Raw genomic sequence first — 57,671 nt, forward strand, 5'->3', positions numbered from 1 at the left:
TCCCTCCACCGCACCCAGGGCAGGCGGACAGCCCTCCCCTCCCATCTGGGGTGTGGCCGGAAAATGGGGTGCCGGGTCCGCGCGGAGCGCTTGCCCTCCTGGTTGCCCACCAGCCGATGGGAGGAATTGCGCGCCCGCCTTCCTGTGCAGAGCGTTGGAGGGTGAAGACCTCCGACACGCAGAGGCGGCTGCGCCGCTACCGGACGAAGCGCGACTTCCACCTGACGCCCGAACCGCCGCCGGACGTGAAGGCCCCGAAGTCGGGCGCGCCTGTCTTCGTCATCCACAAGCACGACGCGACGCGCCTTCACTACGACCTGCGGCTGGAGATTGGCGGCGTGCTGGTGAGCTGGGCCATCCCAAAGGGCCCCAGCCACGACCCCGCCGTGAAGCGGCTCGCGGTGCAGACGGAGGACCACCCCCTCTCCTACGGGGACTTCGAGGGCCACATCCCGGATGACCAGTACGGCGGCGGGGATTCGCTGCTCTGGGAGTCCGGCACCTTCGAGACCACCGGTTCAGGAGACGCGGAGGCGCAGCTGAAGCGCGGGCACCTGGAGGTCGTGCTGCACGGCGCGAAGCTCAAGGGGCGCTGGCACCTCATCCGCACGCGGCCGCGCGGCGGCAAGGCGCAGTGGCTCTTCTTCAAGGCGAAGGACGCGTACGCCAAGGCCGGCTACGACGTCACCGTGGAGCGCCCCGAGTCCGTGAAGAGCGGGCAGGTGGAGACCCAGGGGCCCCGCAAGCCGGGCGTGCTGCGGAACAAGAAGCCTCCAGAGCCCGTGCGCAAGGCCCCCGTGCGCAAGGCCGCGAAGAGGAAGCTGGCCCGGGTTCCCGCCAGACCCGAGAAGCTGCTGGAGCGCGTGTGGCCGCCCATGCTGGCGCGGCTGGCGGTGTCCGACGAGGTGCACGACGAGACGCACGCCTACGAGGTGAAATACGACGGCTTCCGCGCCGTGTGCGCCCTCACGAACGGGAAGCTCGCCTTCCAGAGCCGCCGGGGCAACGACCTGTCCAGCCGCTTCGCCCGGCTCGCCGCCGCGCTGCGAGAGCTGCCCGCGAAGGACGTCGTCGTGGATGGGGAGATTGTCGCGCTCGACGCGAAGGGCCGCTCGCGCTTCCAGATTCTGCAGAACACGGAAGAGGGCGCGGAGCAGCGCTTCGTCGTCTTCGACCTCTTGTGGCTGGATGGCGAGGACCTGCGCGAGCTGCCCTATGAAGAGCGCCGCGCGCGGCTGGAGAAGCTGATGGCGAAGGCGCAGCAGCCCCTGCAGCTCTCCGAGAAGGTGGACCTGCCGCTGTCGCGCGCGCTGCTGGAGGCGCGGCGCAAGGGGTGGGAGGGGCTCATCGCCAAGCGCAAGGACTCGCCCTACACGGGCGCGCGCTCCGGGGACTGGTTGAAGCTGAAGGTCGTCGCGGGCCAGGAGGTCGTCATCCTGGGCTACCTGCCCATCAAGAACGAGCGGGCGAAGTCCGAGATTGGAGCGCTGCGCGTGGGCGTGCGCGGCAAGGACGGCTTCCACGACGTGGGCAAGGTGGGCACGGGCTACACGTCCAAGGACCGCCGCGAGCTGCGCTGGCTCCTGGACGCCACGCGCGTGAAGAAGCCCGCCGCCGTGGACGCGCCCTCGAGCTCCGACACCGTCTGGGTGAAGCCGAAGTACGTGGCCCAGGTGAACTTCACCGAGTGGACGAAGGACGGCCGGCTGCGCCACCCCGTGTTCCAGGGCCTGCGCAGCGACAAGGTGCCGCAGGAGGTCGTGCGCGAGCGCCCCGCCCCCATCGAGGGCGCCGCGCGCCGGGGCTCACGCCGCGCGCCGGTGCAGGCCGCCGCGCGCACCGCGAAGGCGCCCTCGGTGAAGACGGCCCGCGGGAAGTCCTCGCGCGCGCCGGAGGTGACCCTCACGCACGGCGACCGCGTGCTGTTCCCCGAGGACGGCCTGACGAAGGCGGACGTGTTCGCGTACTACGAGCAGGTGGCGCCGCTGCTCCTGCCCGTGCTCGCGGACCGGCCCCTGGCCCACCAGCAGTGGCCCGCGGGCATCCAGGCCCCGGGCTTCTTCCGGCACGAGCTGTCCGGCATCCCGTCATGGATGCCCACCCTGCGCGTGCGCCACGAGGACAAGACGCTGCGCCACGTGAACGTGAAGGACACGCCCGCGCTGCTGTGGCTGGCCAACCAGTCCGCGCTCACGGTGCACATGTGGCTGTCGCACGCGCCAAGGCTGGCGCAGCCGGACTTCGTGGTGTTCGACCTGGACCCCGGCGAGGGCGGCTGGAAGGACGTGGTGAGGGTGGCCACCCTGCTGCACGCGCGCCTGGATGAGCTGGGGCTCAAGTCCTTCCCGAAGACGTCCGGCAAGCGCGGCCTGCACGTGCTGGTGCCCCTGGCGCCGGGCCACACGTACGCGCGCACCCAGGCGTTCGCGGACGCGCGGGCGCGCGAGCTGGAGGAGGAGCTGGGGGACATCGCCACCACGGAGCGCTCCATCCGCGAGCGCGGCGGGCGGCTCTACATCGACGCGGGACAGAACGCGCGCGGCAAGACGGTGGTGGCGCCCTACTCCCTGCGCGCCGTGGAGGGCGCGCCCTTCTCCGCGCCGCTCGAGTGGAGCGAGGTGAACGGCCGCCTGGACCCGCACCGCTTCCGCCTGAAGACGCTGAAGAAGCGCCTGGATGCCGTGGGGGACCTGTTCGCCCCCGTGCTCCGGGTGAAGCAGGTGTTGCCGGACGAGTGAGCAGGCGGCTGACGCGCCGCACCCTGAAGGGAGGTCTCCCCGAAGGGGGCGGCGCGTGCTAGTGCCCGCGCGCCATGTCGTCCGTGACCGTCGTGACCCCGGCCGTGCAGCCCGCGCCGCGGTGGAAGGTGTCCCTGGCCTACGCCACCTGCTTCCTCCTGTGGGGCTCCACGTGGGCCGCCGTGAAGGTGGGGCTGGAGGACCTGCCGCCCCTGCGCTTCGTGGGCACGCGCATGCTCGTGGCCGGGGTGGCGCTGTTGCCCTTCGCGCGCTCGCGAGGCACGGCGCTGGGCGGTGGCACCGGGTGGCGCATCGCGGGGCTGGGCGTGCTCCAGCTGGCGGTGCCCTTCGGGCTGCTCTTCGTGGCGCAGCAGTGGATCCCCTCCAGTTGGTCCGCGCTCCTCTTCTCCACCTTCCCCGTGTGGCTGCTCCTGGTGGGGAGAATCGTCTTTCCGGATCAGCCGCTCACCGGGCGCAAGCTCTTCGCCGCGGCGCTGGGCCTGACGGGCGTGGTGGCGCTCCAGCACCAGGAGCTGGTGTCGCTCAGCTTCTCCGGACAGGTGGTGCTGGGCTGCATGATGACGCTGTTCGCGGCGTCGGTGGTGGCGGTGGCCAACGTGCTGGTGCGCCGGCACATGACGCACGTGCCGCCGCACCTGCTCACGCTGGTGCAGACCCTGAGCAGCGCCGCGTTGCTGCTGTCCGCGTCCGCGCTGCTGGAGTGGGACCAGCCGGCGCACTGGACGCCGAAGGCGATTGGCGCGCTGTTGTACCTGGCGTTCGGCGGGACGGTGCTCACCTACCAGTGCCTGTACTGGCTGCTGCCGCGCATCTCGCTGGCGGCGCTGGGGGCCATGGCGCTGCTGGACACGCTGGTGGCGGTGACGCTGGGCGTGGCGCTGCTGGGTGAGCCGCTCACGCCGTCCCTGCTCGCGGGCGGCGCGCTCATCCTCACGGCGGCGGCGCTCGCCAACCGCGACGAGGCCCCGGAGGCGAAGGCGCCTCCGGAAGCCCCGAGCGCGGGGTGAATCAGAACGGCAGGGGCAGCGCGTACGCCGTGCCGTTCTGCGTGCCGGTGCGGTAGCTCCTCGGCGCGCCGATGATGGCCGTGGGCGGCGAGCCTCCGGAGCCGGGGACGACGGAGAGGGACTGGCCCAGGAAGGAGCGCTCGGCGCCGTCGCCCACCACCAGGAGGAAGGGCGCCAGCGGGCCGGTGGACTTCGCGCCACCGGCGAAGAGGAACGCCGCGCCGTCGCCATCCGAGGCCACCGACGCGTTGGGCGCGCCCACCCACAGGTCCGGCACGCCGTCGCCGGTGAGGTCCCTGCCGCCCGACAGCGACGTGCCGAAGCTCACGGCGCGGGTGCGGTAGGTGAGGTTCAGCGGGGCCAGGTCGGCGACGTCCAGCAGCGTCTCACCGGTGGCGGGCGGGGTGAGCTTGCTGGTCTGGATGAGCAGCACCGCCTGCTGGCTCACGCCCTCCACCAGGTAGTTGTTGGCGCTCACCGCCAGGTAGTCCGCGCCGGAGGCTCCCAGGAACTTCCCCGCGCGCGTGGTGGCCACGCCCAGGTTCATCAGCGCGCGCCCCACCTCCGTGTCCGCGGCGATGCGCACGGTGGCGCCCACCGTGCGGCCCCCACACTTCGAGCCGCCCTTGTCGAAGCCGTAGGCAATCACGATGCCCGAGTGCGTGTTGTCCGAGTAGCGCCACGCCACCTCGTCGCAGCCGTCCCCGTTGAGGTCGCCCACCGAGGCGATGGCGGAGGTCGCCGGCATCACGGTGTCTCCCCAGTGCGGCGCGGGCATGGGGGCGCTGGGCCACGAATACGCCGCGTCGCAGGCCAGCGTCATCTTCGCGAAGGACGCGTCCTCCGGCGCGCGGCCCAGGAACACATCCATGCCGCGGTCGCGCAGCACGGCCACGTCCTCCTTGCCGTCGTTGTTGAAGTCGAAGCCGCCCACCACGCCCCGGCCCATGTTGGTGCGCTTGCAGCGGGTGTTCGCCGCGTCATGGCAACCGTCGACCACGGACGGCGCGAACACGCGGTAGGCCGGCTTGAAGGTGCCGTCCGCCTGGCCCACCGACACCAGCAGTCCGCCCAGTGACTGCGTGGCCGTCGTCATGCAGGCGTTCTGCACGTAGGGGTCGCGCTCCGTCGCGGCGGAGTTCGTGGCCGGGATGACCAGCCCCGTGGCACCGGCCACCAGGTCCGGCCGCCCGTCGCCGTTGAAGTCCGTGAACGCCACGTCCACGCCCACGTTGCGGCCGCCATACCAAGGCGAGCTCGCGCCCTCGCCGGACACGATGGCCTTGCCCGGCGCCTCGGTGTCGAAGGTGTACGCGCGGCCCACGGTCAGGTCCGCGCCGTCGTTGTTGGGGCCCGGGCCGGAGAAGCCCGGCGAGCCCACCAGGGCCATCACCTTGCCGTTGAGGCGCGACACCGCCACGGTCTCACCGAAGCGCTCCACGCTGGCCTTCGCCGTCACGTCCATGCCGCTGCGCGCCCAGTCCGCCACCGACGCGCCGGCCCGGGTGAAGACATCCACGCGGCCGGTGAACGCCCCCGACGCGGAGGACGCGCGGCCGGAGAAGCCCGCCAGCACCGGGCCGGACGGCAGCTTCCACGCCGCGAGGCCCGCGCCCAGCACCTCCGACTTCGCCGAGCCACCCAGCGCCGCGAGCGGCTTGTTCATCACCGTGTTCTTGGACAGGCCCGTGAGCGGATACACCAGCACCTTGCCCGCGTTGCCCAGCGTCGCCGTGCCCGCCGTCACCGACGCATACGGCGCGCCCAGCAGCAGCTCCGGCCCCTGCGTGCCGTCCACGTCCATCACCGCCCAGCTCCGGGTGGCGTTGATGCTCCGCGCGTCGCCGTAGAAGCGCGCGAACGCGCTCGAAAGCGCCACCGTCGGAGGGTTCACCGCCGCCGGATCCGCCGCCAGCTTCGCGCCCCGCAGGTCGAAGAGGTACGCGCCGCCCGCGTCCTGCTGTGACGCCCCGCCGCCCGACGCGCTCAGGTTCGGCGAGTCCGCCCGGTCCGCCATCACCAGGAGGAACGGGGGACGGCTGCCCTCGCCGGGAATCGTCCCCAGGCGGAAGGTGCCCTCGTTGGCCATGGACTCCACGGCGGTGTTGGACACCAGCACGTAGAGGTCCGCGGCGGAGCGGTAGCGCGGCGCCGTGTCGCGCGCGAAGTACACCGCCACGGCCATCTGCTGCCCGTTGGTGGTGCCATCCGCGTTGAAGCGCGTCAGCCGGTGCAGCGCCGCCAGGTCCGGGCGGCCGTCGTCGTTGAGGTCCGCCACCGCGAGCGCGCGGCCCAGCTCCGTGGTGCTCTTCAGCGTGAACTTCCCGTCCTTGTCCAGGTCCTGGCCGCCCAGGCGCACCGCCGGCAGGTCCGGGAGGGCCTGTCCCTTGTTGAGGATGAAGATGTCGACGACGCCGCGCCGGCTGATGCCGGAGAGCGTGGACAGGTCTCCGCCGGGCGAGCCGACGAACAGATCCATGTCCCCGTCGCCATCCGCGTCCGCGATGGCCATGCCCGTGCCGAACCCGCCCCGGCCCAGGCCGGTGAGCGCGGGCCGCAGCAGCGCGGGCCCCTGCCCCGGCTTGAACGAATAGAGATACACCGCGCCCGAGTCACCGATGGTGACGTCCGCGCCCGGCGAGGACACCGCCAGGTCGGAGATGCCGTCGCCGTCCAGGTCGCCCACCGCCAGCATGTCGCCGAAGAGCGCGCCCTCCGTCTCACCCGTCAGCACCCAGGTGGGCTTCGCGGGCAGGCCGGAGGAAGCGCCCTTGTAGACGAACACCGCGCCGCCCGTGGGGCGCGAAAGCTCGCTCTCGCGCTGGCCCACCGCCAGGTCCTGGATGCCGTCGCCGTCGAAGTCCGCGGTCACCAGCGTGGCCACGTCCGACAGCTTGCCGTGCGCCAGGAGGGGCCGCGTCAGCTCATCCAGCACGCGCACCGACACCGGGGCCACGTCGCCGGTGAAGGCGTCCTTCGCCTCCAGCACGACCGTGCCCGTCGCGCCGGCCTCCACCACGATGCGGCCGTTCACCACGGAGCCCGGGCCGGACTTCTTCGTCCACGTCACGCGGTCGGTGCCGCCCGCCGCGGCCAGCGGCGCGGAGGAACCCGACGGCACGCCCAGGTACTGCGGGTCCCCCACCAGCTTCGCCGCCTTGCTCACGGTGTACTGGAGCGCCACGGTGTCGCCGGACTTCGTGTCGCGCACCGTGATGACGTCCTGCGCCTCCACCTGCCCCGCCGTGTAGACGCCCGTGTCGCTGAGCGTGGCGCCGGAGCCGTTGGTGGTGAGCGTGAAGACCGCCGTGCCCACCAGGCCCTCGATGAGGATCTGGAAGGACGTGCCCGGCCGCAGCATCGCGCGCGCGGGCGAGACGCCGAAGCCGGCGATCACCTTCACCCGCACGCTGGTGGCGCCGCCGCACTGGTCGTCCACGACCGTCAGCGTGTCCTCGCCGGGCGTGGCGCCCGCGACGAAGCGGTTGCCTCGCATGTCGCCGGAGGATCCGCCCGCCTCCACGCGGTAGGAGTAGTGGCCGCTGCCGCCGCCGGCCGTCAGCGTGGCCACGCTGCCGGAGCGCACCGTGGTGGGCTCCGCCGACAGCGTCAGCGGGGCCAGGCCCTCACAGGGGCCCACGTAGGGGAGCTGATCCGCGGGCTTCAGCTCGCCGTCACAGCCCAGGGTCAGCAGCGCGGCGAGGGGGGTCGCGCGAAGAAGACGTTTCATGGAGGGTGCCTCGGAAGCAGTCGTGACGCGGGGATTTCAGGGCAGCGCGCCGGAGGACACCCAGCGCTGGATGAGGGCGAGGCCCTGCTGATCCAACGGCCCGTCCGCGGGCATGCGCAGGTCGCGCACCGCCGCGTTGATGAGCTGGGCGTTGGACTTCCACAGCTCATAGGTGTTCAGCGGCCGGCCCGGGCTGGTGGTGTGGCACTTGGCGCAGCGGGCCTCGTGGATGGGCCGGATGTCGCGCGCCCAGCTGGGGACGGTGGCGAGCGGCTGGTACACGAAGGGCAGCTGCCGGCGCGCCTCCTTGCCGTCCTCGAAGCGGGACACGACGCTCAGCGTGTGCCCGCCCGGGGTCAGGGAGGAGAAGGAGAACGCCTTGAGCGTCTCACCGTCCGCCTCCAGGCCGCCCATGCTGAACGCGGGCCCGGTGGCTTCGACCTCCTTGCCCTCCAGCTGGAAGAGGACGCTCCTGGGCGCGGTCCCCGGGGGCAGGCGGGCCTGGACCACCAGCCCGTCCTCCACCACCAGCATGCCCTGGTGCATGCCCGTCACGCGCGGCACCGGCATCTGGCTGATGGCCAGGGCCTGCTCGCCCACGCGGATCCACGCACAGCCGCTCTCGTCCGCGGCCAGCAGCGTCACGCTCCCGGAGGGCAGCCCCTCCGCGGAGCCCCACACCTTCGCGTCCGCGTCGTAGGTGAAGAGCCGGTTGCCGGCGCGGGCCCAGAGGAAGCGCCCCGCGCCCAGGAGCTGCTCGGGCAGCGCCGGCAGGTCCACCGGGCTCCAGCCCTCCGCGTTGCGGCGCAGGAGGCGGGTGCTGGTGAGCACCCAGACCTCGCCCGCCACGCCCGTGCCCGCGCTCAGCCCCGCGAGCGCCCGCACCGTCTCACCGCCGGCGAGCGGCGCGTCCGAGCCGCGCACCTGGTAGACGCCCGGCGCGGAGGCCACTACGACGTTGAGGCGGCCCTCGCGCGTGAACCACAGGCCCGCGAGGCCGTCCTCCGCGGGCGCGGCCGTCATGGCGGTGATGTTGTTGAGCGGCTGCCCGGACAGCTTCAGCGACGCGAGCACGCCGCCCTGGATTTGAAACAGGCCGGTGGGGTGGGCAATCCACGCCGCGCCGTCCGCCGTCTGCGCGGTGGCGACGATGCCGGTGCCCAGCACCTCCTGCCACAGCGGCTCGATGAGCCAGCCCTGGTCCGCGAGGAACAGGCCGCGGTCCGTCTCCACCAGGGCGCTGTGCGGCCCCAGGCGGAAGGTGGCGCGCACGGAGCCCAGCACCGCGGTGTTCTGCGGGTGGGCGGCGAGCGCTGCCCGGGTGCCGTCCAGGCGCAGGCGCACGGCCTCGCCGCCAGCGGTGGCGAAGATGCCGCCGCCGGACTGGTCCGCGAAGCCGGGCACCGCGGCCAGCGACTGCGCCGTGGTGACCTGGGTGGCCGTGAAGGCCGCGGGCTTCGCCGGGTCGCTGCCCGGGGGTGCGTCCTCGCCGCACGCGGAAGCCAGCGCCGCGGACATCAGCAGGAGCGAGGTGGACAGGAAGCGCGCCACGGCGGGGGAACCGTGGCGCGGATGGGGACGCAGGAGGGGAGTGCTCATCAAGGTTCAGGCAAGGATGAACCGCAGCGGGTCCACCCGGGTGATGCTGTAGTCCAGCTTCGCCGAGGCCAGCACCGTCGCGATGATGTGCTCGGGGAAGATGTTGGAGCCGTTCGGGTCGTTGGCGCCCGTGCGCAGGTCCACCAGGCCCGGCGACATGCCGATGTCACCGCTGCGGCCCACCACCCGGTTGTGCTTGATGCCCGCGCCCATCAGCAGGCAGCTGTTGGACAGGTGGTGGTCGCGCCCGCCCGTGGCGTTGATGGTGGGCGTGCGAGCGAACTCGCTGAACACCAGGATGGTGGTGTGGTCCATGAAGTTGCCGCCGCCGGGGTGCGCCGTCTGGCGCAGGTCATTCACCAGCAGGTTCAGCGCGTCGAAGCCCGCCCGCTGGTTGGTCGCGTGCGTCTGCTGCGTGCCGAAGTGGGTGTCCAGGCCGCCGGCCAGGTTGATGGACACGCACTGGCTGATGCCCTTCTTCAGGGCGGTGGCCACCATGGCGGCGCGGCCCGCGGCGCTGTTGTACGGGTAGGACTGGTTGTTGAGCCCGTAGAAGTCGCGCACGGACTGGTTGGCCGCCAGCTGGAAGCGGAACGAGTCCGACAGCTTGTTCTCCATCACCGTCTGCATCTGGCCGCGGCTGCTCTCATAGGCCGTGCCCACGCCCCGGGCGGTGAGCGCCTGCTCCTCGCAGGTGATGGGCTGGCCGTTGAGGTCGATGAGGCTCTTCTCGATTTCGCTGTCCAGCTGGCGCGACGCCACGGGCGGGTCCAGCGTGAGCACCAGGTCCGCCAGGCCGCTGACGCGCAGCGCGTTGGCGTAGCCGCCGTAGCGGTCGTTGTAGGACTCGACACCTTGAGCGATGGAGGGGATGGGCACCGCGGGCTTCATCTGGCCCACGATCTCCGTGGCGGTGGAGGAGCCGCGCGCCGCGCTGCCAATGGGCATCTTCCCGGTGAGGAAGTAGCGGTAGCCCACCTCGTGGGTGAGCGTGCTCATGTTGATGCCGCGCACCACCGTCATCAGGTCGTAGTGGTCCGACAGCGCGCCCACCGCGGGCCCGAAGGTCATGGCCGCGGGGCCGGCGCCCGCGCGCTCCTTGGGGACGATGGGCACCTGCTGGAAGCGCGAGTCGGTGAGCAGGCTGTAGCCCGGCATGATGCGCGTCTCGCTGACGCGGTCGGCGGTGAACACCGCCGGGTCACGCGGGTCCAGCGCGAGCAGCTGGTCCCACCCGCCGCTGAAATACACGAAGACGAAGCAGCGGTCCGGCGGGGCCAGGTTCGTCGCCTGGGCCACGGCCTTGAAGGGGATGCCTCCCAGCAGGAGCGAGCCCATGAAGCCGGCTCCGGCCTTGAGGAAGGTGCGGCGCTCGGGGCAGCAGGTGTCGTCTTGGCGCGTCTTCTTCATCGCGGGCACCGTCAAGGTCAGTAGGTGATGAAGCGCGAGTCCGTCAGCATGGCGATGCACACCACCGCCAGCGCCTGGTCGCGCTTCTTGAGGGTTTCGGCCCGGGCGGCGGCCTTGCGGAAGAACGTCGCGTAGCGCGTCAGCTCCTCACCGGACAGGGGCGCGCCCCAGAACCGCGTGGAGAGGTACACGAGCGTTTCGTTCACCTGCGCGTCCGTGAGCTTCGTCAAATCGCTCATGGGCGAGGGCAGCGTGCGCCCCAGGGTGCGCAAGCTCACGTCCGCCTGCGCGATGTCCTTCTGCGCCTGGGCGATGCAGACCTTGCGCGCGCCGTCGTCCAGGAAGCGGGCGAAGACGAGGTTGGGCTCCGTGTTCTCCGAGGTAATCAGCGCGTAGTCCGCGCGGCCCAGCGACTGGGCGCGCGACTCCAGCTCATCCCACTCCATGCCCACGGCGACGCGGATGGACTCCTTGAGCTGCGCGACGGTGAGGCGGCGGGGCGCGCGGCCCACGCTGCCCCCCTGGGCCTCCGGGTCCGGCAGCGGATCAATCTGATCCGTGTTGCCGTGCGGGTTGGGCACCGGGTCCAGCTGTGCGTCCAGCGGGACGGGCTTGGCGGGGACGTCCACGGAGCCCTGGGTGCAGCCCGTGGCGAGCGCGAGCAGCGCGGTCAGCAGAAGGCGGCGCATCAGTCGATCCTCCGGTACGCGTCGGACATCACCACCTGCTCGATGAGGCCCTTGAGGCTGTGGTTGTTCTTGGCGAAGTCCTGCGACAGCTGCTGGAGGTAGAGGCGCTGCTCCTCGGCCGTCATGGCGCGGCCCAGGAACTCGTTCCAGACGCGCTTGACGGTGCAGCGCTCCAGGTCGCCCGTCTCCATCATGCGCTTGACCAGCGCCTGCGGACCGCCCTCGATGTTCTTCTCCTCGTCCGCGGTGCGGTAGAGGTAGGTCTTCAGGAGGCCCAGCGAGTTGGCGCCGTCGCCGTCGAAGGCCTGCATCACGTACTGGCTGCACTCGCCGCCGCAGCTGGTGTCACCGGCGATGGCGCAGTCGCGGCACTTCACGTCCAGGCGGGGGAACTGGTCCGGGGACAGGAACTGCGCGGAGCGCTCCGCGTAGCGGCCCCAGTGCGCGCCCGTGGGCTCGATGGTGGCGTGGCAGTAGTTGCAGCCGCAGCGCCTGGCCAGGTTGTTCTCGCGGTTGCAGGCGTCATCCGGGGGCGGCAGGTTCGCGTCCGCGGCCGGGGCGAAGTGCTTGCAGAGGAACGCCTCGTAGAACTCGTTCACGCGGGCGCGCTGCGTGGGGAAGCGGTAGAGGAACGCGGGCGTGGTGAGCACGCCGGAGTGGGTGCTGTCGCGGACGTACTCGTTCCACTGGGTGGTGCTGGCGTACGTCACGGTGGGCAGCACGGCGTTGTCCGCCGGGGCCTTGATGCTGAAGACGCCCACGCCCTGGCGCTGCTTGTAGAACTCCGACAGCGGGCCGTTCACGAAGGAGCGGCGGGTGGTGAGGATGTTGAAGTAGGGCTCGTCGTTGCGCACCACGGAGTCCGTGATGAAGAGCGGCTCCTCGTTGAAGGCGGCGACGCGGGCGTTGTGCACGTCGCTGATTTCGCAGCGGCGCATCTTGTCGCCGCAGCCGCAGGTGCGGTCGCCGTTGAAGCGGCCCGTCTCACAGGACTGGCCGTTGTACGGGTTCGTCGCGCGGTTCTGCGCCTCGATGGCGCACACCTTCACCGGCTCCGTGGTGGTGGACCAGTAGGGCTGCACCGTGGTGGTGACGTAGCCCTCGCGGTGCACGCAGCCCTGCTTCGGCGTCCAGGGGGTGTTGGCGTCCGTCGCGTCGAACTTGCAGCGGTTCAGCTTCAGCGAGCCCGTCCCGCCCGCCGGCTGCACCCAGGCGGTGATGACGCCCGTGGCCGGCTCCGGCACCAGCACGTTGGTGGTGTTCTTGTTCGGGTCCGGCAGACAGAGGTAGCCCACGGATTTGCCCGCGGAGGCCAGGTAGCGGTTGTCGCAGAAGTTCACGTACCTGCCGTACGTCGGGCTGGCCTTCAGCGCGTTGCAGTCCGCGAACTTCAGCTCCGGCTCCGTGGCGTTCACGTCCAGCTGGCGGCACTGGTAGAAGTTCGTGTCGTAGTCGTAGCTGACCGGCATGGGCACGCCCTGCGCGTCGCGGCAGACGGAGGGCGTGGAGCTGTCCTGGTGCGGGTCCTGCGGGCTCGCCTTGCAGCTGTCCTGGGCAATCTCCCCGTCACAGCGCTGGCTCTGGCCGCCGCGCAGGCTGTTGGAGTTGTTGCCCGCGAAGCTCAGCGGCGTGCCGGACACGCGGTAGTCGCCGTTGCCCTGCACGCTGCCGCTGATGTTCGAGCGAAGCAGCGCGCGGTGGTAGTCGCGCATCCGCGCGTAGAAGGACTCGTCCTTCATCATCGCGCGGACGTCCTCCGCCGTGACGGAGCCCTTCGCCTGGAACGCCTTGTACTCCTCCATGGTCGGAGGACGTCCCAGCAAGTCGAGAGAAAGCTGTCTTAGGTGCCGCTCCAAGGGAACCTTCGCCACGGGCGCGCACACCGCTTCTTCAGCGGCTGCGGGCAGGGCGAGCAGGAGGGCGGCGCTCGCCAGGGGGGCAAGGCAACGCACGCTGAACACGGGGAACCTCCGAGAGGGGGGGTCGGGGGTGACGCAGTGGTCCGAAGTATGAAGGAATTTCCGGTTTGATATCCAGTTGACCTAACCGATTCCATTCGACCGACATGTAGGCCTTCGCGGGATTCTGCTTGAGCGGCCTGTTGCAAGCGGCCCGGGCGCGGTCCAGAAGAAGGCATGTCCAACGCCGCTTCCGGGCTGACGCCCTCTCCCGCGTCCACGAATGACCGCTCCTTCTTCGTCGCGATCGGCGTGGTGTCCGCCGGCGCGCTGGCGCTCTTGGCGTGGCTGCTGCTCATCCGGCGCGGAGGCGCGGGGATGGGCGTGGACCTGCGCTTCATGCCGGCGGTGAACGCGGGGCTCAACGCGACGGCGGCGGCGCTGCTGCTGTCCGGGTGGGTGGCCATCAAGCGGGGCGCGCGCAAGGCGCACCAGAACCTGATGGTGAGCGCGTTCGCCGCGTCCGCGCTGTTCCTGGTGGGCTACCTCGCGTACCACTACGTGCACGGGGACACGCGCTACGTGGGCGGCTTCCGCGGGCTGTACCTGACGCTCTTGGCCAGCCACGTCATCCTGTCCATGCCGGTGCTGCCCATGGCGCTGGTGGCCTTCTACTTCTCCTGGCGGCAGCAGTTTGGCCGGCACCGCAAGGTGACGCGGTGGCTGGCGCCCATGTGGCTCTACGTGAGCGTGACGGGCGTGGTGGTGTTCTTCATGCTGCGCGGCAGCGTGCCCGCGGTGCCCTGAGGTTCCGGACGCCGCGCCCCGGCTCCGGCACCTACGGCGCCAGCTGTTCAGGCGTGGAGCGCACGGACTCCGTGGGCAGCGCGATGCCCCGGGGCAGGCGCACGGTGAAGGTGGAGCCCTGACCCTCCACGCTGCGCACGGCGAGCGAGCCGCCGTGCAGCTCCACCATGCGGCGCGCGCTGGCCAGGCCCACGCCGCTGCCGGACACGTCCCGGGACACGTTGCGGCCGCGGTGGAAGCGCTCGAAGACGAAGGGCAGGTCCGCGGCCGGGATGCCAATGCCCTGGTCCGTCACGGCGAGCAGCACGAACTGCTGCGCGTCACCGTCCTCCACCGTCAGGCGCACGGTGACGGTGGAGCCCGCGGCGCTGTACTTCACCGCGTTGCCCATCAGGTTCTCCAGCACGCGCTCCAGGGCGTGCGCGTCCCACTCGCCGGTGAAGTCGCGCCCCTCCGGCACCTCCAGGACGAAGTGGTGGCGGGAGGCGTTGGCCTCCAGCTCGCGCACCTTGCCGCGCACCATGGCCAACAGGTCCAGGGGCTCGCGCTTGAGGGGGCGCTCCTGGCCGCGCGTCACCTCCAGGAAGTGGTCGATGAGTTCCCCCATGCGGTGCGCCGCGCGCACGATGTGGCCCAGGCGCGTCTCCAGCGCGGGCGTCATCGCGGCGGTGGGAATCTGCCGGCGCAGCACCTGGGCGTTGAGCGTCATGATTTGAAGCGGGCCCTTGAGGTCGTGCGTCGCCAGCGAGAAGAGCTCGTCGCGCACGGCCAGCGCCTCGCGGGCGGCGGTCTCGGCGCGCTCGGCGCGAAGGCGGCGGTCCTCCAGCTCGCGCGTCATGAGCACCGTGTCCACCGCGGTGCGCAGGCTGATGCGCAGGCGCTCCGGGCTGAAGGTCTCCTTCACCAGGTAGTCCTGGGCGCCGGCCTTCATGGCCTCCACCGCCACGCGCTCGTTGCCGCTGCCGGTGAGCACCACCACGGCGGGCACGCGGGGCAGGCCCAGCTCCGTGACCTTCTGGAGCAGGGTGACGCCGTTCATGCCGGGCAGGTGGTAGTCCAGCAGCATCGCGTCCACGGCGTTGCCCTCCAGGTATGCCAGCGCGTCCTCCGCGTTGGACATGGGCACCACTTCCCACTGCATGTCCGGGTCCTTCGCCAGCGCGCGGCTGACCGCGAGGCGGTCCGCCATGCCGTCGTCCACCAGCAGCACGCGCAGGCTCATGCCTCCGGCTCCTGGGGCTCGGGCAGGCGCGCCGCCTTGAACCAGAAGGCGTGGAGCGCCTCCGCGGTGGCCTGCAGCTGGGGGCCAATCTCCGGCTTGAAGAGGTAGCTGTTGGCGCCGTCCGCGTACGCCCCCTGCACGTCGCCCACATCCAGCGAGGAGGAGAAGATGATGACGGGGATGCTGCGCAGGTCCGGATCCGCCTTCAGCGTGGCCAGCACGTCGCGCCCGCTGATGCCGGGCATGTGCATGTCCAGCAGGATGAGCGTGGGGCGCTCCGCGTCCTCGTGGGCTCCACGGCGGTAGAGGTAGTCCAGCGCGTTCTCGCCGTCGCGCACGCGCACCACGGGCACGGGCAGGGGCAGCCGCTTCGCGATGCGCATCAGCGCCTCCGCGTCCGGATCACTGTCCTCCACCAGCAGCAGCGGGTTCATGACCTCGGCTCCTCGCCCAGCGTGAAATAGAAGGTGGAGCCCTGCCCCGGCGCGGAGTCCAGCCAGAGCGCACCGCCATGCAGTGACACCAGCCGGCGCGCGATGGCCAGCCCCGCCCCCGAGCCGCCACCATAGGCCTGCGAGGGATGCAGGCGGCGGAACAATTCGAAGACGGCCTCATGGAACTGGGGCGCGATGCCGATGCCGGGGTCTTTCACGTAGAAAATGTAGGGTGCTTTCACGTGACGCGCCGCCGCGGGGCGGGATTCCCCGGGCCCGAGGAAGCCCACCTCCACCCAGCGCGGCTCGGCCGTCTGGTACTTGGCCGCGTTGCTGATGAGGTTGGCCCACACCTGCCGGATGCGGACGGCGTCACAGGCCACGGTGGGCAGGCGGCGGGGCAGGCGGACCTCCACCCTGCCCCCCTCCAGCCGCGCGCCCAGCGTCCGGAGCACGTCCTCCACCAACGCCTGATGATCCGTCTCCTCCCACGCCAGCTCCAGCCGGCCCAGGCGGCTGAACTCGAAGAGGTCGTCGATGAGGGAGTGCGTGCGCTTCGCCAGCCACGCCAGGGACTCCAGCTGCTGGCGTCCCTCCGCTCCCAGCGTGGCGCCGAAGTCCTCCTGGAGGAAGGAGCTGTACTGGAGGATGCCGCGCAGCGGCTCCTTGAGGTCGTGCGCCACGGAGCCGCCGAACGCGTCCAGCTCCGCGTTGGAGCGGGCCAGCTCCCGCGACAGCCGGGCCAGCTCCTCCGCGTGCCGCAGCACCACGCCCACCAGCGCGCCCTTGAGCGCGCGCGCGGCCTCCAGGTCCTGCGTGGACCATGGCGTGGAGGCGCCGCGCATCTCCTCGCGCCACACGTCGAAGGACGCGCGGGGACGCAGCCGCGCATGGCCCGGCTCCGGGCGCACGGGCTTGTTCGGGTTGCCGGCCCACGCCACGGTGCGCGCCACCTCCGGGCGGAACCACAGCGCATAGTGCGGCACGGACGGATCCAGCCGCACCGCCAGCAGGCCCGCGGCCACGTCCGCGCGCGAGGCCAGCGGCGGATACACGTCCCCCAGCCGATCCACGTGGAAGACCTCGCCCGGCAGCTCGCCCATCGAAAGCCACGCCACCAGGGCGTGCACCTCCTCCGCGGATGGCGTGGTGCCAAGGAGCAGCGGCGAGGACTCCGGGCCCGCGCTCGCGCCCAGCACCAGCGCCACGCCGTGAGCGCCCGTGAGCTCCATCAGGAGCGGGGCCTGGGTCTCCAGCGCCTTCGCGGGGCTGCGGTCGCCCAGGTTCGGCAGGACGAGCATGTTGAGCAGCGACGCGCGGCGCGCCTGGGCGGCGGCCTCCTGGCTGCGCTCCTCCGCGGACAGCTGGAGCGACAAGAGCCGCGCCAGCACCTCGCACGCCTGGCGCCGCGCGGCGGACACCATGCGGGGCGACAGGTGGTGGCAGGCCATCAGCCCCCACAGCTGTCCGTCCTTCAAGAGCGACACGCTGAAGGACGCGCCCACGCCCATGTTGCGCAGGTACTCCAGGTGGATCTCCGACACGCTGCGGAGCGCGGAGCCGGACAAATCCAGCGGACGCTGGGTGCCGGGCAGCACCGGCGGCACCAGCGCCACGGCCTTCGCGTCCACGTCCGCGATGAGCCGCACGGGGTTCCGCGTGTAGAGGGCGCGCGCCTGCACGGGGATGTCGCTCGCCGGGTAGTGCAGGCCCAGGAAGGAGTCCACGCCCTCGCGCACGCTCTCCGCCACGACCTCGCCATGGAAGTCCGCGTGGAAGCGGTAGACCATCACCCGGTCGTAGCCGATGAGCGCCCGCACCGCGTCCGCGGCCTCGTTGAGCAGCGCGACCGTCCCCTTCGCGTACGCCAGCGGCGACACCAGCCGCTGCACCGCGGAGAGCGCCGTCTCCTCCGCGCCCACGTCCCCGTCCCCGTCGATGACCGGCTCCAGCTCCAGCACGCGCAGGCCGTCGCTCTCATGCAGCAGCGCGAAGCAGCGCTGTCCGGACACCTCCACGGTGACGGGCCCCGGCCCCACGCCCGCCTCCACGCGCGCGAGCAGCCCGTGCGGCAGCACGCCGGAGACAGGCTTGCCCAGGAGCGCGTCCGGCCCGGCGCCCAGCAGCGCGGCCGCGTTGGCGCTCACGACCGCGACGGACTCCGAACCCGGGTGGAAGGCGACGAGCACGCCCCGGGGTTGGATGCCGCCCAGCAGGTGGATGGGTTCGCGATCGCAGACGCTGAGGTCTGCATCAGAGACGGACGGGGACATCGTGCTCTCGCATCAACCAGGCGGCGAAGGTGTCGAAGGTCTCGCGGGCGCCCTGCACCACGGCCGCGTCGAAGGTCTCGGAGGCCGCCCGTTCGGACGCCTGGGTCAGGGCCGCGCCGAAGGCCCGCCACATGGGGCCCACCCGGTCGCCATAGGCCCTGAAGAAGGCGAAGTTCCCCACGCGCGCGTCCGGACCGAAGCGGCGCGTCAGGTGGCGCAGGATGAGCTGGCCGCCCAGCGTGGAGCCCTCCAGCACGTACGCGCCGCCCAGCGCCTCCGCCAGCCCCGTCAACGACGGCAGGGCAGTGGCGCGCGGCAGCCGCGCGAGCGAGGCCGTGTCATGCCCCATGGCGCGCAGGTCCTCTTCCAGGAGCGCCGTCTTCCAGCGCGACTCCAGCTCCAACGCCGGCTCCAGCGCCGCCAGGGGCCCGGCGAGCCGTGCCTCCACCGGCAGGTAGAAGCCATGGAAGGCTTCCAGCTGGCGCCGGTAGCCCTCGGGCGTCAGGTCCGCGTCCATCAGGCGCACCACGCCCTCCGTCCGCTCATGGTGGGGACGCGTCTCCGCCTTCAGTCGCCGCAGCAGGTCCAAGGTCCAGGGAGGATCGGGATCGACGCGGCGCGTGGAAAGAACCAATCGCGCTGAATGTTGGCCGTTCATCGCAGGCGACTGTTGACCAGTCACAGGTGCCCGTACCCGAGGGCGCACGCGGCGTGAGGCTTCACGGTGGGCCTGTTTCCCCGGCACCACTCCACGCGGTGACTCGACCCCCTGAGTCACCCTGTCTTTACGGCCCGCGACACGCCGCGTTAGCCTGAGTGCTCAACAGCTTGGCTTCCCGCGTCATGCGGGAAAGGGGTCCCGACGATGCCGCTCACCCTCCCTCCGCGCTACGGGCTGTATGAGCCGGAGACCGAGCACGACGCCTGCGGCGTGGGGTTCGTGGCCCACATCCGGGGTCAGCGCTCGCGGGGCATCGTGGAGGACGCGCTGGAGCTGCTCAACCGGCTGAGCCACCGCGCCGCGGCAGGGCGCGACCCGGAGACGGGCGACGGCGCGGGCATCCTGGTGCAGCTGCCGCACCGCTTCTTCAACCACGAGGCGCCGAGGCTGGGCTTCGAGCTGCCGCCGCGCCGCCAGTACGGCGTCGCGCAGGTGTTCCTGCCGCAGGAGCCGGAGGCGCGGCGCGCGTGCGAGGCGCTGTTCGAGGACGTGGTGGAGGAGGAGGGGCAGCGGCTGCTCGGCTGGCGTGACGTGCCGGTGGCGCCCCAGGAGCTGGGGCCGCTCGCGCGCGAGGCCGCGCCGGTCATCCGGCAGCTCTTCATCGCGCGCCGCCGCGTGGTGCCCAGCGCCTTCGAGCGCAAGCTCTACCGCATCCGCAAGCTGGTGGAGAACCGCGTGCAGGCGCGCGGCGTGGACCCCCAGGGGCGCTTCCACGTGGCCAGCTGTTCGTCGGAGACGCTCATCTACAAGGGGCTCTTGTTGCCCCGGCAGCTGCCGCGCTTCTACGCGGACCTGCGGCACCCGGAGTTCGTCAGCGCGCTGGCGCTGGTGCACTCGCGCTTCTCCACCAACACCTTCCCCACGTGGGAGCTGGCGCAGCCGTTCCGCTTCATCGCGCACAACGGCGAAATCAATACATTGCGTGGCAACCGCAACTGGATGACGGCGCGGCGCGGGCTGCTCCAGACGGCGAAGCTGGGCGGGAGCCTGGAGCCGCTGTGGCCCATCATCGTCCCGGGCAAGAGCGACTCCGCGCAGTTCGACAACATGGTGGAGCTGCTCTACCTGGGCGGCCGCACCCTGCCCCACGCGATGATGATGACCATCCCGGAGGCGTGGGAAGGCAACAAGGAGATGGGCGACGAGCGCCGCGCCTTCTACGAGTACTCCGCGTCCCTGCTGGAGCCGTGGGACGGCCCCGCCGCCATCGCGTTCACGGACGGACAGCTCATTGGCGCGACGCTGGACCGCAACGGCCTGCGCCCCGCGCGCTACCTGGTGACGGAGGACGACCGCATCATCCTGGCGTCGGAGGCGGGCGTCATCGACGTGCCCCCGTCGCAGGTGCGCCGCAAGGGCCGGCTGACGCCGGGCCGCATGCTGCTGGTGGACACCACGGAGGGGCGCATTCTGGAGGACGAGGAGGTGAAGCGCGAAATCACCTCGCGCTGGCCCTACCGCCGCTGGCTCCAGCGCAACGTCTTCACCTTCGACGACCTGCCCCAGGTCCCCGCCCCCGCGCGCGTGAAGGGCGAGGCGCTGTGGAGGCTGCAGCGCGCGTTCGGCTACACGGACGAGGACGTCCGCACCACGCTCATCCCCATGGCGGAGACGGGCAAGGAGCCCACGGGCTCCATGGGCACGGACACGCCGCTGGCGGTGCTGAGCGACCAGGCCCCCACCCTCTTCAACTACTTCCACCAGCTCTTCGCGCAGGTCACCAACCCGCCCATCGACCCGCTGCGCGAGGCGCTGGTGATGACGCTGGCCACCGCGCTGGGCCCGGAGGGCAACACCTTCGAGGAGACGCCGGAGCAGTGCCACCGGCTGTCCCTGCCCGGCCCCATCCTCACCAACGGGCAGCTGGCGCGCCTGGCGAACCTGCGCGGCGACACGGGCCTGTTCGAGCCGCGTCCCTTGAGCCTGCTGTACCCGCACGCGGGCGGCGCGGCCACGGCGCTGGAGGTCGCGGTGGAGCGGCTGTGCACGGCGGCGGTGGACGCCGTGGACGCGGGCGCGAGCATCCTCGTGCTGAGCGACCGGGGCGTGGACGCGGCGCACGCGGCCATCCCCGCGCTGCTGGCCGTGTCCGCGGTGCACCAGCGCCTGGTGCGCGACGGCACGCGCATGTACACGGGCATCGTGCTGGAGACGGCGGAGGCGCGCGAGGTGCACCACTTCGCGTGCCTGTTCGCCTACGGCGTGTCCGCGGTGAACCCGTACCTGGCGCTGGACACGCTGCGCGCGCTGGCGGACGCGGGTGAGCTGAAGGCGGACGCGGACAAGGCGCAGGCGCAGTACCTCCACGGCCTGGAGGAGGGGCTGCTCAAGGTGATGTCCAAGATGGGCATCTCCACGCTCCAGTCCTACCGAGGCTCGCAGCTCTTTGAAGCCGTGGGCCTGCAGCGAAGCCTCATCGAGAAGCACTTCACCGGCACGTCGTCGCGCGTGGAGGGCGTGGGCCTGCCGGAGCTGGGCCGCGAGGTGGCGGAGCGGCACGCGCGCGGCTTCGGCCCGGGCGCGGACGGCGAGGAGCACCTCTTGCCGGTGGGCGGGCAGTTCCGCTGGCGCCGGCAGGGCGAGCGGCACAAGTGGAACCCGGCCACCGTGGCGAAGCTCCAGGCGGCGGTGCGCGCGAACGACCCGGTGCAGTTCCAGGAGTACTCGAAGCTGGCGGACGACGAGACGCGCGAGCACAGCAACCTGCGCGGCCTCTTGGACGTGGTGACGGACGGCTGCACGCCGGTGCCCTTGGATGAGGTGGAGCCCGCGCTGGAGCTGGCGCGGCGCTTCGTCACCGGCGCCATGTCCTTCGGCTCCATCAGCGCGGAGGCGCACGAGACGCTGGCCATCGCGATGAACCGGCTGGGAGGCAAGTCCAACAGCGGCGAGGGCGGCGAGGAGTCCCGCCGCTACACGAAGGACGCCAACGGCGACTCGCGCCGCAGCGCCATCAAGCAGGTGGCCAGCGCGCGCTTCGGCGTCACCGCCGAGTACCTGGTCAACGCGGACGAGCTTCAAATCAAGATGGCCCAGGGCGCCAAGCCCGGCGAGGGCGGCCAGCTGCCGGGCCACAAGGTGGACGAGCGGATTGCGCGCGTGCGCTGGAGCACGCCGGGCGTGACGCTGATTTCGCCGCCGCCGCACCACGACATCTACTCCATCGAGGACCTGGCGCAGCTCATCTACGACCTCCAGTCCGTGAACGCGAAGGCGCGCGTGAGCGTGAAGCTGGTGAGCGAGGTGGGCGTGGGTACCATCGCCGCGGGCGTGGCCAAGGCGGGCGCGGGCTGCGTGGTGGTGGCGGGCTACGAGGGCGGCACGGGCGCCTCTCCCCTCTCCAGCCTCCAGCACGCGGGCCTGCCGTGGGAGCTGGGGCTGGCGGAGACGCAGCAGGTGCTGGTGCACAACGGCCTGCGCTCGCGCATCCGCGTGCAGGTGGACGGCGGCCTGCGCACCGCGCGCGACGTGCTGGTGGCGGCGCTGCTGGGCGCGGAGGAGTTCGGCCTGGCCACCGCGAGCCTCGTGTCCGTGGGCTGCATCATGCTGCGCAAGTGCCACCTCAACACCTGCTCGGCGGGCATCGCCACGCAGGACCCGGCCCTGCGCGAGCGCTACCAGGGCACGCCGGAGAACGTCGTCAGCTTCTTCCTCCTGCTGGCGGAGGACCTGCGCCGGCACATGGCGGGCCTGGGCGTGCGCAAGCTGGAGGAGCTGGTGGGCCGGGTGGACCTCTTGCGCCAGCGCGCGGCGGTGGACCACTGGAAGGCGCGCAAGCTGGACCTGTCCGCGCTGCTCACCGCGCCGGCCGCGCCGGCCACCGAGCCGCGCCACTGCCAGGCGCCGCACCGCAAGGACGTGTCGGACCACCTGGACCATGAGCTGCTGTCCAAGGCGCAGTCCGTGCTCGCGGGCGGGCCGCCGCTGATGCTGTCGCTGCCGGTGGCGAACACGCACCGCGCGGTGGGCGCCATGCTGTCCGGCGAGATTGCCCGCCGTCACGGCGCGCAGGGGCTGCCGGACGGCAAGCTGCGGGTGAAGCTGAAGGGCTCCGCGGGCCAGAGCTTCGGCGCGTTCCTCGCGTCCGGCGTGACGCTGGAGCTGGAGGGCGACACCAACGACTACCTGGGCAAGGGGCTGTCCGGCGGACGCATCATCGTCTACCCGCCGGAGGGCAGCCGCTTCACGCCCGAGGAGAACGTGCTCGTGGGCAACACGGTGCTCTACGGCGCCACGGCCGGCGAGGTGTACCTGCGGGGCCTGGCCGGTGAGCGCTTCGCGGTGCGCAACAGCGGCGCGCAGGCGGTGGTGGAGGGCGTGGGCGACCACGGCTGCGAGTACATGACGGGTGGCGTGGTGGTGGTGCTGGGCCAGACGGGCCGCAACTTCGCGGCCGGCATGAGCGGCGGCACCGCGTACGTGCTGGACCGCGAGCGCTCCTTCCGCGAGCGCTGCAACCTGGAGATGGTGGAGCTGGAGTCGCTGGTGGACGAGTCCGAAATCTGGCTCGTGCACGGGATGATTGAGCGCCACCTGCACCACACCGGCAGCGCGCTGGCGCGGCGGGTCCTGGACAACTGGGAGCTGATGGTGCCGCAGTTCATGAAGGTGATGCCGTCCGACTACAAGCGCGTGCTCCAGGCGCGGAGGGCGGCGCGAAGGCCGCCACCCGCCACGAGCGTCCAGCAGCTCCACGTCGTCGGCGGGGGGACCTGAGCCATGGGCAAGCCCACGGGTTTCATGGAGTGGCAGCGCGTGCCCGCGCCCAAGCGGGACAAGGTGGAGCGCCTGGAGGACTGGCGCGAATTGCACCTGCCGCTGGCGGCGGACGAGGCGAAGCGGCAGGCGGGGCGCTGCATGGACTGCGGCATCCCCTTCTGCCACCAGGGCTGTCCCCTGGGGAACCTCATCCCGGACTTCAACGACGCGGTGTACCGGGGCCAGTGGAAGGAGGCGTACCAGGTGCTCAGCCGCACCAACACCTTCCCGGAGTTCACCGGACGGCTGTGCCCCGCGCCGTGCGAGGCCGCGTGCGTGCTGGCCATCGACCGGGACGCGGTCACCATCGAGCAGATGGAGAAGGAGATCTCCGAACGCGCCTTCGCGGAGGGCTGGGTGAAGGCGAGGCCTCCGGCGCGCCGCACGGGCAAGCGCGTGGCGGTGGTGGGCTCCGGGCCCGCGGGCCTGGCGGCGGCGGCGCAGCTCAACGCCGCGGGACACAGCGTGACGGTGTACGAGAAGGACGCTCGCGCCGGAGGCCTGCTGCGCTACGGCATCCCGGACTTCAAGCTGGAGAAGGCGGTGCTGGACCGCCGGCTCGCGCTGATGGAGGCGGAGGGCATCGTCTTCCGCACGGGCGAGGACGCGTCCGTGACGCCGGGCTGGCGCGCGCTGCGCGAGCAGTACGACGGCGTGGTGCTGGCCCTGGGCGCGCGCAAGGCCCGCGAGCTGGACGTGCCGGGCCGCGAGCTGTCCGGCGTGCTGCAGGCCATGGACTACCTGGAGCACCAGAACCGCGTGGTGACGGCGGGCGCGGCGCCGGACGCGCGGCTGGAGGCGCGGGGCAAGCGGGTCATCATCCTGGGCGGCGGCGACACGGGCTCGGACTGCCTGGGCACGGCGCTGCGTCAGGGCGCCGCGAGCGTGATGCAGGTGGAGCTGCTCCCCGCGCCGCCGCAGGTGCGCGCGAAGGAGAACCCGTGGCCGCGCTGGCCGCTGGTGTTCCGTACGTCCACCAGCCAGGAGGAGGGCGGCGAGCGCGCCTTCGCGATGATGACGAAGCGGCTGGAGGGCGAGGACGGCCAGCTCCAGCGCCTGCACGCCGTCCGCGTGGAGGTGCAGCGCGAGCCGGGCGGCGCCGTGAAGCTGGTGGAGGTGCCGGGCTCCGAGCAGGTCTTCGAGGTGGACCTGCTGGTGCTGGCCATGGGCTTCACCGGCCCGAACACGGACCGGCTGGCGGAGGAGCTGGGCGTGGCGCTGTCGCCGCGCGGCACGGTGCGCGTGGACGCGAAGTTCGCCACCACCGCGGCGGGCGTGTACTGCGCGGGCGACGCCAGCCGGGGCGCGAGCCTCATCGTCTGGGCGCTCGCGGACGGCCGTGAGGCGGCGCGCGCGCTGGACTCCTGGCTGTCCGGCACCGCCTCCGCGCTGCCCACGCGCGGACAGGACTGCGCCTTCTGACCCAGGCGCGTCGAGCTCCCGACACGGCCCTCTTCCTGGAGGGCCGATGGGGAGACACTCGACGGGCTACATCGTCCATTCCCACTGCGCGCCGTCAGTGGACGAGGGCCGCGGGCGGCTGGAGGAAGTCGAGCGGCAGCTCCCGCGACTGCGCCTTGAAACCGCCGCGCGCCTCCAGCAACTGCTTCACCACGCCCACGTCGCGGATGGGGCCCACCGTGAGCCCCGGCTCGGGGGAGCCGGGCGGCAGGTCCAGGGGCACGCTCCCGGACAGCGTCTCCATCCGGGACAGGTAGCCCGCATCCAGGCCGATGAACCAGCCGCACGTGGTGCAGCTGGCCAGCTCCTGGAGCCGCTGGTGCCGGCGCAGCAGGTCCGCGAACGGCCATGACGTCAACTGCGCCCCGAACTGCGCGTCCGGCACGACGTACATGAAGCCGCTGCCGCCACCCGTGAGGAACTTGGACAGCCGCGCCGGGATGCCCGACGTGGGACTGACGTGGGTGAAGGCCAGGTTGTCCGTGCCGGAGACGTCATTCGTCCCCGTGTCCTTGAAGTGACAGCCATTGCAGGTGTTCACGGAGAACTCCTTCCGCGCGCAGACCTCCGTGGCATCCGTGGGTGTCACGCTGAAGCCCTCCCAGTGGGTGGGAGGCCCCACCAGCGAGTTGGCGCCCACGAACGGTCTGCCATTGACGGCGCGAGGCATCGCGAAGCGCGCGGTGCACCGGGTGGAGACGGTCACCGGCTGCTCGACGCCGTTCTTGACGTGCGTGCGCACGAAGGCGTCGATGTCCGGGTCCGTCTGGGAGTCGTGGTTCGCGTCATCGGGGGTCCGCGCCATCGTGTGGACGCGCAGGAGTCCGTTGGAGGGTTTGTCCTTGCCGCTGACGGGGTTCTCGTCCGCCAGCCGGAACTCCCGCAGCTCCCACGGAAACCCCAGGGCGCTCTCGTTGGTGCGCAGCTGGTTGAGCGCGTTTCCATTGCCCTTCCCCGGAGCCCTTCCCCGCAGGACGACGCTCTGGGTCATCTGCTGGAGCTGCGCCTTGTAGGCCACGTTGAAGGAGCCGTACGTCCCCAGCACCGCCCACTGCCGGGCCCAGGCGATGACCGGCGCGCACCCATCCCCTGGCACGCCGTACTCGAAGATGACGGTGAAGGGCTTGAGGTTGCACGTCGCCTCCGTGCCACCGCCCCACGGCGAGGGGCGCGTCAGCCCGAAGAGGAACCGCAGCTCCCCTGGGTCGCTCGGCTTGCCGTCGGAGTCCCGGATGCCCGCCAGGTCGATGCGGTTGACGATGGCCAGCAGACGGAAGGGCGCGAGGTCCAGGTCCAGCGGCTTGCTCAGCGCCACCTCCCAGCGGCCCGTCGTGGGGTTCTGCTGGAGGGTGGACGTCGCGCCGCTCGCGGTGGCCCAGGGGGCAATCACTTCGTCATACATCTTGCGGCGCGCGGGCACCGTGTCGCCGTTGGCCTGGAAGTCATTGAGCCACAGCGACAACCAGCTCAGCACGAAGGCCTCTGGCCGCGCGCCGGAGCCCTGGGCCATCTCCCGCATCAGGTGCGCGAAGGTCCACACCCCGCCTTTGGTTCCCGCGCCGGTGCACGGGTCCCACGTGCGCGCCGGGTCCAGCACCACGGCCGGGTCGCGGATCATCAGCGTCCGCTCCCACGAGGACTGGGTGGAGGCCGGCAGCAGGGGGCAGCTCGTGACCGGCACCTTGGAACCCCACCCGAAGGACTCCGCGTCCATGGGGAGCCCCTGGTAGCGGGCGACCGGGTGGCGGCCGTTGAAGAGGACCGTCTCCCGGGTGGTCGCGCCGAGCTCGCCCGAAGCCAGCCGGCGCTCATTCTCCTGACGGCGCTCCAGCTCCGAATCCGGGAGCCGCGCGAAGAGCGTGAAGAAGTCCGGGCCGGGGCTGGAGGGAATCGCGCCCAGCCGGGCCAGCGTGTCGGAGTGGAACAGGACCGTGGGCCGCGCCGGGTCTCCCTCCACGCGCACGAGGCTGTCCGAAAGCAGCGGATTCACCGGGGGCGGCAGCTTCACGTGCACCGCCGTCGTCTCTCCCAGGGCGGTGGGCCGCGCCAGCTTCTGGGCGAAGGTGCTGGCGACGGACGCACCGTCCACGAAGGGCAGCGCGTCCAGGCTCGTGGTGTCCCCCCGGGACGCCTCCGCGGCGTCCTGACGCCCGGGCTCCTGTACCGGCTCCTTCGCGCAACCGCTCACCGCCAGCACGGCTCCCAGGACGGCGATTCTCAACTCCTCGCACTTCCGAAACATACATTTCCCCCGGCAATGCCAGCCTTTGCATGGACTGGCTGGCATTGACTCAACGTCGCGGGGATGAAGGGCGCGCACGGACGTCCAATCCCAGACGGGCCGCAGTCCGGCCCCGGACAGGGCGCTGCCCACTCGAATGATCCGCGAGGTCCGCGCCCATTCCCTTCCCGACAGGCTCACGGCCTCGCGGGGTCCACACACTTGGAGGCCCAACGCATCACGAGGCCCGTCAGTGGACGCGGGCCGCGGGCGGTTCAATGAAGTCGAGCGGCAGCTCCCGAGGCTTCATCCTGAAGTCGGGGCGCAGCTCCAACAGCTGCTTCACCACGCCCACATCGCGGATGGGGCCCACCCTGAGCGACGTCGCGGGCGAGCCGGGCGGCAGGTCCAGGGGCACGTTCCCTGCGATGGCCTCCATCCGGTTGAGGTAGCCCGCGTCCAGGTCGATGAACCAGCCGCAGGGGGAGCAATGGGCCAGCTCCTGGAGCCGCTGGTGGCGGCGCAGCAGGTCCGCGAACGGCCACGACGTCACCTGCGCTCCAAACTGGGCGTCCGGCACGACGTACATGAAGCCCTCGCCCCCACCCGTGAGGAATTTGGACTGCCGGGCCGGGATGCCGGACGTGGGGCTGACGTGCGTGAAGGCCAGGTTGTCCACGCCCGTGAAGTCGTTGGTGCCCGTGTCCTTGAAGTGACAGCCATTGCAGGTGTTGCTGGAGAACTCCTTCCGCGCGCAGACCTCCGTGGCGCTGGTGGAGACCGCGGTGACAGCCTCCCAGTGGGTGGGCGGCACCACCAGCGAGTTGGCGCCCAGGAAGGGCCTGCCATCCATCTCACGAGGCACCGTGAAGCGGGCGGTGCAGTGGGTGGGGACGGCGACCGGCTGCTCGACGCCGTTCTTGACGAGCGTGCGCACGAAGAAGTCCACGTCGGGGTCCGTCCGGAAGTCGTGGGTCGCGTCATCCGGGGTCAGCGCCAGCGTGTGGACGCGCAGCAGCCCGTTGGAGGGGAGGTTCCTGCCGGTGCCGGGGTCCTCGTCCGCCAGGTGGAACTCCCGCAGCTCCCATGGGAATGCCAGCGCCACCTCGTTGGTGCGGATCTGATTGAGCGCGTTGCCGTTTCCCTTGCCCGGCGCCCGTCCCCGCCGGACGCCCCCCTCCGTCATCTGCTGGAGCCGCGACCGGTAGGCTTCATCGAAGGTGGAGGACAGGCCCAACCCCACCCACTGCCGCGCCCAGCGGGTGAGGGCCTTGCACCCCTGGCCCGGCACGCCGTACTCGAAGATGACGGTGAAGGGCTTGAGGTTGCACGTCGCCTCCGTGCCACCACCCCACGGCGAGGGGCGCGTCAGCCCGAAGACGAACCGCAGCTCGCCGGGGGTGGAGGACCGGCCTCCGTATTCCGGGCTGCCCGCCAGGTCGATGCGGTTGACGATGGCCAGCAGACGGAAGGGCGCGAGGTCCAGGTCCAGCGGCCTGCTCAGCGCCACCTCCCAGCGGCCCGTCGTGGGGTTCTGCTGGAGGGTGGACGTCGCGCCGCTCGCGGTGGCCCAGGGGGCAATCACTTCGTCATACATCTTGCGGCGCGCGGGCACCGTGTCGCCGTTGGCCTGGAAGTCATTGAGCCACAGCGACAGCCAGCTCAGCACGAAGGCTTCCGGGAGTGCGCCAGAGCCCTGGGCCATCTCCCGCATCAGGTGCGCGAAGGTCCACATCCCGCCCTTCGTCCCCGCGCCAGTGCACGGGTCCCACGTGCGCGCAGGGTCCAGCACCACGGCCGGGTCGCGGATCATCAGCGTCCGCTCCCACCAGGCCTGGGTGGAGACCGGCACCCATGGGCACGTCGTCTGGGGCACGAGCGCGCCGTGCGCGAAGGCGTCCGCGTCCATGGGGAGCCCTTCGTAACGGGCAGCCGGGTGGCGGCCGTTGAACAGGACGGTCTCCCGGCCAGGCATCCCGAACTCGCCCGAGGCCAGCCGTCGCTCGTTCTCCTCGCGGCGCTCCAGCTCCGAGTCCGGGAGCCGCGCGAAGAGCGTGAAGAAGTCCGGGCCAGGGCTGGAGCGGACCGCGCCCAGCCGCTCCAGGGTGTCGGAGTGGAACAGGACCGTGGGCCGTGCGGGGTCTCCCACCACGCGCACGAGGCTGTTGGTGAGCCCCCGGTTGGCGGGCGGCGGCAGCTTCACGTGCACCGCCGTCGTCTCCCCCAGCGCCGTGGGCCTTTTCAGCGTCTGGGCGAAGACGTCCACGACGGACGCGCCCGGTACGGCGGGCAGCTCCGCCAGGCGGGCGGTGCGTCCTGGACCGGACTGCATGCCCGCCGGCGCCTCCTGCACTGGCGGCGGCGGCGCGGACGCGGGCTCCTTCGAGCAGCCCCCCACCGCGAGCACGATTCCCAGGACACCGATTCTCAATTCATTGCATTTTTGAGACATGCGCTCCCCCCACGCGAAGCGACAGCCCCGTCATCCGATGACGGTCCTTGTCTCAACGCCGAGGGCGCGCATGCATGACCGGAGGCCCACCGCACGGCAGGTCGCAGTCAGGCCCCGGACAGGGCGATGCCCGCGTGAATGATCAGCGGGCACCGCGCGCATCCCCTTCCCGACAGGTTCCCCGCCTCGCGGGGTCCGCACGCCTGGGCCCCGGCTTTACGCGGGCACGGGCGCCACGGGCTCCGGCGAAGCGGCGTGCTCCGGGACGGAGGGCGCGGGCGGCGTGGGCACGGCGAGCGCGGCGGTGGGGACCTCGCCCACGGTCTCGCCGTGCTGGCTCAGGTCCAGGCCCAGTTCCTCCTGCTCACGGGTGACGCGCAGCGGGACGATGCGGTCCACGAGCTTGTAGAGCAGGTACGAGCCCACGAAGGAGAAGACGGAGACGACGGCCAGCGCCAGCATGTGCATGAGGAAGGTGCGCGTGGTGCCGTGGATGAGGCCCACGTCCTTGGCGAGCACGCCGGTGAGAATCATCCCGACGATGCCGCCCAGGCCGTGGCAGGGGAACACGTCCAGCGTGTCGTCCAGGGCGGTGCGGCTCTTGAAGTGCACGGCGGCGTTGCTGACGAAGCTGGCGACCAGGCCCACCACGATGCTCTGCCCCACGGTGATGAAGCCCGCGGCGGGCGTGACGGCGACCAGGCCCACCACCGCGCCCACGCAGGCGCCCATGGCGCTGGGCTTGCGGCCGCGCAGCCAGTCAAAGGCGATCCACCCGAGCATCGCGGCGGCGGAGGCGGTGTTGGTGGTGGCGAAGGCCAGCGTGGCCAGGGACGACGCGGACAGGGCGGAGCCCGCGTTGAAGCCGAACCAGCCGAACCACAGCATGCCCGTGCCGAGCATCACGAAGGGCACGTTGGCGGGAGCGTGCGTGGCGTGCGTCAGGTGCACCTGGCGGCGGCCGAGCACGATGGCGCCCGCGAGCGCGGCGAGGCCCGCGGACATGTGCACCACGGTGCCGCCGGCGAAGTCGAGCACGCCCCACTGGCGCAGGAAGCCCTCGGGGTGCCACGTCCAGTGGGCGAGCGGCGCGTAGATGAAGAGGCTGAAGAGCACCATGAAGAGCAGGTACGCCTTGAAGCGCACGCGCTCCGCGAACGCGCCGGTGATGAGCGCCGGGGTGATGATGGCGAACTTGAGCTGGAAGAGCGCGAAGAGCAGCAGCGGCACGGTGGGCGCCAGGTCCGGGTGCGTCTCACCGCCCACGCCGCTGAACATGAAGAAGGTGCGCGGGTCGCCGATGAAGCCGTGGAAGCTGTCGCCGAAGCACAGGCTGAAGCCCACCACGACCCAGAGCACGCTGATGACGGCCATGGCGATGAAGCTCTGCATCAGCGTGGAGACGACGTTCTTCAGCCGCACCATGCCGCCGTAGAAGAACGACAGGCCGGGCGTCATCAGCAGCACCAGCGCTGTGGCGGTGAGCAGCCACGCGGTGTCCGCCGGGTTGATGGGACCGCCCTGCTTCACCTGCGCCGCCGGGGTCACCAGCAGGCCCGCCACCCCCACCGCCACCAGCAGGACCATCGCCATCCACTTCTGCATCGCCGCACCTCTCCAGAGAGCTGACGCAATGCAGTGTAGGCCTGGGAGGAGCTAACTTCAATTGGTCCTAGGATAAATTCGCATGAAATAAGCATAAAGTCTTCGATTCTGAACCTAAAACCCACCACTGATATTTTAGGCAGCAACCATCAAGGCAGGCCCCTGGCGGCTACCTCCTGTCCAGGATGCGTCCCTGTCCATCGATCGCATAGACGGCGCCACCCTCCAGGATGGGCTCGCTCAAGCCGCAGCGTGAGGGCCGCGGGGAGAACCACACAAAGAACAGGTCGGACCCCGATTGGAGCACATGGGTGTCGTAGGTGCTCCGCCTGGAGAGACACTGCGCCATGCGCTTGTCGGGATCCTCGGTCTGGACCTCCGAGCCCGGGGGCAAGAACTCGTTCATCGCGACCTCGAGGGCGGCCATCACGGGCCCCTCCAGGTGGATGCCCTCCTTGAACGAGTTCGGAAACACCACGGCAGCGGCCTCTTCGGGAGGCGCCCACGAAGCCTTCTTCACCTTGTGATACCCGAGCAGCGAACACCCGGTCAGTGGAAGGCAGAGCAGGGTCATCCCCGTGAGCATCTTCATCGCGAAACCTCCCCGCGAACGGCTACGGCAACCATGACTGCCCCTCGAAAAGGTCAAAGCTGAAGTCCCCTGCTGTTCCGGACGCCTTCCCGATGGGGATCCACCTCCCAGCTCGCAGTGCCGACACGACCCGGGATGAATAGTTGTAATCGTACGCAAGGCATCCGCCATTCCTGGGGCCATGGAAGAGGAGCAGTTCGTGCTCCCAGATCCTCCCGGACTTGTCCACGAAGCGAGCGGAGCCCCACGGCGACCAATCCGGCGCGTGGTTCGCCCCCATGTCCTCGCGGGAGAACTCCCAGTTGTGGGGATGCGGATGTGCAGGGCCCAGGATGACCGGGTCTCGGGTGCTGACATCGCGGAGCGCCAGCGGCACCTTGCAGTACTTCCTGCCTCCGGGCCCGTCTCCGCCCAGGTCCGAGAAGTAGCTGAGAAAGTAGGCCTCCGCTTGGGGGGAGTAGTACCAGAGCGCGCAGTACTCCTTGCCTTGCCGGCCATGCAGTGTCGACGCACCGGGCATCCGGGTCATCCGCTCACAGGCCGCTTGCGCCAGTTCCTCCCGCGTCTGGAAGGGACCCGCCAGGGGCCCCTCAACCTCGTACATGCCATTGGCGAGCTGGCGGACACGGATGTCCGGATGCGGCGCTGAGCACCCCAACGCCACGAACAACACCATCCAGTAGAGGTTCGTTGGCATCCACGGTTCCAAGGCAAGGTGACCGTGGATGCCTATCAAACCGCGTGCGCCCAACTCCAGCTTGGGGTCAGTTCACCTGCGCGAGCGGTCCATCGACTTCCGCGTCCTCGTTCTCCGGCGCGTCCTCCACTGCGTCCACGCCCTGCGGAATACCGTCCACGTAGGTGACGACGTTGTTCGGCAGCGCGGCCACTCGCGGGCCCGGTGTCACCACGCCCGTGAGGTTCAGCGGATCCACTCCGGACAGCTGGATGCGCACGCCGGACGGAGGCGCGCGCCGCACCGCTCGCGCCATGTCCACCGCTTCTGGCAGCGCGAACTGCTCACCCACGAAGCCCGATACGAAGCGGCCCCCTCGCAGCTCGCCTCGCGCTTCCATGCGCCGGTAGACGAACAGCAACTCGCGCCACGTGGGCGCCAACGACTCGCGCATCACCAGGTCGCGCCAGACGATGCCGTAGCGCTGGAGGAACAGCTTCGCCAGCGACTCCGTCACCTCCTCCTGCGACTTCGGCTCCGACGGCGCCAGCAGGGTCCAGCGGCCCGGGCCGCCCCGGTTGAGCAGCTTCTGGCGCTTGCGGTGCGCCGGGCTCTGCAGGATGCGCAGGTTCTGCACCGCGTCCGCCGTCACGAGCCCCTTCGCCACCAACTCCCACAGCGCGTCCTCCACCTCCGCTGGCAGCCTGCGCGCCCGCGTCACCAGGTCCTGGAAGAAACACGCGCCCCGCCGCTCCAGCACGCCCACCACGTCCTTCGCCGCCGCGCTCAGGTCCGGCGGCGTCCACACGCCCCCGTCCGCCAGCACCGCGTGCGGACGCGCCGCCGCGAGCATCCACTCCAGGTCCTCGCGCACCGTGAACGTCAGCGGCGCGTTGCGCGTGGGCGACGAACGCTTCACCACCACCGGCTCCGGCGCCTCCACCGGCGCGCCCCGGCGCGGGCCCGCGGGCTTTGGCGGATCCTTCAGCGTCACCCTGCCCCACGCCACCTCGCCCGCGTAGCACGCGCGCTCCATCAGGTCCGGCGTGTAGCCGCGCATGCGCGCGGGCAACAGGAAGCGCTCCCACGCGGAGGCCGGCGCCTCGTAGCCCTGCAACAAGCGCACGGCCTTCAGCAGCCCCGTGGAGCCTCGCAGCGCGTCCACGTCCTCCAGGTGGTGCCACCGGAAGAGGAAGCGCATGAAGTCCTGCGGGCTCAGCGGCTCAATCTCGCGGCGCAGCCGCCCCACCGTCAGCCGGTGGATGCGCTGGAGCAGCCGCCGGTCGCACCACTCCAGCACCGGGCTTCCGTCCGCGTCTTGCGCGACCGGCACGTCCTCCCGCGCGCGGAACTGGCCTCGCAGCACGCTGCCCTGGCTCTCCAGGTTGTGCAGCGCCAGGTTGATGTCGTCCGCGTCCAAGAGCGTCAGCCGCGCCAGCTCCGTCACCGTGGTGGGCCCCACCAGCTCCATCCGCCCGCGCACCACCTGGAGCACCGCCGCGTCGCGCTCCACCGGCCGGTCGTACTCCAGCACCGGCAACACCGGCTGCGTCCGCGCGTCCGGGAACAGCGCTCGCACCGCGTTACCCCGCTCCGCAGACACCAGGAACCGCGCGCCCTGCCGCTCCAGCCAGGCCACGCGCCCCTGCTTGAAGAGCCCCGTCTCCAGGCCCTTCGGCACCTCCGACGCCCGCACCAGCACCAGCTGCAAGAGCGCGTCGTGCAGCTCGTCCTCGTCGCGCATCGGCTGCGCGGCGTCCTCCACCACCTGCCGGATGGCGTTCGCGTCCAGTGCTCCGAACGCCGCCGCGTCCTCCGCGGGCATCGCGCGGCGCAGGGCCACGTTGCGCACGCGGCGCTCCTCGGCCGGCGCGTCGTCCAGGAAGGTGTAGGGCTGGCTGTTGATGAGCGCGTGCGCGAAGACGCTCGGCTCCGGGACGTCCCGGGCGACCAGCTGGATGCGCCCGTCCTTCATGCGCCGCAGCACCTCGCGCAGCCCGTCGATGTCCATCGCCTCGCGCAGACAGTCGTCCATCGTCTGCTTCACCAGCGGATGGTCCGGCAGCTCCACGTCCCCGCCGCCGTGGTTGTCCTGGCAGCCCACCTGCGCGGGGAACACCGCCGCCAGCAGGTCCTCGCTGCGCGCGCGCTGGAGGTTCGGCGCCACGCGCTTGCCGCCCATCATCCGGTGCAGCGTCAGCGCCCGCGACGCCACCCACCGGAAGCGCGTGCCGAAGATGGGCGCCTGGAGGATGGCCTGCACCAGCACCTCCTCCACGTTGTCCGGGTGCAGGAAGTCGAAGATGTCCGCCAGCGGGAACGAGTGCTGTTCCCCCAGGCTCAAGAGGATGCCGTCCTCCGTGGCCGCCGCCTGCAGCTCGAAGTCGAACGAGCGGCAGAAGCGCTTGCGCAGCGCCATGCCCCACGCGCGGTTGATGCGGCTGCCGAACGGCGCGTGGATGATGAGCTGCATGCCGCCCGCTTCGTCGAAGAAGCGCTCGGCGACGATCTGGGTGTGGCTGGGCACCACGTCGCCCAGCATCTTCTTCCCCAGCCGCAGGTAGCCCAGGAGCGCGTCCACCGCGGGCGGCGGCACGCGCAGGAGCTTCTCCAGGAAGCCCGCGGGGTCCTCGTGGCGCAGCAGCTCCTCACGCAGCCGGCCCACCTGGAGGCTCAACTCATCCGTGCGGCCCGGCGCCTCGCCGCGCCAGAAGGGCACGTTGGGCGGAGCGCCCCTCGCGTCCTCCACCATCACCGTGCTGCCCACGACGCGCTGGATGCGCCACGCGGTGCTGCCCAAGAGGAAGATGTCCCCCGGCGAGGACTCCACCGCGAAGTCTTCATCCAGCGTGCCCACCACCTTGCCTTCCGGCTGCGCGGTGACGCTGAAGTTGAACGTGTCCGGGATGGCGCCGCCGTTGGTGAGCGCGGTGATGCGCACGCCCCGGCGCCCCTTGAGCCGCTGGTTCACCCGGTCCCGGTGCAGGTGGATGCTGCCCCGGCCGCGGCGCTCGGAGACGCCTTCCGACAGCATCTCCAGCACCTGCTGGTACTCCTCCCAGGTGAGGTCCTGGTACGGGTACGCGCGCTGGAAGATGCTGAAGAGGGCGCGCTCGTCCCACTCCTCGCACGCGCACGCGGCGACGATCTGCTGGGCCAGCACGTCCAGCGGCTTCTTGGGGATGCGGACCGCGTCCAGGTCGCCCTCGCGTACGGCGTTGAGGAGCGCGACGCACTCCACCAATTCATCGCGCGTCATCGCGAAGAGGATGCCCTTGGAGATGCCCGCCTTGTGGTGGCCCGCGCGGCCCACGCGCTGGAGCAGCACGGAGATGGCCTTGGTGGTGCCCAGCTGGACGACGAGGTCCACGTTGCCCACGTCGATGCCCAGCTCCAGCGACGCGGTGGCCACCATCACGCGCAGCTGGCCGGCCTTGAGGCGCTCCTCCGCGGACAGGCGCATCTCACGGGACATGCTGCCGTGGTGCGCGGCCACCCACTGCTGGCCCAGGCGTTCACCGAGGTCGTGCGCCACGCGCTCGGACATCTTGCGCGTGTTGACGAAGATGAGCGTGGTGCGGTGCTCGCTGGAGAGTTGGATGAGCCGGTCATAGACCTGCCCCCACATCTCGTGGCTCGCGATGGAGGACAGCTCCGCGTCGGGGATCTCGACCTTGAGGTCCCACGGGCGCTGGTGGCCCACCTCCACGCGCTTGCACTCGGTGAGGGACGCGCCGGTGAGGAAGCCGGAGATGGCGTCCAGCGGCTTCTGCGTGGCGGACAGGCCGAGCAGCTGGGGGCGCACGTCGGTGAGGGCCTTGAGGCGCTCCATGGACAGCGCGAAGTGGCTGCCGCGCTTGTCGCGGGCGAGCGCGTGGATTTCGTCCACGATGACCGTGCGCACGTGGCGCAGGGTGGCGCGGGCGCGCTCGGCGGTGAGGTAGAGGTAGAGGGACTCCGGCGTGGTGATGAGGATGTGCGGCGGGCGGCGCACCATCTGGGCGCGCTCGCCGGCGGGCGTGTCGCCGGTGCGCACCTGGACGCGCAGGGCTTGCGGTTCGTAGCCCTCCTCGCGCGCCAGGGTCATCAGCTCCTCCAGCGGCTGGAGGAGGTTCTTCTGCACGTCGTTGCCCAGGGCCTTGAGGGGCGACACGTAGAGGACCTGGGTGCGGTCGGTGAGCGTGCCGTCGAGCGCCAGGCGGAACAGCGAGTCCAGCGCGGCGAGGAACGCGGTGAGCGTCTTGCCGCTGCCGGTGGGCGCGGCGATGAGGACGTCATGGCCCGCGTGGATGAGGGGCCAGCCTTCAATCTGCGGACGGGTGGGTTCGCCCAGGCGGGAAGCGAACCAGCGCCGCACCACCGGGTGGAAGGCGGCGAGCGCCGGGTGGGCCGCGGACTCCGACGAGAAGGCGAGGGCGATTTGAGGGGACATGGCGGGCTCCCAGAGGGCCAGCCTGAACACAGGTACAGCGCGCCGTCAACGGACGGCGGGTGCCGCCGTTGGACGTCAGGTCAGGGGATGTCGGAGGCCCTGGGTGTTCCTCCCCAGCAGGACGCAGAGCCATCAGGCGGGCAGGCTTTACATCGTAGTGGGAGGCCTCATCCAGCGCGCAAGAAGGCCCGCTGACATCCCGGTGCCGAGTCCCGGAGCTGAAATGCGGTGCGATAGCATCGCTCCGTGACCACGCTCTTCTACGATGACCTCCGCGAGACATCGCCCAGCGGGCGGTTCGTGCTCACGGCCTATTCGCCCGACAACGCGACGGCTTCTCACCAGGCGGGACGGCCTCCGTCCGCCAAGAAGTTGCCCTTCGGGCGTCCCGCCTTTCAGGGCTCGTTCCAGTACCGGTTGCTCGAACATGTTCCAGGCAGCGTCGAGCCACGCGTCGTCTGGGAGCGGCAACAGACGCGTCGAGAGAACTCGCCAAGTGAAGTGATTGTCTCGGATGGGGGCTGGTCCGTGCTTCGGACCCACGGGTTCGCTCCGGAGGTGATTGCCATCTCACCTTCTGGCCAGGAGGTGCTCCGAGTGCGAATCCTGGGACCGACCGCGGAGGCCCAAGGAGCTGGCCTCATCTGGCGGCCACAGTTCCTCATCTGGACGACTGCGGGAGTCTTCTGGTCCGGCGCCTCATGGCCCTACTTCTTCCACGATGAGGGCACGGACTTCTTCGTCTGGCGGACGCGTTGGGGGCAGCGGCTGGTGCTCGACCTGACCCATGCGGCCCTCCTCCCGGAGCAGGAGGCGCCTGTTCACGCCATGGATGCCACCGAGAAGCAGGAGGTATCCGTCCTGCTGTCAGAGCTGACGGAGCACCTGGACGAGGTCCGGGAGTTCTTCACGGCCTCCGGTGCAACACGGCACCGCCTCCTGTCAAAGGCCCGCCGCGCAATCGCCGCCATCCATCTGGTCGGTGTGCACCGGATCCAGGCGTGCTTGCCACTGCTCCAGCAATGGGAGTCAGTGGACCTGCTTGGGTTCGCCATGTCGAGCGCTGCTTTTCCGGGGGCGATCTTGGAGGCTCAGCGCTTTCGCCCCATCGTCCAGCACTCGATGCGGCTGCTTGGGGCGGAGCCTCGGGGTCTCGCGCCTTACCGGTTCCTCGGCGCCCGCTGCTCCGTGCCCGAGTCCGTTCCGGACCGGCGTGAGCGGGCCCGTGCGCTGAAGCAGAACATGCGGGCCCAGGACGTCCTCCTGCAGATGGGAAATCCAGACTCCGTCATCAAGCAATCACGAACGGTCGACGGAGATACCCTTTGGACCGAAACCTGGGAGTACGACTTCCTGGTCGAAGGACAATGGAAGACGCTGCAGCTGGTCTGGGAAGAGCGGCAGTCCCGAAGCCGCATCACCCACATGGAGGAAATACCCGCGCCCTGGCTCCTGTCAGATGCTCGCGTGCGGGAGTTCCTGGACCTCAGCTAACGTCTGACGGCCAAGGCCAGTCCGTCCGGCCAATCACCGACGTCGATGTGGCCGGTGACCACCATCCACATGAAGGGCTGCCCCATGCGCACAGGGTTCCTGTTTCTGGTTGCCTGGCTCGCGGGTTGCGCCTCGTCCCATGTCCCGGTGACGGAATGGAGTGCGGCGGAAGAAGCCCCGCATGATGACGACGCATGCGTCCTCTCGCTCCGATGCGAAGGCGATGTCTGCGGCCTCTACGCATGTCAGGACGGGTTGTCCGCACGTTCAGCAATGCTCCCGTATTCGTCGCTCCAGGTGGCACCGCGCAGCGCAACTGGGGAAGCGCACAAGGACTCCCGGGCGACTCCCTTCCCGTCCTGGTCTTCCGTTGGTATCCGCGAGAGACGCTGCCCAGTGAACTGAAGCGACGCCAGGCCATGGCGGAATGGGCATCCCGCCCGAAGGAGAGGCACCACATCTTTCCGCAAGCCATGAAGGCCTACTTCCAGTCGAAGGGAATCAACGTGCATGACTACGTCATCGCCATCGATGCGGAGGTCCATAAGCGCATCCATCGCGAAGCGGACCGAGGTCCCTGGAACACGGAGTGGTCGGCGTTTCGTGAACGGACCCGGGGACGCGCCACCAAGCCCATGCACTTCGAACAGGCCTCCCTGATGATCCAGCGATTCGACCTCTTCGGGCTGACGATGACCTACTGGCAGGGCGTCGACCTCGCCCCCATTCCCGAGCCGTGATGCCGATGCGCTTCTACCAACTCCAACGTCCGGGCCCCTCCACTCCAAGACACTGGAGCGGCAGCCTCTCCGCCGAGCACATCTGGAGCCTCCCTGGCGTTGAGTGCCCCACCTGTCATGAGACGTGGAGTGGCCAGTTCGCGCTTCCCAGCGTCGATCTTTCTTCGTTGCCCGAACGCGACCTGCTGTTGGAGCCACGAGTCGAACCTCACACGGAATACGCACGCCTTGCGTCCCGTGTGCAGCCCTTCCTTCCGTCAGGCATGACCTCGGAACCCGGCATGCAGTTCGGCCCGCTTCGAGGTACGGCACACGGAGCCTTTGGACCTGTGAGCGCGCGCCACGGCTGGGAGGTCCTGGTCACGCAGGACGCATTGCGACACCTCCAGGCCGTGGGGATCCGGGGGCTTGTTCCCGTGCGCGCGGAGTTGCAGGGGCTCGATGCAGGGGTCGTGCTGTACGAGTTGGAGCTTCCGTCGCGCGGGCTTCTGCACCGGGACGCAGTCCTGACAGGTCCCCAGTGCCCGACCTGCGGATGGCAGGAGACGCGGATCTCGCCGGAGCCCTGGCTGGATGGGGACGCGCTGCCCCATGACGTGGACATCTTCCGTCCCACGAATGGCTCCACGTACACCTTCGTCAACGCGCGCTTCGTCGAAGCGCTCGCCGCGCTGGGGCCCGGTGACGTGACGTTTCGCGAAGCCAATGTAGTACCGGAGTCGCGCTCAGGTTCGGTTCACTGAGGCAGCAAGCGCCTGGCGCTTCGAGACGCCCCACCGCTGGGGCGTCAGGGCGAAGCCCTCCGGCAGCCGTGCATCCAGGAGGAGCCGCAGCCGCGAGCCCCCCGTGCGAGGCAGGGACACCTCCACCGGATGCCCCCGGTGGCTGCCCACCAGCACGTGCCGCGTGGGAGCCACCGACGGGGCCAGCTCCAGCTTCGGCGCCAGCGCCCGCCAGCGACGCCGGAGCCGTTCACGACGCCAGGCCCGCAGCTGGATCCGTGACAGGAACAGGACCGCCGCGACGGCGAGCATCGTGAGCCAGGGGGACATGCACGGCGCAGGTTATGTCCGGGCCCGCACGACGGAAAACCCCGGGTGCGGCCGGGCATGACGAAGCGCGGCGCGCGGCGGAATGAAGTGGGGCACACTGCCCTCCTCGCAAAGGAGCCACACCATGAGCTGGGAAGAAGACCTGCAGGGCCGTGAGCCCCCGCCCTCCCTGGAGACGCTCATCGTCCCGCGCGTGCGCGACCTGGGCGATGGCTTCCACGTGCGCCGCGCCCTGCCCTCCGCGCGCCGCCGCATGGTGGGGCCCTTCATCTTCCTGGACCAGATGGGCCCCGCGGACTTCGACCCCGGCCGCGGCCTGGACGTGCGCCCGCATCCGCACATCGGCCTGTCCACCGTCACCTATCTCTTCCAGGGCGAAATCCTCCACCGCGACTCGCTGGGCTTCGTGCAGCCCATCCGCCCCGGCGCCGTGAACTGGATGACCGCCGGCCAGGGCATCGCCCACTCGGAGCGCACCGCGCCGGACACGCGCGCCGCCGGTGGCCGCCTCTTCGGCATCCAGGCCTGGGTCGCCCTCCCCAAGAAGCACGAGGAGGTCGCCCCCGCGTTCGTCCACCACCCCGCGGACACGCTCCCCGTCATCGACGGCGAGGGCATCCACCTGACGGTCATCGCGGGCCAGGTGCACGGCGGCAAGTCGCCCGTGCGCGCCCACTCCGACCTCTTCTACGCGGACGCGAAGATGGAGGCGGGCTCCCGCCTGAAGCTCTCCACGGAATACGAGGAGCGGGGCCTCTACCTGGTGGAAGGCACCGTGGAGGTGGAGGGCACACGCTTCCAGCCCGGCGAACTGCTGGTGTTCAAGCCGGGCAGCGAGATTGTCCTCAACGCGGAGTCCAAGGCGCGGATGATGCTCCTGGGCGGCGAGCCCATGGACGGCCCGCGCTACCTCTTCTGGAACTTCGTGTCGTCCTCCAAGGACCGCCTGGAGGCCGCCAAGGCGGACTGGAAGGAGGGCCGCTTCGCCGCCGTGCCCACGGAGACGGAGTTCATCCCCCTGCCGCCGGATGATCCGCCCGCGCCCGTGCGCTACCCGTAGAGCCGGCGCACCGGCGCCAGCGTGCCCGCGGGCCGCTGCGACTTCGCCTGCGACCACGTCAGCCGGTACGTCGCCGCCGTCCCGTCGAAGGCGATGGGCTTCACCTCCGGGGAGCCCGCGCCCGACGCGCGCAGCGTCTCCGCGAGGAAGCCGCAGGCGAAGAAGGGGTTGTCCGCCAGCACGTCCTTCACCCACAGGGTGGCGTCCTGCGTGGACAGCTCCTCCACCCGGACCTCGTTGAAGTTGTTGCCCGCGCGCAGGTTGTACGGCACGCGCTCCAGCGTCTTCCGCGGGCCCAGGTGCGTCACGAGCTGCATGCTCGCCCGCCCCACGGACGTCTGCTGGAAGCCCTTCAGGTAGCGGGCGCCCAATTCCAGATACGCCGTCTCCAGGGGCTGGCCGGGGAAGACATCCCGCGCGGCCACGTCCAGGAAGGCGCGCCACTGCTCCAGCGAGTAGTGGGGGCGCAGCGGTTCGGACAGGTTCAGGCCGGCGGCCTTCAGCTTCTGGCGGCCGTCACGCGTGAGGTAGGGCCCCAGCGCACGCACGAAGAGGGCTTCCACGCTCTGGGCGAAGATTTGCTTTTCGGATGGGACCATGCCCCCAGGGTGGAGTCGCCCCTGGGCATGCGGAAGGGTGGACGCAATGCATCCGTCCACGAGTCGTCAAACCCGTAGCTTTTTCAGCCTCGGGGCAGCCGCACGGTGAAGGTCGTCCCCTGGGCTTCCGTGGAGGTCACCTTCACGGAGCCGCCGTGGGCCCGGACGATCTGGTCGGTGATGTAGAGCCCCAGCCCCAGCCCTCCGGCCGTGCCGCGCTCCCGGTCGCTGCGGCCGGCGCGGCGCCACGCGGCGAACAGGTGCGGCAGCTGCTCCGGCGGAATGGGCGCGCCCAGGTTGTGCACCCGCAGCACGGCCTCGCCGTCCTGCCCCTCCGCGCTCACGCGCACGGGTGAATCCGGCGGGCTGAACTTGAGCGCGTTGGACACCAGGTTGCCCACCACCTGCTCCAGCCGGTCCGCGTCCCACGCGCCGCGCCCGTCGCCCCGCACGTCCAGCATCACCTCGCGCTGGGGCTGGCTGGCGCGCGCTTCCTCCACCGCGCCGCGCACCACGTCGAACAGGTCGCAGCGCGAGCGCACCACCGGCAGCCCCGCGCCCAGCCGCGCCCGAGCGAAGTCCAAGAGCTGGCGGATCATCCGCTCCATGCGCTCGGCGCTGGTGAGGATGCGCTCGGTGAAGACGCGCTGGCGGTCGGACAGCTCGCCCTGGCGCTGGAGCTGCTGCGCGGACATGGACAGCGCGTTGAGCGGATTGCGCAGGTCGTGGCCCAGGATGCCCAGGAACTGCTCGCGGAAGTCCTCCGCGTTGCGCGTCTCCGTGATGTCCTGGCCGGTGGCGATGATCGCCTCCACCGCGCCCGTGGGGCCCGTGGCCGGCGACATCGTGTACTCGAAGTGGCGCGGGCCCTGGTCCGAGGACAGCGTGACGCGGCCGCGCTGCACCCGGCCCGTGCGCCGCGCCGCGTCCAGCGACTGCGCGTAGGACTCCAGCTGGGGGTCCATGGCCCGCAGCGCGTCCATGTTCCTGCCCGGCACGTGCACGTGGTGCGAGCCGCGCGACGCGGCCACCGCCTGGTTGGCGTAGATGAGCGTCCCGTCGCCGTCATAGAGCGCGATGGGGTCCGCCGCCGCGCCCATGGCCAATTCCAGCAGGCGGCGCTGCTGCTGCACCTGGTCGGAGAGGACGCGCACCTCGCGCTCCGCGCGGCGCAGGCGCAGGAGCGCGTGCACCTGGGCCACCAGCTCCTCCGGGTCCACCGGCGCCACCAGATACGCGTCCGCGCCGTGCTCCAGCCCCTGGGCCCGGTCCGCGGGGCCCACCGCCTGGGCGGACAGGTGCAGCACCAGCGCGCCGCGCGTGCGCGGGGAGGCCTTCAGGCGCCGGCACACCTCCAGGCCGCTCATGTCCGGCAGGCGGACGTCCAGGATGACCAGGTCGGTCTGCTCGTCCGCGAGCGCCAGCGTCTCGCCGCCCGTGCCCGCCTCCAGCACCTGGAAGCCCGACAGGGACAGCACGCGCGACGTGACGTAGCGGCTGGCCAGGTCGTCGTTGACGTTGAGGATGATGGGCGCGGAGGACATGCGTGCGGATGAAGCGGTGGCCTCCTTCGTAATGGCTGGCACGGGGCGCGCCAAGCCTTGCACGTGGGAAAATGTCTTCTCTGAATGAACAGCCAGGGAAACGGGCGTCCGCCGACGCTCGCTGGACGACAGGGTGGGCTCCCCCGCCAGCGCGTTTCGCGGTAGGGATGACCCATGCGCCCTCCCTGCCGCCCGCTCCCCGCCGATGGCCGCTTCCTCCAGGCCGTGGGGCCCACGCCGCTCGTCCCCGTGCGGCTGGACCCGGAAGGACCGACCATCTGGTGCAAGCTGGAGTTCCTCAACCCCAGTGGGTCCACCAAGGACCGCATCGCCCGGTACATGCTGGAGAAGGCGTGGCGGCTGGGGGAGCTGAGCCCGGGCGGTGACGTGGTGGAGGCGTCCAGCGGCTCCACCAGCATCGCCATGGCGCTGGCGAGCGCGCAGATGGGCTGCCGCTTCACCGCGGTGATGCCGGAGGGCGTGACGGAGGAGCGGCTCATCGCCATCCGCGCCTACGGCGGCGAGGTGGAGCTGGTGCCACGCTCGGAGGGCATCCGGGGCGCCATCGCGAAGGCGGCGAGCCTGGCGAAGGAGCGAGGCGGCTTCGCGCCCCGCCAGTTCGAGAACCCGGACAACGCGGAGGCGCATCGCGTGTGGACGGGGCAGGAAATCCTGGCGCAGGTGCCAGGCGGCCTGGTGCACGGCGTGGTGAGCGGCGTGGGCACGGGCGGCACCATCGTGGGGCTGTACCAGGCGTTCGCGGAGGCGGGCTGTCCGGTGACGCCCTTCGTGGCCCGTCCCATCGCCGGGCTGGGCTGCGACATCGAATGTTGCAGCTTCAGCGCGCGCGTGCCGGGCGTGGTGGACGGCCTGTCGCGGCTGTACCGCGAGGCGGACATGCCGGGCCGGGTGGAGCTGGACGTGTCGGACGACCTGGCCATGGGCACCGCGCGGGCGCTCATCCGCCGGGGCTTCCCGGTGGGGCCGTCCTCCGGCCTCAACTACGCGGCGGCGGTGGAGGCGGCGAAGCAACTGGGCCCGCAGGCCCAGGTGGTGACGGTGTTCCCGGACCGCATGGAGCGCTACTTCTCCACGGAGCTGGTGCACCGGCCCGCGGCGCCCAAGGCCGGCTGAGCGGCCCTTACGTGCGCATGCGCACGCGCGTCTCGTGCACCGTGTCCGGAGGCGGCGCGGTGCGCTCGCGCTCCTGGGCGCGCATCAGGCGCAGGATGCTGGGGCCCAGGACGTCGATTTCGGTGGAGGCGTAGGCCTCCGTACCGAAGCGGCGGATGGAGTCCGTCTGCTTCGACAGGATGCGCGCGTCCTGTCCGAAGATGTGCAGGCCCACGGGCAGCACGAAGGGCACCGCGGCCTTGAGCAGCCAGCGCGGCACGGGCAGCTTCACCGTCACCACCGCGTACACGAGCGTGTCCCAGTCACTCACCGGCGTCATGGCGGAGTTGACCAGGATGTGGCTCTTGTCCCCCAGGCGGTACTCCACCTGCGCGATGGACGGCATGAGGAAGCGGTCGAAGTGCTGCACCACGCCGCCGCCCGGCGCGAGCAGCCTTCCCACGAGCCCCTTGGGCGCGGGCTCGCCCAGGTACTCCGCCTCCACGCGGTCCGCGCTCCTGCGCACCACCACGTCGATTTCGTTCTTCTTCTCTTCCGTGCGGAACAGGCCGCCGTGGAGGAAGGCGGTGTGCGGCACGTCCAGCGTGTTCTCCAGCACCGCGTGCAGCGACCCGGGCGCGCGCAGCACGCGGCGCACGGTGGTGTAGTCCGCCGCGTCCAGCAGCGGGAAGCGGAAGGGCTCCGTCGTGGGCTCGACGCCGGGCGTGGAGTAGACCCAGACGAAGCCGTCCTGTTCGCGCGTCGCGTGGGAAGAAGCGCAGCGGGAGCGGGCCTCGGGTTCGCCCAGCAGGCCCGGGATGAGCCGGCACTGGCCCCCGGTGTCGAAGCGCCACCCGTGGTAGCCGCACTCCAGCTGGCCGTTCTTCACGCGGCCCAGCGACAGCGGCACGTTGCGGTGCGGGCAGCGGTCCACCAGGGCGCCGGGCTTGCCGCCCTCCCCTCGGAAGAGCACCAGGGGCGTGCCCTGCAGCGTGCGCGCGAGCGGCTTGTCCCCCAGCTCCCCCGACGTGCAGAGGATGAACCAGGAGTGGGGGAGCCGGACGACGGAGATGTGACTGGGGGACGCGCTCGGGGCGCGCCCCTCCTCGCGGGCGTTCATGGGCCCAGTCTAATGGCCCCGGGCGTCCGTGCACGCCCCCTTCAGGCGGGCAGGTCGGCGGCGCGCTGGGCGGCCTCCGGGTTGAGGGGCTGGGGCATCACCCCGCCGCTCATCCTCCGGCAGGACTCCTCGCAGCGGCGGCAGGCCTCCGCGCAGGCCTTCATCAGGCCCTCGAGGCCCGTCTCTTCGCAGGCGGTCGCGCAGGCGGCGCACACCTCCGCGCAGGCGAAGCAGGTGCGGGAATGCAGATCCGAACCTCGGAGCATGAAGCGCGCGCTCGTGTCGCAGATGTCCGCGCAGTCCATCAGCAGCCGCAGGTGCCCGGGTTCCGCGAGCTTGCCTCCCCGCTTGAGGCCGTCCGCCAGCGCCTCCAGGCAGACGCGGTGACAGGACAGACAGTTGTCGATGCATTCCCGCATCTCGTCGTCGCTTCGCATCACTTCGGCGTTCGCCATGGTGGGTGTCCTTTCGGTTCCTTGAAGTCCACCCCTCACGGTGGGCACGCGTGAGGCCGCGGCCCGTCATCCCGCATGCCCGGACGGCCGGCTGCCGGGTCTAGACCTTCAGCCTCCGCAAGCGCAGGGCGTTGCCGATGACGGACACGGACGACAGGCTCATCGCGGCGCTCGCGAACAGCGGGCTCAGGAGCAACCCGAGGACGGGGTACAGCACGCCCGCCGCCAGCGGGACGCCCAGCAGGTTGTAGACGAAGGCGAAGAAGAGGTTCTGCCGGATGTTGCGCAGCACGCCCTGGCTCAACCCGCGCGCCCTCGCGATGCCTCGCAGGTCGCCCTTCACCAGCGTCACGCCCGCGCTCTCCATCGCGATGTCCGTGCCCGTCCCCATCGCGATGCCCACGTCCGCCAGTGCCAGCGCCGGAGCGTCGTTCACGCCGTCGCCCGCCATCGCCACCACGCGTCCCTGCGCTTGCAGCGCCTTCACCACGTCGCCCTTCGCGTCCGGCTGCACTCCAGCAATCACCTCCGTGATGCCCAGCCGGCGCGCCACCGCGTGCGCCGTCGTCGGGCTGTCGCCGGTGAGCATGACCACTCGTAGGCCTTCGTCCCGCAGCCGCGCCAGGGCCTCCGGCGTGGAGGTCTTCAGCGGATCCTCCACGCCCAGGAGGCCCGCCGCCCGGCCGTCCACCGACACCAGCACCACGGTCTGGCCCTCGTGGCGCAGCGCCTCCGCGCGCTCCGTCAGCGACTCCGCCTCCACGCCCAGGCCGCGCATCAGCGCCGCGTTGCCCAGCGCGACCTCGCGTCCTTCCACTCGGCCCCGGACGCCCTGCCCCGTGATGGACTGGAAGTCCTCCACGCGTCCGGGAGACACCCCGCGCTCCCTGGCTCCCGCGACCACTGCGGCGGCCAGCGGGTGCTCACTGCCGCGCTCCAGGCTCGCGGCCAGACGCAGCAACCCGGACGCGTCGACTCCCGGCGCGGGCTCCACCGTCACGAGGTGCGGACGCCCCTCCGTGAGCGTGCCCGTCTTGTCCACCACCAGCGTGTCCACCGCCGCCATCCGCTCCAGCGCCGCCGCGTCGCGGATGAGCACGCCCATGCGCGCGCCCTGCCCTGTTCCCACCATCACGGACATGGGCGTGGCCAGGCCCAGCGCGCACGGGCAGGCGATGATGAGCACGGCCACCGCGTTCACCAGCGCGTGCGCGAGCCTCGGCTCCGGTCCCCACACGCCCCAGATGACCGCCGTCACCACCGCCACCGCGATGACCGCGGGCACGAAGATGCCGGCCACCCGGTCCGCCAGCCGCTGGATGGGGGCTCGCGTGCGCTGCGCCTCCGCCACGCGCTGGACGATGCGCGACAGGAGCGTGTCCTTCCCCACCCGCTCCGCCCGCATCACCCACGACCCCGTGCCGTTCACCGTGCCGCCCGTCACCTTCGCGCCCGGCCCCTTCTCCACCGGCACCGGCTCTCCGGTGACGAGCGATTCGTCCACCGCGCTCGCGCCCTCCAGCACCTCGCCGTCCACCGGCACCTTCTCACCGGGACGCACGCGCAGGCGCCATCCCACGTGAACCTGGGACAACGGCACGTCCTCCTCGTGGCCATCGTCCGTGATGCGCCTGGCCGTGGCGGGGGCCAGCGACAGCAGGGCCCGCAGCGCTCCGGACGTCGCGTGGCGGGCGCGCAATTCCAGCACCTGCCCCAGCGCCACCAGCGTGAGGATGATGGCGGCGGCCTCGTAGTACACGGGCGCGGTGCCGCCATGCCCCGTGCGCGCGCCCTCCGGCAACAGGTGCGGGAACAGCGTCGCCACCACGCTGAAGGCGTACGCCGCGCCCGCGCCCAGCGCGATGAGCGTGAACATGTTCAGGTGCCGGTTCCGCACCGACGCCCAGCCCCGCTGGAAGAACGGCGCCCCCACCCACAGCACCACCGGCGTCGCCAGCGCGAACTGCACCCACACGTTCGCGGAAGGCGACAGCGCGGGCCGCACCGGCAACATGTCCGACATGCCCAGCAGCATCAGCGGCACGCTCAGCGCCAGCCCCACCCAGAACCTCCGCGTCATCGAACGCAGCTCCGGATCCGGCGGCTCCTCCACCGTCACCGTGCGCGGCTCCAGCGCCATGCCGCACTTCGGGCAGGTGCCGGGCCCGTCCCGCACCACCTCCGGGTGCATGGGGCAGGTGTATTCGACGCGCGTCTGAAGGACGGGCGGCGCCTCGGGCTCCAGCGCCATGCCGCACTTCGGGCAGGCCCCCGGCGCGTCCTGGCGCACCTCCGGATCCATGGGGCACACGTACACGGCGCCCGGCGCGGCGGGCGGTGGCGGGGTCTGGGGCTGGAGGAAGTGCCCGGGGTCCGCCTGGAAGCGCTGGCGGCACTTCGGATTGCAGAAGAACCAGGTGTGCCCCTCGTGCTCCCAGCTGCCGCCCCGGGGCGCGCGGGGGTCCACCTCCATGCCGCACACGGGGTCGATGGCCGGCCCTGCTCCGCCCTCTTGGGGCGGCGGCCGGGAGAAAGGCGAAGCAGGGGGATGCCGATGGGAATGCGTCACGTGAAGCCTCCTTTCCCCGGGCCAACGCGGCACCCGTCGAGCTCTTACACACATGCGCCATCCCCCCTCCCGGCGCCTCCGAACCGTCCGCGCTCCTCCCACTGGCGGGCAGGGCGCCAGGCAGGCCGGGGCCCTGTCCGCGCGGGGCATTTTCCGGTAGGAGGCGGCGCCGGCGGCCTGGAGTTCCAGGGGCTTGCGCGCCCGGACGCGGTGGACTCGCGGCGAAACAGCCTGGAAAATCCCACCGCTCCGTATGGCAAGGGAAGCAAGGTCGGGGCCCGACCAGAGAGAGCACCGAATGCGACGCATGTGGGGCACGTGGGGGGCGATGCTCGCCCTGCTCGCGAGCGGCTGTGATGCCATCGACCTGTCGAGCATCACCCAGCGCGACGCGAAGACCCGGGTGCGCCCGGAGCCCCCTGGCGGGCACTGCGAGTTCGGCGGCGACCGGGTGGACTCCGGCCTGGACCGCGACCGCGACGGGGAGCTGGACGACTCCGAGGTGACCGACACCGAGTACGTCTGCGACGACCCCACGCCCAAGGTCCGCACCCGCATCCAGGCCGAACCCCACGGCGCGAACTGCGCGCTGGGAGGCCAGGCGGTGCAGTCCGGCCTGGACCGGAACTTCAACGGGCAGCTCGAGGACGGGGAGGTCACCCTCACCGACTTCGTCTGCGCCACCTCGGTCACCAACGTGCTGCTGCGCACGCGGCAGGTGACTCCGGGCGAGAAGTGCGCCCTGGGCGGGCAGGTGTCCCACGCCGGCCATGACGCCAACGGCAACGGGCTGCTGGAGGACGAGGAGATTTCGCAGGAGGTGTACGCCTGCGACGATCCGGCCCCCGTCCTGTCACGGCTGCGCACGCTGCCCCCCTTCACCGCGCCGTGCGACGGGGACGACCAGGGCGGCCTCGTGCTGGAGGCCGGTGGCGACCAGAACGGCGACGCCGTGCTCTCGGCGTCCGAGGTCGAAGCCACGGCCTATGCCTGCGGCCTGGAGCCCTCCGACCTGAAGGTCTACCACGACGGAGAGGGCCCCGGTCCGGACTGCGCCCGGGGTGGCATCCGCGTGGACGCCATCCAGGACCGGGACCGCGACGGAGACCTGGATCCGCACGGCTTCGCGACGGCGGTGTTCGTGTGCCAGACCGCCCGCGTGCATGACGGGGACTTCACGGTGACGGGCCCCGTGGACCTGGTGGCGCTCGAGGGCGTCACCCACCTGCGGGGCGAGCTGATCATCTCCGCGCCCACGCTCACCGACGCGGTGCTCCCCTCGCTGGCGGTCATCAACAAGAGCCTCACGGTGCGGGGCAACGCCAGCCTGCGCCGGCTGTCCATGCCCGCCCTGCGCTTCGTGGGCGGCAGCGCGGAGGTGACCTCCAACGCCCGGCTGGACGTGCTCACGCTGGGCACGGCGCCGGACACGATGGTGCAGGTCCAGCGCAGCCTCCTCGTGGAGGACAACCCCATGCTCCCCACGCTGGAGGGGCTGGCGGCGGTGCAGCCGGCGGACAGCATCTCCCTGCGCGCGAACAACGCGCTGGTGGAGCCGGGCCTGCTGCCCTACGTCCACGTGCTCAAGGGGTCGCTCACCATCGAGGACCACCTGCGGATGGACCGCACCCCCTTCATCCAGCTGACCCAGGTCCACGGGAACGTGCGCATCGCGAACAACCCCGCGATGGGGGGCCCCTTCGGCCTGGAGCAGCTGACCTCCGTGGACGGCGGCCTGGAGCTGCGGGACAACGCGCTGCTGGAGCGGCTCCACCCGCTGGCTCGGCTCACCTCCGTGGGCGAGCTGTTCATCTCCGGCAACCCCCGGCTGACGGACACGACGGGGCTGGAGCAGCTGGCGTCCGCGGGCCGCATCCACATCCAGGGCAACAAGGAGCTGGTGAGCGTGGGGGACATGCCCGCGCTGGCGCAGGCCGGGGCCTTCTCCGTGAAGTTCAACGAGAAGCTCCAGCGCGTGCGCGGCCTGCCCCTGCTTCGCACCACGGACACGCTGTCCGTCGTGGGCAACCCGCTGCTGACGTCACTGGAGGGCTTCCAGCGGCTGACCCGGCTGACCACGCTGGAGGTGCTGGGCAACGCGGCGCTCACGAACCTGGGCGGCCTGGCGACGCTGCGCGAGCTGGACGTCCTCAGCCTCCAGGGCAACGCGGCGCTCACGGGCTTTGGCCTGACGGAGCTGGCGCGCGTGTCGCTGGCCTTCGTCGTCGTGGACAACCCGAAGCTGCCCACGTGCCTGGCCACCGCGCTGGCGGGGGACGTGTTCATGGGCGAACCGCTGTCGGGCATCAACATCGGCCAGAACGACAACGCGGCGACGTGCCCTTGAACTCAGGCCGCCTTCAGCGGCGGGGCTTGCAGGAGCAATCCAGGCAGCCGTGCGCCGCGCACGCGCCGCAGCCCCGCTCCAGCGACCGCTTGAGGGCAAGCCTGGCGCGGTGCAGCCGCACGCCCGCGTTGTTGGAGGTGATGCCCACCTCGCGCGCCACGTCCGGCACCGCGCGCCCCTCCAGGTCCACCTGGCGCACCAGCTGCGCGTACTCGGGCTTGAGCGTGGGCAGGAGGTCCGTGAGGCACGCGCACACCGTGGACTCCAGCTCCAGGTCCACGGTGGCGGCGTCCGCGTCGCGGGCCTCCACCTCCAGCGCGCGTCCCTCCGCGGACTGCCGGCGATGGTGGTCCACCAGGGCGTTGCGCAGGAGGCGGTAGAACCACGCCACCGCGCCCTCGCCGTCCTTCAGCGCCCCGCCCTTCTCCAGGGTGCGGGCGAAGGCCGTCTGGAAGAGGTCCTCCGCGACGGCCCGGCTGCCCACCCGCCGCTCCAGGAAGGCGAGGAAGCGGCGCTGGTGGGCCAGGAGCGCCGCCACCACGTCCTCGCGGTCCGGGGGCAGCGCCGCTTCTGTCCCTTCAGCGTCCATACGACGCTTTGAGTACTACGGAGGGCCGTAGCCCTGCACGCGGGAGTTCAGCTCCACCGCGGTGGCGTAGATCTGCGCCCAGGCGCGGTACTTGAACTTCGCCACCCCGCCCTTCTGGTCGTTCGCGTAGTCGAACATGTCCTGGCGGAACTGCGCGTCCGCGGCCTTGCGGGCCTCCGGCTTCAGCGGCGTGCCCTTGCGGTCGTAGTAACGCAGCAGGTCGTAGCCGTAGTCGTGCGTCTTGGCCGCCGGGTCGAACTCCTTGTCCGGGCCAATCTTGCCGGGGACGGAGGCGTAGCCGAGCGGATCCTGCATGCGCTGGCCGTGCGGCGTCTGGATGGCGTAGGGCTTGTAGCCCATCACCTGCTCGAAGTCCGCCGGGGGCGGGCGCGCGCCGGTGAGGTACTCGCTCATCAGCTTGCCGTGGTCGCCCGGGGGCGCCTTGCCCACGGCGCCCGTGCGCTGGGCGGCGTTGGTGCCGGAGGCGAAGGAGTCCTTCACCGCGTTGCGCGCGGCGGGGGCGGCGGGACGCGCGGCGGTGGACTCCGTACCGGAGGTCTGCGGCGGGCGGACGGGCGTGTTGCGGATGATCATTGGGGGGACCTGGGGGAGAAGTCTTCTCGATTTTTCGGAAACCGCCTGCCCAAAGTTGCGGCCCCCCACCCAAACTCGCGCAGAATGCGCCATCAACGCACCGCGTGGTGCACTGGAGGACACCGTGGCGAACTACCTGTATTCCGAGGGCATCAAGGAACTGCGCGCTGGCAACTTCGAGAACGCGCAGCGTCTGGTGGAGCAGGCGAAGAAGCAGGGGGACGCCACCGTGGAGGAGCTGCACGCCATGGCGTTCGCGATGGACGGGCACGGCCAGCGCGGCTTCGCGACGGAGCTCCTGCAGGAGGCGCTGAAGCAGCAGCCCTCGGCGGTGGAGCCCGCCTGTGTCCTGGCCATGTTCCACCTGGAGAAGCAGGAGGACGCCCAGGCGGAGGCCGTCCTGAAGCCCGCGCTGGCGGCAGCTCCGGATCACCCCAAGGCGAACCTGTGTATGGCCATGGCGCTGGCGAAGACGGAGGCCGCCCGGGCCCGCGCGCACCTGGCCAAGGCCGCGAAGGACACCGACCCGGACGTCCGCGCGCAGGCGGAGGCGCTGGACAAGGTGCTGTCGCAGCACGAGCCCCGCTAAGGGCCCTGCTTCAGTCCCCGCGCTTGAAGTCCTCCGTGCGGACGCCGTAGCGCTTGAGCAGGCGGTGCAGGCTCTCGCGCTCCATGCCCGCGCGCTCGGCCGCGTGGGTGACGTTGCCGGAGAACTCCTGCATCAGCGCGGTGAGGTAGTCGCGCGACACGGCGTCGCGCACGCGGTCCACGGCCTCGCGGTAGGGCTGCTTCGCCAGTGCCTCGGCGGGCAGCGGGCCGACGGACATCTGGACCACGGGGACACGCGCCGTGCCCAGCTCTGGCGGCAGGTCCTCCGGAACGATTCGGGGGCCCGCCGCCACCGCCGCCGCGCGCGCCACCGCGTTCTGCAGCTGCCGCACGTTGCCGGGCCAGGGCGCGTCCGTGAGCGTGCGCAGGGCCTGGGGCGTGAAGCCCTCCAGCTCCGGCCGGTTCGCGCCCGCGAGGAAGTGCATGGCGAGCAGCGGGATGTCCTCGCGGCGCTCGCGCAAGGCGGGCATGCGCACCGTCACGCCGCCCAGCCGGTAGTAGAGGTCCTCGCGGAAGCGCCCCGCTGAGACCTCCTGCGCCAGGTCCCGGTGCGTCGCCGCCACCACGCGCACGTCCACCGTCACCGGCGTGGTGGTGCCCACGCGACGGATCTCCTTCTCCTGGAGCGCGCGGTTGAGCTTCACCTGCACGGGCAGGGGCAGGTCCCCCACTTCGTCCAGGAAGAGCGTGCCGCCGTGGGCCTCCTCGAAGAGGCCGGCCTTCGCGCCGGTGGCGCCGGTGAAGGCGCCCTTCGCGTGGCCGAAGAGCTCGCTCTCCACCAGCTCCGCCGGCAGCGCGCCGCAGTTCACCGCGACGAAGGGCTTGTCGCGGCGCGGGCTCTCGCGGTGCAGCGCGCGGGCGGCCAGCTCCTTGCCGGTGCCCGTCTCGCCGGTGAGCACCACGGTGAGTTCGCGCGAGGCCACCTGCGCGAGCAGCGCGTGCGTCTTCTGGAGCGCCGGGCTGGTGCCACGCAGGCCGTGGAAGTCCGGCATGCGGGATGCGCGGGCGGCCAGCCCCCGCGCGTCACGGGACTGGCGCTGGCGCTCCAGGGCGCGAGCGACGACCAGGGCCACCTCATCCGGGTCGAAGGGCTTGGACAGGTAGTCGTACGCGCCTTCCTTGATGGCCTCCACGGCCTTGGGGATGCTCGCGTAGGCGGTGACGAGGACGACCTCCGTGTCCGGCGCGCGCCGCTTCACCTCGCGCAGCACCGTGAAGCCGTCCGCGCCCGGCATCTGGATGTCGGTGACCACCACGTCGAACGCTCGCGCGGAGAGCAGCGCCAGGGCCTGGAGGCCGTCGGGCGCGGTCGTCACCGCGTACGCGTCCCCCAGGATGCGCGCGAACAGCTTGAGCATGTTCTCCTTGTCGTCCACGACGAGGACCGAGGGCTTGCCGCTGCTCATGCCGCCTCCTGTCGCGCGGGCAGCGACAGCGTGAAGCGCGCGCCGCCCAGGGCGCCCGTGTCCACGTCGATGCGGCCGCCGTGCGCCTCCGCGATGGCCTGGCTCACCGCGAGCCCCAGCCCCGTGCCGGAGGGCTTCGTCGTGAAGAAGGGCTCGAAGAGCTGGGCCCGTGCCTCCGGCGTCACGCCGGGCCCGGAGTCGGACACCGCCACGCGCGCGGCTCCGTCCGCGTCCCCCGTGATGCGCACCTCCACCCGTCCTCCCTCGCCCGAGGCCTCCGCCGCGTTCTTGATCAAGTTGAGCAGCACCTGCCGCAAGCGCGGGGCCTGCGCCCACGCGGTGCCCTCGCCGTGCACCTCCACCGTCACCGCGCCCAGCTTCGTGGCCTCGCGCAGGCGCAAGACGACCTCCTCGCACGCGTCGCGCAGCGCCACCGGCTCCAGCGGTCCCCGCCCCGGACGCGCCAGGTCCAGCAGGCCCTCCACGATGTCCTGACAGCGCACCGCCTCCTCCTCCACCACGCGCAGGTCCTCCGCGAGCGCGCCCTCCGCCCGCCGCTGCAACAGCCGCACGTACCCGAGGATGACGCCCAGCGGGTTGTTGATTTCGTGCGCCACGCCCGCCGCCAGCCGGCCAATGCCCGCCAGCTTCTCGTGCTGGACGAGCCGCGCCTGGTGCTCGCGCAGCGCCCCCGTCATCCGGTTGAGCTGCGCGGCCAGGTGCCCCAGCTCCCCCGGATCATCTTCAGGAATGCGCACGTCCAGGTCCCCGTGAGCCAGCCGCGCCGCGCCCTCGGACAGCCGCGCCACCGGCCGCGCCACCGAGTTGCCGATGTACACCCCCACCCCGGCCGCGAACAGCGTGGCCCCGCCCAGGAGGAGCAGCGCCCAGCGGAAGCTGTCGCGCTCCACCGCGCCCACGTGCGACTCGAAGGCCGCCATCGACGCGTCCGAGTCCGCCGTCAGCGCGTCCACCCGGGCCTGGATGCGCGACACCCACTCCAGCGCGCGCCCGTGCGCCGCCTCCACCGCGCCCGCGTCCTTCGCCAGCACCGCGGGCAACAGCGTGTCCCGGTAGAGCGTGTCCAGCGCGTCGCCCGACGCCTGGATGTCCGCCACCGCCGCGCGCTCGTCCGCGTCGCGCGCGTGCTCCGCCAGACTGCGCGTCAGCGCCTCCACGCGGGCGCGGGCCTCCGTGTGGAAGTGACGGTGGCTGTCATTGCCCAGGATGATGGTGTGCGCCAGGTGCGCGTACTGGTCCCTCACCGCCGTGGCCAGCTCGCGCGCCTCCCGCGCCCGGCCGCCCACCTCGCGCAGCGCGCGCGTGCCCTCGTGGATGTCCGCCAGCCGGCCGAGCGCATAGGCCGACGCCGCCGCGAACAGCGCCACCAGCGCCCCGAACGCGAGCAACACCCTGCGGGTCGTGGTGCCGGAGACAGGTCCCATGGAACGGTTTATATGACTGACAATGCGCTTCAAGAACCTGGATGGCAGCGGACCGCAGCCCTTCACCCGCGTGTTCAAGTGGGCCGTCACGGACAAGCTCACGGGCAAGCGCCGCGACTCACCCGCGCGCGCCGTCGTGCCGCACGTGGAGCCGGATCTGGCCCTGCTCGCCACCCCGCCCGCGCCGGGTGAAGGCGCCCGCCTCACGTGGCTGGGCCACGCCAGCTGGCTGGTGCAGCTGGATGGCGTGTCGCTGCTCATCGACCCGGTGCTGCGCGACGCCATCAACGTCGTCATCCGCCGCAACGTGCCGCCCGGCGTGCCCGTGGAGAAGCTGCCGCGCATCGACGCGAGCCTGGTGACGCACAACCACTACGACCACCTGGACCTGCCCACGCTCAAGCAGGTGGGCGCCCGCATCGTCACCGGCCTGGGCCACGCGCCGGTGTTCCAGGGACAGGGCCTGCCCTTCCACGAGCTGGACTGGTGGGAGTCCACGCAGGTGGGGCCCGTGCGCGTGCACTACGTGCCGTCCCAGCACTGGAGCCGCCGCGGCCTCAACGACGCCAACGAGATGCTCTGGGGCGGCTTCGTGGTGGAGGGCTCCAGCGCGCGCGTCTACCACTCCGGCGACACCGCCTACTTCCAGGGCTTCAAGGAGATTGGCGCGAGGTTCCCCAAGCTGGACGCGGCGCTGTTGCCCATTGGCGCCTATGACCCGGCGTGGTTCATGCGGCTGCAGCACATGAACCCGGAGGAGGCGGTGCAGGCCTTCGAGGACCTGGGCGCGCTGGCCTTCTTCGCCATGCACTGGGGCACCTTCAAGCTCACCGACGAGCCCCTGGACGAACCGCCCGCCCGCCTGGACGCCGAATGGCTGCGCCGGGGCTGGCCGAGAGACCGCGTGCACGTGCTGCCCGTGGGCGGCACACACACCGTGCGGCACGGTTGAGCGCTGGCGGGGCTTGTGGTCTCAAGCGGGCATGCTCCTGCCCACCCTCGCAGCCCTGGTCCTCACGCAGGCCCCACCCCCTCTCACCACCGTCTCCGAGCAGAGCGGCTGGAAGCGCACCGGCCGCTACGCGGAAGCGGAGAGCCTCTGCCGCGCCTTCCCCAAGGCGTTCCCCGGCAAGGCCCGCTGCGACACGCTGGGCACCACGCCGGAGGGCCGCCCCATGGTGGCGCTCGTCGTGAGCCCGGACGGCACCCTCACCGCGGACGCCGCGCGCAAGAAGGGGCGCCCCGTCGTCTTCTTCCAGGGTGGCATCCACGCGGGTGAAATCGACGGCAAGGACGCCGGCTTCTGGCTCTTGCGCGACGCGCTCCAGAACCGCGCCTCCGTGCCGGACCTGCTCAAGAACGTCACCGCCGTCTTCGTGCCCGTCTTCAACGTGGACGGCCATGAGCGCTTCAACCCCAACCACCGCCCCAACCAGGTGGGCCCGGAGGAGATGGGCTTTCGCGTCACCGCGCAAAACCTCAACCTGAACCGCGACTACGTGAAGGCGGACGCGCCGGAGATGGCGCTGCTGCTCAAGTACCTCCACGCGTGGGACCCGCTGGTGTACGTGGACCTGCACGTCACGGACGGCGCGAAGTTCGAACCCGACGTGTCCGTGGGCCTGGAGCCGCAGAAGTCCGGCCCGCCCGGCTTGCGCGAAGCCGGCACGAAGCTGGTGGATGAGCTGCTCGCCGGCCTCACCGCCGAAGGCCACCAGCCGCTGCGCTTCTACCCGTCCTTCATCAAGGACGACGACCCGACGAGCGGCTTCGCCTACGGCGTCCCCCCGCCGCGCTTCAGCCATGCGTACTGGTCCGTGCACCACCGCTTCGGCGTGCTCGTGGAGACGCACTCCTGGAAGAACTACGCCCAGCGCGTGAAGGCCACCCGCGACGTGCTGGAGGGCCTGCTCAGGCTCGTGGGCCGCGACGGCGCCGCGCTCCTGGCCGCCGTGAAGGCGGAGGACCAGAAGGCCCTGTCCGGCGGCGTGCGCGAGGTGGTGCTCGGCTGGGAGAACACGCCCAAGCGCGAGACGATTGAGTTCAAGGGCTACGTCTACGAGCGCCTGCCGTCGGAGGTCTCCGGTCAGCCGTACATCCGCTACGACGACACGAAGCCCCAGACGTGGAAGGTGCCGTACGCGCCGGACGTGCAGCCCGCCGTCACCGCCACGCTGCCCACCGGCGGC

38 protein-coding genes and 1 pseudogene (1 of these 39 running past the window's edge) are annotated in these 57,671 nt (G+C 71.2%); 14 read left to right on the forward strand and 25 right to left on the reverse strand.

The genetic code is table 11. From position 1 onward, the window contains the following. Positions 1–161: 161 nt before the first annotated feature. Positions 162–2,738, forward strand: a complete 2,577-nt coding sequence (ligD, locus tag D7X96_RS12740) for a DNA ligase D (protein ID WP_208647304.1) — start codon at positions 162–164, stop codon at positions 2,736–2,738. Between the two features lie 74 nt (positions 2,739–2,812). Further along, complete coding sequence (locus D7X96_RS12745; RefSeq protein WP_120546488.1) at positions 2,813–3,766, forward strand: DMT family transporter; 954 nt, start codon at positions 2,813–2,815, stop codon at positions 3,764–3,766. Position 3,767: 1 nt separating this feature from the next. On the opposite strand, the gene D7X96_RS12750 is transcribed toward D7X96_RS12745, so the two are convergent. The 5 genes from D7X96_RS12750 to D7X96_RS12770 are packed head-to-tail and all read right to left on the reverse strand — an operon-like array spanning position 3,768 to position 12,996. Further along, a complete protein-coding gene (locus D7X96_RS12750) occupies positions 3,768–7,496 on the reverse strand; it encodes an FG-GAP-like repeat-containing protein (RefSeq protein WP_121769829.1) in 3,729 nt (1,242 codons plus the stop codon). Positions 7,497–7,532: 36 nt separating this feature from the next. After that, on the reverse strand, positions 7,533–9,095 hold the full coding sequence (locus D7X96_RS12755) for a hypothetical protein (RefSeq protein ID WP_244219561.1): 1,563 nt from the start codon (positions 9,093–9,095) through the stop codon (positions 7,533–7,535). Between the two features lie 6 nt (positions 9,096–9,101). Next, the gene (locus D7X96_RS12760; RefSeq protein ID WP_120546490.1) at positions 9,102–10,505 is read right to left on the reverse strand and encodes a DUF1501 domain-containing protein; all 1,404 of its coding nucleotides are present in this window, start codon (positions 10,503–10,505) and stop codon (positions 9,102–9,104) included. 17 nt (positions 10,506–10,522) lie between these two features. Further along, positions 10,523–11,194 carry a hypothetical protein gene (locus D7X96_RS12765; RefSeq protein WP_120546491.1) on the reverse strand — a complete coding sequence of 224 codons (672 nt, stop codon included), beginning with the start codon at positions 11,192–11,194 and terminating at the stop codon, positions 10,523–10,525. Continuing rightward, positions 11,194–12,996 carry a DUF1585 domain-containing protein gene (locus D7X96_RS12770; RefSeq protein WP_244219562.1) on the reverse strand — a complete coding sequence of 601 codons (1,803 nt, stop codon included), beginning with the start codon at positions 12,994–12,996 and terminating at the stop codon, positions 11,194–11,196. Before D7X96_RS12770 ends, D7X96_RS12765 begins: the two co-directional genes overlap by 1 nt. A 333-nt stretch (positions 12,997–13,329) precedes the next feature. Here D7X96_RS12770 and D7X96_RS12775 point away from each other — a divergent pair, with 333 nt between their 5' ends. After that, positions 13,330–13,899, forward strand: coding sequence for a DUF420 domain-containing protein (locus D7X96_RS12775; RefSeq protein WP_120546493.1), 570 nt, complete (start codon positions 13,330–13,332; stop codon positions 13,897–13,899). A 31-nt stretch (positions 13,900–13,930) separates the two neighbouring features. Here the strand turns inward: D7X96_RS12775 and D7X96_RS12780 are convergent, their stop codons facing one another. From D7X96_RS12780 to D7X96_RS12795, 4 genes are read right to left on the reverse strand one after another with little or no spacing between them, the layout of a single operon-like run. Next, positions 13,931–15,121, reverse strand: a complete 1,191-nt coding sequence (locus D7X96_RS12780; protein ID WP_121721958.1) for a hybrid sensor histidine kinase/response regulator — start codon at positions 15,119–15,121, stop codon at positions 13,931–13,933. Continuing rightward, positions 15,118–15,555 carry a response regulator gene (locus D7X96_RS12785; protein ID WP_120546495.1) on the reverse strand — a complete coding sequence of 146 codons (438 nt, stop codon included), beginning with the start codon at positions 15,553–15,555 and terminating at the stop codon, positions 15,118–15,120. Before D7X96_RS12785 ends, D7X96_RS12780 begins: the two co-directional genes overlap by 4 nt. After that, positions 15,552–17,828, reverse strand: a complete 2,277-nt coding sequence (locus tag D7X96_RS12790) for an ATP-binding protein (RefSeq protein ID WP_121769831.1) — start codon at positions 17,826–17,828, stop codon at positions 15,552–15,554. The genes D7X96_RS12785 and D7X96_RS12790 overlap by 4 nt, the downstream gene beginning before the upstream one ends. After that, a complete protein-coding gene (locus D7X96_RS12795) occupies positions 17,809–18,417 on the reverse strand; it encodes a biliverdin-producing heme oxygenase (protein WP_244219563.1) in 609 nt (202 codons plus the stop codon). Before D7X96_RS12795 ends, D7X96_RS12790 begins: the two co-directional genes overlap by 20 nt. A 276-nt stretch (positions 18,418–18,693) precedes the next feature. Here D7X96_RS12795 and gltB point away from each other — a divergent pair, with 276 nt between their 5' ends. Then, positions 18,694–23,265: a glutamate synthase large subunit gene (gene gltB / locus D7X96_RS12800; protein ID WP_120546497.1), complete on the forward strand. Its 4,572-nt coding sequence runs from the start codon at positions 18,694–18,696 to the stop codon at positions 23,263–23,265. Positions 23,266–23,268: 3 nt separating this feature from the next. Further along, positions 23,269–24,729: a glutamate synthase subunit beta gene (locus D7X96_RS12805; protein WP_121769832.1), complete on the forward strand. Its 1,461-nt coding sequence runs from the start codon at positions 23,269–23,271 to the stop codon at positions 24,727–24,729. Between the two features lie 94 nt (positions 24,730–24,823). Here the strand turns inward: D7X96_RS12805 and D7X96_RS12810 are convergent, their stop codons facing one another. The 6 genes from D7X96_RS12810 to D7X96_RS12835 all read right to left on the reverse strand — a co-directional run bounded on the left by D7X96_RS12810 (position 24,824) and on the right by D7X96_RS12835 (position 36,746). Next, entirely contained in the window at positions 24,824–26,989 is a 2,166-nt protein-coding gene (locus tag D7X96_RS12810) for a hypothetical protein (protein ID WP_244219564.1), read from the reverse strand. Positions 26,990–27,239: 250 nt separating this feature from the next. Then, entirely contained in the window at positions 27,240–29,420 is a 2,181-nt protein-coding gene (locus D7X96_RS12815; protein ID WP_244219565.1) for a hypothetical protein, read from the reverse strand. Between the two features lie 237 nt (positions 29,421–29,657). Then, positions 29,658–31,046 (reverse strand): ammonium transporter, encoded by a 1,389-nt coding sequence (locus D7X96_RS12820; RefSeq protein WP_120546501.1) that lies wholly within the window; start codon positions 31,044–31,046, stop codon positions 29,658–29,660. 169 nt (positions 31,047–31,215) lie between these two features. Then, entirely contained in the window at positions 31,216–31,638 is a 423-nt protein-coding gene (locus D7X96_RS12825; protein ID WP_147442617.1) for a hypothetical protein, read from the reverse strand. Positions 31,639–31,660: 22 nt separating this feature from the next. Next, positions 31,661–32,335, reverse strand: coding sequence for a hypothetical protein (locus D7X96_RS12830; protein WP_120546503.1), 675 nt, complete (start codon positions 32,333–32,335; stop codon positions 31,661–31,663). A 67-nt stretch (positions 32,336–32,402) separates the two neighbouring features. Next, positions 32,403–36,746, reverse strand: coding sequence for a DEAD/DEAH box helicase (locus D7X96_RS12835; protein ID WP_208647305.1), 4,344 nt, complete (start codon positions 36,744–36,746; stop codon positions 32,403–32,405). Between the two features lie 246 nt (positions 36,747–36,992). On the opposite strand from D7X96_RS12835, the gene D7X96_RS12840 reads away from it, so the two are divergent. The 3 genes and pseudogenes from D7X96_RS12840 (at position 36,993) to sitI6 (ending at position 39,723) form a co-directional block, all read left to right on the forward strand. Further along, positions 36,993–38,240, forward strand: a complete 1,248-nt coding sequence (locus D7X96_RS12840) for a hypothetical protein (RefSeq protein ID WP_120546505.1) — start codon at positions 36,993–36,995, stop codon at positions 38,238–38,240. Between the two features lie 84 nt (positions 38,241–38,324). Beyond that, a pseudogene (gene sitA6, locus D7X96_RS12845) lies at positions 38,325–38,980 on the forward strand (SitA6 family polymorphic toxin lipoprotein). A gap of 5 nt (positions 38,981–38,985) precedes the next feature. After that, positions 38,986–39,723, forward strand: a complete 738-nt coding sequence (gene sitI6 / locus D7X96_RS12850; RefSeq protein WP_233609456.1) for a SitI6 family double-CXXCG motif immunity protein — start codon at positions 38,986–38,988, stop codon at positions 39,721–39,723. Here sitI6 and D7X96_RS12855 read toward each other — a convergent pair. Next, entirely contained in the window at positions 39,706–40,032 is a 327-nt protein-coding gene (locus D7X96_RS12855) for a hypothetical protein (RefSeq protein WP_121721941.1), read from the reverse strand. The two genes, sitI6 and D7X96_RS12855, sit on opposite strands and share 18 nt — an antisense overlap. A gap of 124 nt (positions 40,033–40,156) precedes the next feature. On the opposite strand from D7X96_RS12855, the gene D7X96_RS12860 reads away from it, so the two are divergent. Further along, positions 40,157–41,092, forward strand: a complete 936-nt coding sequence (locus tag D7X96_RS12860; protein ID WP_120546509.1) for a pirin family protein — start codon at positions 40,157–40,159, stop codon at positions 41,090–41,092. Here the strand turns inward: D7X96_RS12860 and D7X96_RS12865 are convergent. Together D7X96_RS12865 and D7X96_RS12870 are read right to left on the reverse strand one after the other, a co-directional pair. Continuing rightward, entirely contained in the window at positions 41,083–41,691 is a 609-nt protein-coding gene (locus tag D7X96_RS12865) for a DUF2378 family protein (RefSeq protein ID WP_121721940.1), read from the reverse strand. The two genes, D7X96_RS12860 and D7X96_RS12865, sit on opposite strands and share 10 nt — an antisense overlap. An 83-nt stretch (positions 41,692–41,774) precedes the next feature. Then, the gene (locus tag D7X96_RS12870) at positions 41,775–43,235 is read right to left on the reverse strand and encodes a sensor histidine kinase (protein ID WP_121769837.1); all 1,461 of its coding nucleotides are present in this window, start codon (positions 43,233–43,235) and stop codon (positions 41,775–41,777) included. Between the two features lie 174 nt (positions 43,236–43,409). Between D7X96_RS12870 and D7X96_RS12875 the strand changes: the two genes are divergently transcribed. Further along, positions 43,410–44,369, forward strand: a complete 960-nt coding sequence (locus D7X96_RS12875; protein ID WP_120546512.1) for a PLP-dependent cysteine synthase family protein — start codon at positions 43,410–43,412, stop codon at positions 44,367–44,369. 7 nt (positions 44,370–44,376) lie between these two features. Here the strand turns inward: D7X96_RS12875 and D7X96_RS12880 are convergent, their stop codons facing one another. From D7X96_RS12880 to D7X96_RS12890, 3 genes are all read right to left on the reverse strand, one after another. Next, on the reverse strand, positions 44,377–45,468 hold the full coding sequence (locus tag D7X96_RS12880) for a Rieske 2Fe-2S domain-containing protein (protein WP_120546513.1): 1,092 nt from the start codon (positions 45,466–45,468) through the stop codon (positions 44,377–44,379). Positions 45,469–45,509: 41 nt separating this feature from the next. Then, positions 45,510–45,923 (reverse strand): four-helix bundle copper-binding protein, encoded by a 414-nt coding sequence (locus D7X96_RS12885; protein WP_121769838.1) that lies wholly within the window; start codon positions 45,921–45,923, stop codon positions 45,510–45,512. Positions 45,924–46,023: 100 nt separating this feature from the next. Further along, positions 46,024–48,546, reverse strand: coding sequence for a heavy metal translocating P-type ATPase (locus D7X96_RS12890; RefSeq protein ID WP_370450119.1), 2,523 nt, complete (start codon positions 48,544–48,546; stop codon positions 46,024–46,026). Positions 48,547–48,790: 244 nt separating this feature from the next. On the opposite strand from D7X96_RS12890, the gene D7X96_RS12895 reads away from it, so the two are divergent. Next, entirely contained in the window at positions 48,791–50,839 is a 2,049-nt protein-coding gene (locus D7X96_RS12895; protein ID WP_147468293.1) for a DUF7151 family protein, read from the forward strand. 13 nt (positions 50,840–50,852) lie between these two features. Here D7X96_RS12895 and D7X96_RS12900 read toward each other — a convergent pair whose 3' ends face one another. Beyond that, positions 50,853–51,428: an RNA polymerase sigma factor gene (locus tag D7X96_RS12900; RefSeq protein WP_120546517.1), complete on the reverse strand. Its 576-nt coding sequence runs from the start codon at positions 51,426–51,428 to the stop codon at positions 50,853–50,855. 15 nt (positions 51,429–51,443) lie between these two features. After that, the gene (locus D7X96_RS12905) at positions 51,444–52,022 is read right to left on the reverse strand and encodes a phospholipase A2 family protein (protein WP_121769841.1); all 579 of its coding nucleotides are present in this window, start codon (positions 52,020–52,022) and stop codon (positions 51,444–51,446) included. A gap of 124 nt (positions 52,023–52,146) precedes the next feature. On the opposite strand from D7X96_RS12905, the gene D7X96_RS12910 reads away from it, so the two are divergent. Further along, positions 52,147–52,611 carry a tetratricopeptide repeat protein gene (locus tag D7X96_RS12910; protein WP_233609446.1) on the forward strand — a complete coding sequence of 155 codons (465 nt, stop codon included), beginning with the start codon at positions 52,147–52,149 and terminating at the stop codon, positions 52,609–52,611. 10 nt (positions 52,612–52,621) lie between these two features. Here D7X96_RS12910 and D7X96_RS12915 read toward each other — a convergent pair whose 3' ends face one another. Then, entirely contained in the window at positions 52,622–54,037 is a 1,416-nt protein-coding gene (locus D7X96_RS12915) for a sigma-54-dependent transcriptional regulator (RefSeq protein WP_121769842.1), read from the reverse strand. Beyond that, positions 54,034–55,482: a sensor histidine kinase gene (locus tag D7X96_RS12920; RefSeq protein WP_121769843.1), complete on the reverse strand. Its 1,449-nt coding sequence runs from the start codon at positions 55,480–55,482 to the stop codon at positions 54,034–54,036. Before D7X96_RS12920 ends, D7X96_RS12915 begins: the two co-directional genes overlap by 4 nt. A 16-nt stretch (positions 55,483–55,498) precedes the next feature. On the opposite strand from D7X96_RS12920, the gene D7X96_RS12925 reads away from it, so the two are divergent. Both D7X96_RS12925 and D7X96_RS12930 read left to right on the forward strand, forming a co-directional pair. Further along, positions 55,499–56,434, forward strand: coding sequence for an MBL fold metallo-hydrolase (locus D7X96_RS12925; RefSeq protein WP_120546521.1), 936 nt, complete (start codon positions 55,499–55,501; stop codon positions 56,432–56,434). A 31-nt stretch (positions 56,435–56,465) separates the two neighbouring features. Then, positions 56,466–57,671, forward strand: partial view of a M14 family metallopeptidase gene (locus D7X96_RS12930; RefSeq protein ID WP_121769844.1) — the 5' portion only. It continues 564 nt past the right edge of the window; only the first 1,206 of its 1,770 coding nucleotides appear in the window; the start codon lies at positions 56,466–56,468; its stop codon lies off the right edge, out of view.

Source organism: Corallococcus interemptor (assembly GCF_003668875.1).
GTDB lineage: Bacteria > Myxococcota > Myxococcia > Myxococcales > Myxococcaceae > Corallococcus > Corallococcus interemptor.

Excerpts from the sequence above, each read along its gene's own strand:
- D7X96_RS12890 (WP_370450119.1), bottom strand. The coding sequence starts at position 48,546 with ATGTGTGTAAGAGCTCGACGGGTGCCGCGTTGGCCCGGGGAAAGGAGG.
- gltB (WP_120546497.1), top strand. The coding sequence starts at position 18,694 with ATGCCGCTCACCCTCCCTCCGCGCTACGGGCTGTATGAGCCGGAGACC.
- D7X96_RS12920 (WP_121769843.1), bottom strand. The coding sequence starts at position 55,482 with ATGGGACCTGTCTCCGGCACCACGACCCGCAGGGTGTTGCTCGCGTTC.
- D7X96_RS12820 (WP_120546501.1), bottom strand. The coding sequence starts at position 31,046 with ATGCAGAAGTGGATGGCGATGGTCCTGCTGGTGGCGGTGGGGGTGGCG.
- D7X96_RS12755 (WP_244219561.1), bottom strand. The coding sequence starts at position 9,095 with ATGAGCACTCCCCTCCTGCGTCCCCATCCGCGCCACGGTTCCCCCGCC.
- D7X96_RS12760 (WP_120546490.1), bottom strand. The coding sequence starts at position 10,505 with ATGAAGAAGACGCGCCAAGACGACACCTGCTGCCCCGAGCGCCGCACC.
- D7X96_RS12905 (WP_121769841.1), bottom strand. The coding sequence starts at position 52,022 with ATGATCATCCGCAACACGCCCGTCCGCCCGCCGCAGACCTCCGGTACG.
- D7X96_RS12875 (WP_120546512.1), top strand. The coding sequence starts at position 43,410 with ATGCGCCCTCCCTGCCGCCCGCTCCCCGCCGATGGCCGCTTCCTCCAG.
- D7X96_RS12775 (WP_120546493.1), top strand. The coding sequence starts at position 13,330 with ATGTCCAACGCCGCTTCCGGGCTGACGCCCTCTCCCGCGTCCACGAAT.
- D7X96_RS12885 (WP_121769838.1), bottom strand. The coding sequence starts at position 45,923 with ATGGCGAACGCCGAAGTGATGCGAAGCGACGACGAGATGCGGGAATGC.
- D7X96_RS12770 (WP_244219562.1), bottom strand. The coding sequence starts at position 12,996 with ATGGAGGAGTACAAGGCGTTCCAGGCGAAGGGCTCCGTCACGGCGGAG.
- D7X96_RS12895 (WP_147468293.1), top strand. The coding sequence starts at position 48,791 with ATGCGACGCATGTGGGGCACGTGGGGGGCGATGCTCGCCCTGCTCGCG.
- D7X96_RS12835 (WP_208647305.1), bottom strand. The coding sequence starts at position 36,746 with ATGTCCCCTCAAATCGCCCTCGCCTTCTCGTCGGAGTCCGCGGCCCAC.
- sitI6 (WP_233609456.1), top strand. The coding sequence starts at position 38,986 with ATGCGCTTCTACCAACTCCAACGTCCGGGCCCCTCCACTCCAAGACAC.
- D7X96_RS12745 (WP_120546488.1), top strand. The coding sequence starts at position 2,813 with ATGTCGTCCGTGACCGTCGTGACCCCGGCCGTGCAGCCCGCGCCGCGG.
- D7X96_RS12860 (WP_120546509.1), top strand. The coding sequence starts at position 40,157 with ATGAGCTGGGAAGAAGACCTGCAGGGCCGTGAGCCCCCGCCCTCCCTG.
- D7X96_RS12765 (WP_120546491.1), bottom strand. The coding sequence starts at position 11,194 with ATGCGCCGCCTTCTGCTGACCGCGCTGCTCGCGCTCGCCACGGGCTGC.
- D7X96_RS12900 (WP_120546517.1), bottom strand. The coding sequence starts at position 51,428 with ATGGACGCTGAAGGGACAGAAGCGGCGCTGCCCCCGGACCGCGAGGAC.
- D7X96_RS12870 (WP_121769837.1), bottom strand. The coding sequence starts at position 43,235 with ATGTCCTCCGCGCCCATCATCCTCAACGTCAACGACGACCTGGCCAGC.
- D7X96_RS12785 (WP_120546495.1), bottom strand. The coding sequence starts at position 15,555 with ATGAACCCGCTGCTGCTGGTGGAGGACAGTGATCCGGACGCGGAGGCG.
- D7X96_RS12750 (WP_121769829.1), bottom strand. The coding sequence starts at position 7,496 with ATGAAACGTCTTCTTCGCGCGACCCCCCTCGCCGCGCTGCTGACCCTG.
- D7X96_RS12915 (WP_121769842.1), bottom strand. The coding sequence starts at position 54,037 with ATGAGCAGCGGCAAGCCCTCGGTCCTCGTCGTGGACGACAAGGAGAAC.
- D7X96_RS12790 (WP_121769831.1), bottom strand. The coding sequence starts at position 17,828 with ATGTCCCCGTCCGTCTCTGATGCAGACCTCAGCGTCTGCGATCGCGAA.
- D7X96_RS12825 (WP_147442617.1), bottom strand. The coding sequence starts at position 31,638 with ATGAAGATGCTCACGGGGATGACCCTGCTCTGCCTTCCACTGACCGGG.
- D7X96_RS12855 (WP_121721941.1), bottom strand. The coding sequence starts at position 40,032 with ATGTCCCCCTGGCTCACGATGCTCGCCGTCGCGGCGGTCCTGTTCCTG.
- D7X96_RS12805 (WP_121769832.1), top strand. The coding sequence starts at position 23,269 with ATGGGCAAGCCCACGGGTTTCATGGAGTGGCAGCGCGTGCCCGCGCCC.
- D7X96_RS12880 (WP_120546513.1), bottom strand. The coding sequence starts at position 45,468 with ATGAACGCCCGCGAGGAGGGGCGCGCCCCGAGCGCGTCCCCCAGTCAC.
- D7X96_RS12830 (WP_120546503.1), bottom strand. The coding sequence starts at position 32,335 with ATGCCAACGAACCTCTACTGGATGGTGTTGTTCGTGGCGTTGGGGTGC.
- D7X96_RS12865 (WP_121721940.1), bottom strand. The coding sequence starts at position 41,691 with ATGGTCCCATCCGAAAAGCAAATCTTCGCCCAGAGCGTGGAAGCCCTC.
- D7X96_RS12780 (WP_121721958.1), bottom strand. The coding sequence starts at position 15,121 with ATGAGCCTGCGCGTGCTGCTGGTGGACGACGGCATGGCGGACCGCCTC.